Genomic DNA, 54,941 nt, shown 5'->3' with positions numbered 1-54,941 from the left:
CGGCAGCGCACCGTTGTCGATCACGTCGGCGAGCTTCGCGATGGTCGGTGCGCGCAGCATGGTCGCAAGCGGAATCGGCCGTCCGATGACCGGCTGAAGTTCCGCGAGCAGCCGCGCCGCCAGCAGCGAATGTCCGCCTAGCTCGAAGAAGTTGTCGTCGCGTCCGATCGGCGCGAAGGCGAACAACCGCTCCCATTTCGTTTGCAGCAGCCGTTCCAGTTCCTCGCGCGTCGCAAAGGTCTGCGGCGCTTCGGCAGAATGCGGCTGCAAGGCCGGATGCAAGCGGATCGCGTCGAGCGAGGCGGGATTGCGCAGCGCGGCGGCGTTGGTCACGTCGAGTCCGTTGACCGCGTTGCGCACCGCGGCTTCCGTGAGCTTGCCGCTATGCGTCACCGGCAGATCGTCGACGGCCGCGATCACGTCCGGCACATGCGCGGCGGACGTGCGGCGCACGAGATCGCGCCGGATCCGCGCGATCAGCGCCCCGTTGAGCCGCGCGCCCGGCTTGAGCGTGACGAGCAGCACGAGACGCTCGCCGATGGGATTGCCCGGACCATCGGCGCTGGCGGCATCGCGCATGCGCTGCTGAACGACGATGCCCTCGCGTATCTCGGGAATATCGTTCAGCACGCCGTAGATCTCGCCCGGCCCGACGTTGATGCCGCGCACGACGAGCACGCCGTCGCTGCGCCCATGCAGGCGCGCGGTGCCTTCCGGCGGAAACTCGATCTGGTCGCCGTGCGTCCATACGCCGGCATTCGCGCTGAAATACGCCTTGTGAAAGCGTTCGCCTTCCGGGTCGTTAAGGAACCCGAGCGGGCGCGACGGGAACGGATTCACGCACACCAGTTCCCCGACGCCCTGCGCGCGCGCGCCGTCGCGCCACGCCTGGACATCGAATGCGAGGCTCTTGCACTGCGCTTCGCCCGCGTACACGGGCAGATTCGGATTGCCGAGCACGAAGCAGCCGAGAATATCGGTTCCGCCGGAAATCGACTGGAGCCGCAGCGGCTTCACGTTGTCGCGGACCCATTCGAATTGCGCGTCGAAGAGGATCGCGCCGGTCGACATCATCGCGTGAAGCGCGCTCAGGTCGAACTCACGCGACGGCACGAGCCCCGCGTCCTCGCACATCTTCAGGTACGCGGGACTCGTGCCGAACACGTTGACGCGCTCTTCCGCGACAAGGCGCCACAAGGTATCGACCGATGCGATCGGGCCGTCGTAAGTCACGATCTCGACGCCCGACGCGAGCGCCGACAATTGCCAGTTCCACATCATCCACGCGCAACTGGTGTGGAAGTACAGGCGGTCGCCCGGCCGCAAGTCGCAGTGCAGCCGATGCTCCTTCAGATGCTCGATCAGACTGCCGCCCGTGCCGTGCACGATGCACTTCGGCTTGCCGGTCGTGCCCGACGAGAACATCACGAACAGCGGATGATTGAAGTTGAAGCGCTTCCATTCGACGCGGCGCGGATCGCCGGCCGCGAGCAGCGCGTCGAGCGTGTTGACGGGCGCCGCGCCGCGCACGGCCGACGGATCGCCGTCGATGCAGACGATGCCCGCAAGCGATGGCAGCGCGTCGGCGAGCAACGCCATTTTCCGCGCGAGCGGCGTGCCGGTGTCGAACGGCTTTGCCGCGATATGCGCGAACAGGAAGCGCGGTTCGAGCTGCGTGAAGCGGTCGAGCAGCGTTTCGATGCCCATCTCCGGCGCGGCGGTCGACAGCGTCGCGCCGATCGCGGTCACGGCAAGCGCGGTGACGATGGCGTCGGCGTCGTTGCGCATCACGCCCGCGACGCGGTCGCCTTCGCGCAGGCCTAGCTGCGTGAGCGCATCGGCGAGGCGAGCCACGCGCGCGCGCAACTCGCCGCGCGTCAGATGCACGCGGCGGCCATCGGCGTGGCAGGCGGTGAGCGCGGGCGCGTCTTCGGGGGCGATGGCGAAGTCGAGCAGATTCTCCGCGTAGTTCAGCGTCACGTTGGGAAAGAAGCGCGCGTGCTCGCAGATGTCGCCGACGCATACAGGCTCGGCTTCCCCCGACCATTTCGGTCCATGCTTCGATTGCATGAAGCATTTCCAGAAATCGCGATATTCCCTGACCGAGAAATCGTGTAACTCGTCGTAGTGTGTGAATGGCCGACCCGTCTGTGCTTGCAGCGCCGCGGTGAACGCAGTCATCTGCGACTGCGCGGTGCGAACGGGTTCGTGGTCGAAAATCGGCAGACGTGCTCTCGCCTCGTTGGGCGGTTCCGAACGATCCATGAAAAGCTCCCTCAGCGGTTATGGCAATACCGGGTCCCGTCGGCTTGCCTTCTTTTTTTTGAGTCTTTGAATTGTGTGCGGCGCCTTGGGCGCTCTCTATCTTTTCGAGGTCCGATTCCGGACGGACCGACGTCATCGACGATGAAGCGTATCCAGCCAGATTGCGTCGCAATGTGCGGAGAGGAACAAAAGTCGTCGGCTGGTTGAAGGCACGCGTCGGGAATCGGTATGAATGACACTTGACTTCATGCAACCGCGATCCAACCGATGGGAGAACGAACTATATCCTTGCAAATGCCTTTCGATAACTTGCGTACGGACATTTGCGGCGGCGCATTGTTTAATGACGGCTGGCAAGAAGAGACTCCATGGCGACATGCATTTTCCGGCACGAAGAAAATTCATTACCCTCGCACTGGCGGCATGCGTGGGCGGGGTGGTCGCGGCGCGCGCGCTCGATCACGACAGCGAACGCGTGGATGGCGTCGCGTATGGCAAGTTGCCTCGCGAGCGGCTCGACGTCTACGCGCCCAAATCACGCAATCGCGCGAATCTGCCGGTGGTCGTGTATTTCTACGGCGGCGGCTGGCAAAGCGGGCATCGGTCGGACTCGCGCGACATAGCCGAGGCGCTCGCCGCGCACGGCATCGTGACGGTCGCGCCGGATTACCGCATCTATCCGGAAGCCGTGTTTCCGGACTTTCTCGATGACCCCGCCGCAGCCGTGCGCTGGACGCGCGATCACGCACGCGAGTTCGGCGGCGATCCGCAGCGCATCTTCCTGATGGGCCATTCTTCCGGCGCGCACATGGCCGCGATGCTCGCGACCGATCCGCGCTATCTGGCGGCGAAAGGCATCGCGAACACGTCGCTGTCGGGGATGATCGGACTCGCGGGTCCGTACGCCGCCATCCCGACGAGCGATCCGCATATGGACGAGATCTTTCCGGCGGCGTCGCGCGCGGCCGCGTTGCCCATCGCGTTCGTTTCGGGCGACGAGCCGCCGATGCTGCTTGCCGCGGGCACCGCGGATACCGATGTCGATCCGCGCAACAGCGATCGTTTCGCCGAGGCGCTGCGCGCGCATCACGACACCGTCGTGCTGAAGAAGTATCCGGGCTACGGCCACGATACGATCGTCAAGTCGTTCTCGGCGGCGCGGCGCAAGGACTCGCCCGTTCTCGCCGATGTCACCGCGTTCATCGCCGCACATTGAGCCGGGCCGCGTCCGTCGGCCGCATGCGCGCTCCAGCGAAATGATTGATGCAGGTCAACCGTAAAAGCACGGCGATCCTTAAAGTGATCCTGGGCTTGCGCGAGTCAAGACGCGCGCATGCTCGCACGGTCTCATCAATCGACTTTCGGAGCACATGATGCAAGCACGCGATGTAATGACTTCCCCCGTCGTTTCCGTCTCGCCCGACACCAAGGTGCATGAACTCGCGCGATTGCTCGTGCAGCACCGCATCAGCGCCGCGCCCGTCGTCGATGAGGAAGGGCAGGTCGTCGGCATGATCAGCGAGGGCGATCTGCTTCACCGGGAAGAAATCGGCACCGAGAAGCGCAGCCGCCGCTCGTGGTGGCTCGACATGCTCGGCTCCGACGGCGCGGCCGATTACATCAAGTCGCATGCGTCGACGGTCGGCGAGATCATGAGCCGCGAGCCGATCTGCGTGAACGAGGAAACCTCGCTCGCCGATATCGCCGCGGTGCTCGAAAGCCGTCACATCAAGCGCGTGCCCGTGCTGCGCGACGGCCGTCTCGTCGGCATCGTCAGCCGTTCGAATCTCGTGCAGGCGCTGGCGTCGGCGCTCGCCGTGGAACCCTCGCCGAACGCGCTCGCAAGCGACGCCGACATCCGCGCGATGCTGATGGGCGATCTCACCGGACGAGGCTGGGCGTTCCCGGGGCGCAATATCGTCGTGCGCGACGGCGTCGTGCATCTGTGGGGCACGGTGTGGTCGCGAGATCAACTCGATGCCATGCGCATTGCATCGGAAAGCATTCCGGGCGTGAAACGGGTCGAAGACCACACGATTCCGTATCCGGTCATGCCGGGGCTCTGACACGCCGCTCCGTTGCGCCGGTTTTCAAACTCCCAATATCCGGGACGACCCGTATTGCCCCGGATGCGAAGCCCGTCCTACTATCAAAGCCCGCTGCTTTTCGCGGCCCGAGGTACCCCCGGGTCATGCGTCCTGACGCTGACCTCCATAGTCATTCGAACGATCGGGAGACAGGTATGCTCAGCGCACACGAATTTGCAACCCTCATGCTAGTCAAGGACGCCGCCGACCAGATCGGCGACCGGCACGAACTGGACACGCTGCTCGAACGCCAACTCATCGCGATGGAGCAACTCGTGAGCGGCGCCCGGCTGCCTCGCATTACCGAAAACGGCGATCTCCTGCTGCGTGCGGTGCGGCGTCTGCATTGAATCGACGCTGGCCGTTCGTTGTTCGCGGCGACGAGTTCCGCCTCGTCGCGTAACGCCGCGCGCGCCAAGTCATACCGGGCGCATATCGATATGCGTGATGAGAAACGTCCAGGCCAAACGATATCGATAGCACGATTTCTCGCTTAGCCGCAAAGCCTCGCGTTGATAGCATCCTCGAAACAGGCATCGGTAGAGATGCCGATTCACAAACGAGGATCCACGCATGTCCGACCGGAAGAACACGTCCTTCATTCCCGCGCGCCGCCGCACGCTTTTCACGCTCGCCGCGCTCGGTGCGGGGCTGTCGGGGGCACTCGCCGGACGCGTCGCGCAGGCGGCCGATGCGCCGAAGACGCTGCGCATCGGCTATCAGAAGTATGGCAATTTCGTGGTGCTCAAGGCGCGCGGCTCGCTCGAGAAACGTCTCGCGGCGCAAGGCATCGCCGTGCAATGGCTCGAATTTGCCGCCGGGCCGCAACTGCTCGAAGGACTCAACGCGGGCGCGGTGGATATCGGCACCGTCGGTGAAACGCCGCCGATCTTCGCCCAGGCGGCGGGTGTCGACTTCGTCTATATCGGACACGAGCCGCCCGCGCCGCGCGCCGAGGCCATCGTCGTGCCGAAGGATTCGGCACTCCATTCGGTCGCCGAATTGCGCGGCAAGAAAGTCGCGCTGAACCGGGGATCGAACGTTCATTTTCTGCTCGTCGAAGCGCTCAGAAAGGCGAACCTCGCCTGGTCCGACATCCAGCCCGTCTATCTCGCGCCCGCCGATGCGCGCGCCGCCTTCGTTCAAGGCAGCATCGATGCATGGGCGATCTGGGACCCGTATCTCGCCGCCGTCGAGAAGCAGGCCAGCGCGCGCCAGCTCACCGACGCGAGCGGCCTCGTGCGCAACGTGCAGTACTACCTCGCGACGCGCAAGATCGCCACGGCGCAGCCGCAACTCGTGCGCGCGGTGCTCGACGAACTCGATCAAATCGATCGCTGGGCGCGCGACAACGTGCCGGCCGTGGCCGCGCAACTGTCGCCGCTCGTCGGGCTCGATACCGGCATCCTCGAAACCGCGCTCAGGCGCACGTCGTACGGCGTGCAGGCGATCGAGCCGGCCACGCTCGCCTATCAGCAGCAGATCGCCGATACCTTCACCGGGCTCAAGCTGATTCCCAGGAAGCTCGACGTGACCGAGGCGCGCTGGAACGTCGCCTGAGCGCGTTTCCGCGTCAGCACGATCACGCACATCGTTTGCGCGAATCGAGGGTTCGGCTGCGCGCGACGCGTCGTCAGACTCGTCGGAGCGCTGTAGCCATCGAGCGCGGCAAGCACTCATTCGACCGACGACACACAGAAAAGGCAGATTCCGCGATGAATGTTTTCTGGTTCATTCCCACTCACGGCGACAGTCGTTATCTCGGCACATCGCAAGGCGCGCGCGCCGCGCATTACGACTACTTCCGTCAGATCGCGGTCGCCGCCGATACGCTCGGCTATGAAGGCGTGCTCCTGCCCACGGGCCGTTCCTGCGAGGACGCGTGGGTGGTCGCGTCGAGCCTGATCCCGGCGACGAAGCGTCTCAAGTTTCTCGTCGCGATCCGTCCGGGGCTGAGTTCGCCGGGATTGTCGGCGCGCATGGCAGCGACGTTCGACCGGCTCTCGAACGGGCGTCTCCTCATCAACGTCGTGACGGGCGGCGATCCGAACGAACTCGCCGGCGACGGCATCTTCCACGATCACGACACGCGCTACGCAATCACCGACGAATTCCTCACCATCTGGCGCGGCCTGCTCGAACAGTCGCACGACAACGGCAGCTTCGATTTCGACGGCAAGCATCTGCAATCGCAGGGCGGCAAGGTGCTGTATCCGCCGGTGCAGAAGCGGCATCCGCCGTTGTGGTTCGGCGGCTCGTCGGCGGCGGCGCACGAGATCGCGGCGAAGCACATCGACACGTATCTGACGTGGGGCGAACCGCCCGAAGACGTCGGGAAGAAACTGGCCGACATCCGCCGCCGCGCCGCCGACGAAGGCCGCACGATCAAGTTCGGCATTCGGCTGCATGTGATCGTGCGCGAGACCGAGCAGGAAGCATGGGCCGACGCCGACAAGCTCATCAGCAAGCTCGACGACGACACCATTCGCCGCGCGCAGGCGCAGTTCGCGAAGATGGATTCGGAGGGGCAGCGCCGCATGGCCGCGCTGCACGGCGGCAATCGCGACAAGCTGGAGGTGTATCCGCATCTGTGGGCGGGTGTCGGACTCGTGCGCGGCGGCGCGGGCACGGCGCTCGTCGGCAATCCGGAGCAGGTCGCGGGTCTCATGAAGCAATACGCGGAACTGGGCATCGACACGTTCATTCTCTCGGGCTATCCGCATCTGGAAGAATCGTATCGCTTCGCCGAACTGGTGTTTCCGCTGCTGCCGCGCGCGCAGCGCGAGCAGGCGAGCGGGCCGCTTTCGGGGCCGTTCGGCGAAGTCATCGGCACGTCGGAGTTGCCGAAGGTATCGGCATCATGACGCCGCAGGCTATCGGTCGGCGCGCGTTGCCTTGGCTCGTGCCGGTGCTGATTCTCGTCGCATGGGAGAGCGCGGCGCGCACCGGCGGGCTGTCGTCGCGCGTGCTGCCCGAACCGCTCGCGGTGGTGAAGGCGGCGTGGTCGCTGATCGAATCCGGCGATCTCTGGGCGAACGTCAAGGTCAGCGCGGGCCGCGCGTTCGCGGGCTTCGCGATGGGCGGCGGCATCGGCTTCGCGCTCGGGCTCGCGACGGGACTTTTCAAGCCCGCCGAAGTCGCGCTCGACTCGACCGTGCAGATGATCCGCAACATCCCCGCGCTCGCGATGATTCCGCTTCTGATCCTGTGGTTCGGCATCGGCGAGGAAGCGAAGCTCGTGCTGGTCGCGCTGGGCGTGTTCTTTCCGGTCTACGTCAACACGTATCACGGCATCCGCTCGGTGGATCGCGATCTGATCGAGATGGCGAAGAGCTACGGCTTGTCCGGCTTCGCGCTGTACCGGCATGTGATTCTGCCGGGCGCGATGCCCTCGATTCTCGTCGGCGTGCGCTTCGCGTTCGGGCTGATGTGGGTGATGCTGATCGTCGCCGAAACGATCTCCGCGCAATCGGGCATCGGCTACATGACGATGAACGCCCGCGAATTCCTGCAAACCGATGTCGTGGTGGTCGGCATCCTGCTCTATGCGCTGCTGGGCAAGCTCGCCGATATGGCCGCCCGCGCGATCGAACGCGCGACGCTGCGCTGGCATCCGGCTTATCAAACGAAGGCGCAATCATGAATCTGATCGATAGCGACACGCTGGCGCCCGTATTCAGGCGCGCCGAAACGCATGCACGCGCGCCGCTCGGGGCGCGCGATCTCGCCGTCTCGCTGCGCGGCGTACAGAAGTGCTTCGGCGAGCGCACCGTGCTGGATCAACTGGATTTCTCGATCGAGCGCGGGAGTTTCGTATCGATCGTCGGACGCAGCGGATGCGGCAAGTCGACCTTGCTGCGGCTCGTCGCCGGTCTCGATCAGCCGACGCGCGGCGTCGTGCAGCGCAACGCCCGGCCGACGGCAAGCGATCTGCACGTGCGCATCATGTTTCAGGACGCGCGCCTGTTGCCGTGGAAGAGCGTGCTCGACAACGTGATGATCGGCTTGCCGCGCAGCAAACGCGAGGACGCCCGCGCGACGCTCGCCGAAGTGGGCCTCGCCGAGCGCGAGAAGGACTGGCCGTCGCGCTTGTCGGGCGGGCAGCGTCAGCGTGTGGCGCTCGCGCGTGCGCTGGTGCATCGGCCGGATTTGCTGCTGCTCGACGAACCGCTCGGCGCGCTCGATGCGTTGACGCGCATCGAAATGCACGGACTGATCGAGCGGCTGTGGCGCGAGCACAGGTTCACGGCGCTGCTCGTCACGCACGACGTGCAGGAAGCGGTGTCGCTCGGCGATCGCATCGTCCTGATCGATGCAGGGCGCATCACGCTCGATACCGCGGTGCCGTTGCAAAGGCCGCGCACGCGCACGGCGCCGGGTTTTGCGGAACTCGAAGAGCACGTGCTTTCGCGCGTGCTTCAACGTGACTGATTGTGCGGCCGTTCGCACGCCCTGTGCGGATTGACGCGGATTATCGGTCAGCGCCGCGCTCGCTATCCTGTCGGCTGACCACAGGCGCGTGAAGGAGCGTGAACCATGTCTACCGGAAAAATTGCGATCGTCACCGGCGGCAGCCGCGGGCTTGGTCGAAATACGGTGCTGAGCCTTGCCGCGCGAGGCGTCGACAGCATCTTCACGTATCGCAGCAATAAAGCGGAAGCCGGGCAGGTCGCGGCGCTCGTCGCGAAGGCGGGCGGCAAGGCGCGCGCGCTTCGACTCGATACCGGCGACACGCGCGGCTTCGACGCCTTCGTGAACGACGTGCGCAACACGCTCGCCGACTGGGGCGCCGAGCGCTTCGACTATCTCGTCAACAACGCGGGCACGTCGCATCACAACAGCATCGAGAAGACGACGGAAGCCGAACTCGATACGCTCTACAACGTCCACTTCAAGGGCGTGTTCTTTCTCACGCAAAAGCTGCTGCCGCTGATCCGCGACGGCGGGCGCATCGTGAACATTTCTTCGGGCCTGACGCGCATCATCGTGCCGGAGAGCGCGCCTTATGGCTCGATGAAAGGCGCGGTCGAAGTGCTCACGAAGTACATGGCAAAGGAACTCGCGCCGCGCCGCATCGCCGTCAACGTAGTCGCGCCGGGCGCGATACAGACCGATTTCAGCGGCGGCATCGTGCGCGACAATCCGGAGCTGAACAAACGCATCGCCGACATGACGGCGCTCGGCCGCGCGGGCCTGCCCGACGACATCGGACCGATGATCGCGTCGCTGCTGTCCGAGGACAATCGCTGGGTGAACGCGCAGCGTATCGAAGTGTCGGGCGGAATGGCAATCTGATATTCGCGCAGGCGGCCGCTCATTTTCACCTCATTCTGCGCAAGCACACTGCATCCATCGCTCATGAAGGAGGCATGCGTTCCTATGTCGATGTCCTGCTCGATCAGCTCGATGCGCACGATGAAAACATGCATCTGCACGTGCTCGGACGCGCCGCCGATGTCGCCGAAATCGACGGCATCGTCATCGGTCCGGCGCGAATCGAAACGCCGTTGTGCGCATTGCCCGATGTTCGCTATGCGCGCGCGGTGGCATCGGCGGATGTCGCGCGCGGATATCTGTGGGATGTCGTGGTCGTGCCGTGGGCGGGCAAGCGTGTCGATATCGCGCGGTGTGTGCGTGCGCTCGCGTCGGCGTGCGGCGTGCGCGTCGAAAAGGCCGTGCGGATGGCGGTCGTGCAGCGCGTGCCGCTCACGGAGCAGGGGAAGGTGAATCGAGCGGCGATCGGGCGGCTTTGCGCGCAGGCGTCGAACGCGGATGTGGTCAGCCAGGAGGCCGCGTACAGCGCGTAGCCGGGCCCGGATCCGGCGTTCGCTCAGCGCGTATGCTTCGCGCGCCCGAGCACGAGATGAGCGAGCGTGCCGAACACGATGCCCCAGAACGCGGAACCCAGTCCGAGGAAACTCATGTTCGACGCCGTGGCGATGAACGTGATGAACGACGCTTCGCGATGCGCCTCGTCCTGCACCAGCCCGACGACGTTCGCCACGATCGCGCCGAGCAACGCGAGGCCGGCGAGCACGGCGACGAACGCATTGGGCAGCGCGGCGAACAGCATGACGACCGTCCCGGCGAAGCATCCGCCGATGAGATAGAAGAGTCCGTTGGCAATCCCGGCGATGTAGCGGCGCTTCGGGTCGTGATGCGCATCGGGTCCGGTGCACAGCGCCGCGGTGATCGCCGCGATGACGATCGTGATGCCGCCCGAAAACGCGACCAGCATCGACGCGAGGCTCGTCGTCAGGAGAACCGGGCGCGTCGGCGTGTGATAGCCGGAGGCGCGCAGGATCGCGAAGCCGGGCAGGAACTGGCCCGTCAGACTGACGATGACGAGCGGCACGGCGAGACTCACGGTCGATTGCCAGGACCATGTGGGCATCGTGAACACGGGGCGCGTGAGATGAACGCTGACCGACGAAAAATTCGTCAGCCCGAGCGCCACGGCGAGCGCGCCGCCGGACAGCAGAACCAGAATGAGACAGTAGCGCGGCGCCCATCGGCGGAAAACGAGGAAGCTCGCCACCATTCCGAACGCGAGCCACGGCGTGACGGCAATCGACTTGAACACGTTGGTGCCGAACTGAAACAGGATGCCGGCCATCATCGCGCAGGCGATGCCTTTCGGTATGCGCTTGACGATCTGGTCGAACCATCTCGACACGCCGAGCACGAAGATGCACGCCGCAGCGACGATATACGCGCCGATCGCCTCGCTCACCGGCATGCCGGGAAAGAGCGTGACCAGCAATGCCGTGCCCGGCGCGGACCACGCCGTGATGATCGGCTGCTTCAGCCACACACTTAACGCGATGCCCGAGACGGCCGCGCCCATCGAAATGGACCAGACCCACGACGCGACCACGTCGTTGCCGACATGCGCCGTGTGCGCGGCCTGAAAGAAGATCGCGAGCGGCCCGGCATACGAGATGATGACGGCGAGCAGCCCGGCGCTCACCGCCGCCACGGACCCGCTGCCTTTCGATGCGGCCGGCATCAGGCCGGGTTCCGTGTCGCGCTTCATGAGTTCCTTTCGCCGTGTCAGCGGATGGACGAAGGATGATGCGCGAGCGCGGTCACCTTCATCGTCATATAGGGAAACAAGGGCAGGCCCGAAAGGATGCTGTGCAGTTCGTCGTGCGAGTCGACGTCGAAGACACTGTAGTTCGCATACTCGCCGACGACGCGATGCAACTGCTGCCACTTGCCCTGCCTTTGCAGCTCCTGAGAGTATTCCTTCTCGCGCGCCTTGATTTCATCGGCTTTCGCGGCGGGCATGTCGTGCGGCAAGTGTACGTCCATTCTTACGAGATAAAGCATGTCGTCCTCGATGTGCGGGTTAGTGTTTGTCGCGGCGATAGAACGCGAGCTTGTCTTCATCGATCTGCAAGCCGAGGCCCGGGCCTTCCGGCATGTGCAGATCGAAGTCGCGATACTGCGGGCGCGCCGTGACAATGTCGTCCTTCAGGAGAAGCGGTCCGAAGAGTTCGGTGCCCCACGCGAGTTGCGGAAGCGCGCTGAATCCATGCGCCGATGCAATCGAGCCGATGCTGCCTTCGAGCATCGTGCCGCCGTAGAGCGACACGCCCGCCGCATCCGCGATGGCGGCGGTGCGCATCATTCCGTAGATGCCGCCGGACTTCGCGATCTTCAGCGCGAACACGTCTGCGCATGCCTGACGCACGAGGTCGAGCGCGTCTTCCGGGCCGGTCACCGCTTCGTCGGCCATGATCGGCACGATGAAGCGCGCCGCGAGCCGCGCGAGCGCGCCGCGCTGCTCGCGCGGAGTCGGCTGCTCGATCAGATCGATGCCCGCCGCCTGCAGCGCTTCGATGCCGAGCGCGGCATCGGTTTCGTTCCAGGCCTGGTTCACATCGACGGTGACTTTGGCGCGGTCGCCGAGCGCGGCCTTGATCTTCGACACGTGCGCGACGTCGTCGCGAACGCCGCGCCGGCCGATCTTCAGCTTGAACGTATGGTGACGGCGTTCGGCCAGCAGCATTTCGGCTTCTTCGATATCGCGCTGGGTGTCGCCGCTCGCGAGCGTCCAGAGCACGGGCAGCGTCTTGCGGACCGCGCCGCCGAGCAGTTCGGAGACGGGCACGCCGAGGCGCTTGCCCTGCGCGTCGAGCAGCGCGGTTTCGATCGCCGACTTGGCGAAGCGGTTGCCGCGCGCGACCTTGTTCAGCCGGAGCATCGCGGCGTTGATGTTGGCCGCGTCCTGTCCGACGAGCGCGGGCGCAAGATAAGTATCGATGGTCAGCTTGATGCCCTCGGGACTTTCATCGCCGTAAGACAAGCCGCCGATCGTCGTGGCTTCGCCAAGGCCCTCGATGCCGTCGCTCGTGCGCAGACGAACGATGACGAGGGTTTGCTGCTGCATCGTCGCCATCGCGAGCTGATGCGCGCGAATGGTCGGCAGGTCAACCAGGATCGCTTCGACGGAGGTGATTTGGGCGTTCATACCTGAAATGTCGGAATGGGAGGGTTGCTGAAGTATTGCGCGCCCGTTTGCCGCCTGTCCAACACCGTTGACGTCTAGTGCGATACCCCCGAGGTATGACGCGCGTCATCGCCCCCGATCCGTGCGCGGCGTATGGGCGATCCGCTCCTCTTCGTACAGCCGGTAGATGAGTTCGAGCATTTCCTTGATGTCGCGCGACTCGTCGAGGGCGCGCATGCTCATGATGACCGGCGAGACGAGCGTCGGATCGTCGAGTGACTTGTAGGCTACGTCGTCGCGCTTCAGACCGTTGACGCTGCTCGGCACGACGGACACGCCTTCGCCCGCCGCGACGAGCCCCAGCGCGATCTGCAGCTCGCGCACTTCGTAGATCTTGCGCGGCGCGAGCGCGCGATCCTCGAAGGCCGAAAGCACCTGATCCGCATAACTGGGGCGCGGCGCCTTCGGAAAGATGATGAGCGTCTCGTTGACGAGGTCGCGCAGCGAGAGCACGGGCTTCGCGAGCGAGAGCGGATGACCGACCGGCAGCGCGACGATCAACTGCTCCTCGCGCAGAATCACGCGGCGGATGTTGGCATCCTCATGACGAATGCGGCCGAAGCCGACATCGATACGCCCTTCCTTGAGCGCGCGGATCTGGTCCATCGTCGACATTTCGTGCAGACTCAGTTCGACGGTCGCGTTCTGGTCGCGAAAGCGCCGGATGATCTTCGGCAGCATGCCGTACAAGGTCGAGCCGACGAAACCCACCGAAAGACTGCGCTCGATGTTGCCCACGCGGCGCGTCATCGATTCGAGCTCGGCGGTCTGCGCGAGCAGTTGCACCGCGTGCGAATAGAAGAACTTGCCCGTCTCGGTGAGCTTGAGCGGGCGCGAATTGCGCTCGAATAACTGCACGCCGAGCGTTTCTTCGAGTTGCTGTATCTGGCGGCTCAACGGCGGTTGGGCAATATGCAGTCGCTGCGCGGCGCGCGTGAAATTGCGTTCTTCTGCCACCGCTACGAAATAGCGGAGATGTCGCAGCTCCATCTCAATACCTCCTGGATATAGCCCAATACTAAATCAGTGTTGGACTGGGCTTCTTTTCGTCCATTATCCTGCCTTCACGCTCTGTTTCAACACCCGACTATACCTTCCGAGCATATCTGTACCGGTGCTGAAACAAGGGTTAACCCCCACCATAAAATTGCGAGAACAGGAGCAGACATGAGCATCAAAGTGTTCGATTCGAAGGAAGTGCAGGACCTGCTGAAGGCCGCTGCGAACCTCGGAAGTCAGGACGGCAGTGCTCGCGCCAAAGAGATCACGCATCGGCTGTTGAGCGACCTGTTCAAGGCGATCGACGACCTCGACATGACGCCCGACGAAATCTGGGCCGGTGTCACGTACTTGAACAAGCTGGGTCAGGACGGCGAAGCCGCGCTGCTGGCCGCCGGTCTCGGTCTGGAAAAGTTTCTGGACATCCGCATGGATGCCGAAGACCGTGAAGCGGATATCCATGGTGGCACGCCGCGCACCATCGAAGGCCCGCTGTATGTCGCCGGTGCGCCGTTGCGCGACGGCGTGGCGAAGCTCGACGTCGATCCCGACGAAGACGCCGGCCCGCTCGTCATTCGCGGCACGGTGACCGGCACGGACGGCAAGCCCGTCGCGAACGCGGTGGTCGAATGCTGGCACGCCAACTCGAAGGGCTTCTATTCGCACTTCGATCCGACCGGCGCGCAGAGCGACTTCAACCTGCGCGGCGCGGTGAAGACGGGCGCCGACGGCACCTACGAATTCCGCACGCTCATGCCCGTGGGCTACGGCTGCCCGCCGCACGGCGCGACGCAGCAGTTGCTGAACACGCTCGCGCGTCATGGCAATCGTCCGGCGCACGTGCACTTCTTCGCGACGAGCGAGAACCATCGCAAGCTGACGACGCAGATCAATATCGAAGGCGATCCGCTCATCTGGGACGACTTCGCCTACGCGACCCGCGAAGAGCTGGTGCCGCATGTCGTCGAAAAGACCGGCGGCGCGGCGCTCGGCCTCAAGGACGACGCGTACAGGGAAATCGTGTTCGACATCCAGTTGACGCCGCTGGTGCAGGGCAAGGACAACCAGATCGTCCATCGCCCGCGCGTATCCGCCACGGCGTAATCACCCGATACGCGCCCAAAGCGGCGACAGGTCTGTCGCCGCTCGAACTCCGCAAGAACCATCCGACACCGATGCAAGCGCTCCATGACCGGAGCCGCATAGGGAGAGCACACATGTCCGCCATCATCGACAAAGCCAGTCAGCTCGACGAACTGCTGCAAACAGCCGTTCAGGACGACAAGGAAAGCGGCGTATTCCGCTGCCGCCGCGACATCTTCACCAACGCCGACCTGTTCGATCTCGAGATGAAGCACATCTTCGAGAGCAACTGGGTGTACCTCGCGCACGAAAGCCAGATCCCGAACAACAACGATTACTACACGACGTGGATCGGCCGTCAGCCCGTGGTCGTCACGCGCGACAAGACCGGCGAGCTGCACGCGGTGATCAATGCCTGTGCGCACAAGGGCGCGATGCTGTGCCGCCGCAAGCATGGCAACAAGGGCAGCTTCACGTGCCCGTTCCATGGCTGGACGTTCTCCAATACCGGCAAGCTGCTGAAGGTGAAGGACGAGAAGACCACCGAATATCCGATTCAATTCAACACGCACGGCTCGCACGATTTGCGCAAGGTTGCGCGTTTTCAGAGCTATCGCGGATTCCTGTTCGGCAGCCTGAATGCGGATTCGATGCCGCTCGAAGACTATCTGGGCGAGACGAAGGTCATCATCGATCAGATCGTCGATCAGGCGCCGAACGGACTCGAAGTCCTGCGCGGCAACTCCTCGTACATCTACGACGGCAACTGGAAGATGCAGATGGAGAACGGCTGCGACGGCTATCACGTCAGCACCGTTCACTGGAACTACGCCGCGACGATGGGCCGCCGCAAGGTCGAAGGCACGAAAGCCGTCGATGCCAATAGCTGGAGCAAGTCGGTCGCGGGCGTATATGGCTTCGATCATGGCCACATCCTGTTGTGGACCAAGACGATGAACCCGGAAGTGCGGCCGGTGTACCAGCATCGCGAGGAAATCAAGGCGCGCGTGGGCGAAGAGCAGGCGGAGTTCATCGTCAACCAGACGCGCAATCTGTGCCTCTATCCGAACGTGTTCCTGATGGATCAGTTCAGCACGCAGATTCGCGTGGTGCGTCCGCTGGGTGTCGACAAGACCGAAGTCAGCATCTTCTGCTTCGCGCCGAAGGGCGAGAGCGCCGAGGACCGCGCCATCCGCATCCGTCAGTACGAAGACTTCTTCAACGTGTCGGGCATGGGCACGAGCGACGACCTCGAAGAGTTCCGCGCATGCCAGTCGGGTTATGCGGGCATCACGGCGATGTGGAACGACCTGTCGCGCGGCGCGCCGCTGTGGGTTCACGGCCCGGACGACAACGCGAAGAACATGGGCATCAAGCCGCTCATCTCGGGCGAACGCAGCGAGGACGAAGGCCTCTTCGTCGTGCAGCATGAATACTGGGTGAACGTGATGCGCGACGCCCTGAAGAAGGAACAAGCGGAGGCACGGGCATGAACTTCGATTACCTGAAAATCTGCGCGACGCTGTATCGCGAAGCGCGCCTGCTCGATGACCGTCAGTGGGACGAATGGCTCGGCTGCTATGCGGAAGACGTCACGTACTGGATGCCCGCATGGGACGACGACGATCAGCTCACCGAAGATCACGAAAGCCAGATCTCGCTGATGTTCTATCCGGATCGCGGCGGCCTCGAAGATCGCGTGTTCCGCATCAAGACCGAGCGCAGCGGCGCATCGATGCCCGAGCCGCGCACGAGCCACAATGTCACCAATGTGGAAGTGCTGGCCGAGCGCGAGAACGAAGTCGATGTGCGCTACAACTTCGACACGCTGAACCATCGCTACAAGATCACGGACCATTTCTTCGGCACGATCTTCGTGACGCTGCGCAAGGTCGACGACATTCTGGTGATCGCGCACAAGAAGATCGTGCTGAAGAACGACTATATCCGTCAGGTGCTCGACGTCTACCACGTCTGATGCCCCCGGTGACGAGACACGAAGTAGGAGGCAACATGTCCAGCTACAACATTGCACTGAATTTCGAAGACGGCGTGACGCGTTTCGTCGAATGCAAGGCGGGCGAGAAGGTGCTCGACGCCGCATTCCGCGCCAAGATCAATCTGCCGATGGATTGCTCCGACGGCGTATGCGGCACCTGCAAATGCCGCGCCGAAAGCGGCAGCTACGATCTCGGCGACGATTACATCGAAGACGCGCTCTCCGAAGACGAAAAGGAAGGCGGGCTCGTGCTGACTTGCCAGATGGTGCCGTCGAGCGATTGCGTGATCGCGGTTCCGGCGTCGTCCACGGCTTGCAAGACGGCGCAAAGCAAGTTCGCCGCGACGGTCACGAAGATCGAGCCGCACAACGACGCCGCCGTCGTGCTCGAACTGGACGTGGATGCCGCCACGCCCGCGCCGGTCTTTCTGCCGGGCCAGTACGTGAATATCGACGTGCCCGGCAGCGGTCAGCATCGCTCGTATTCGTTCTCGTCCGCGCCGGGTCAGACGAAGATCAGCTTTCTCATCAAGAAGATTCCCGGCGGCGTGATGAGCACGTGGCTCGAATCCGCGCAGGCGGGCAACCCGGTGGAGTTGACGGGACCGCTCGGCAGTTTCTATCTGCGCGCCGTCGAGCGGCCGCTGCTGTTCCTCGCGGGCGGCACGGGCCTGGCGCCGTTCCTGTCGATGCTCGAAGTGCTCGCGCGCACCGGCTCGCAGCAGAAGATTCACCTGATCTATGGCGCGACGCGCGATCTCGATCTCGTGCAGGTCGAGGCGATCGAGGCTTACACGGCGAAGCTGCCGAACTTCACGTTCAGCACCGTCGTCGCGGATGCGGATTCGGATCATCCGCGCAAGGGCTGGGTGACGCAGCATATGCCCGCGGAATCGTTGAATGATGGCGATGTCGATGTGTACCTGTGCGGCCCGCCGCCGATGGTCGATGCCGTGCGCAAGCACTTCGACGACAACGGCGTGAAGCCCAACAGCTTCCACTACGAGAAGTTCACGCCCAACGCCGCGCCGGTGACCGCATGAGCACACAACGATTTGCCGGCAAGGTGATGGTCGTCACGGGCGCGGCGCAGGGCATCGGACGCGGCGTGGCGCTGCGTGCGGCCGCCGAGGGCGCGAAGGTGTTGTTCGTCGATCGCGCGGATTTCGTCGCTGAAGTCGCGGCCGAAGCGCAAGGTGCGGAGACGGCGGGCTTCGTCGCCGATCTCGAAACCTACGAAGGCGCGGCATCGGCGATGGCGTTTGCGGCGCGCAAGTTCGGCGGTATCGATATTCTCGTGAACGGCGTCGGCGGCGCGATCCGCATGCGTCCGTATGCGGAGTTCGAGCCCGCGCAGATCGATGCCGAAATCCGGCGCTCGCTCATGCCGACGCTTTACGCGTGCCATGCCGTGTTGCCGCATTTGCTGGAGCGTGGCGGCGGAACCATCGTGAATGTATCTTCGAATGCGACGCGCGGGATTCGACGCGTGCCGTATTCGGCTGCGAAAGGCGGCGTCAACGCGATGACGCAGGCATTGGCGATGGAATACGGCGAGCGCAACATCCGCGTGGTGGCCGCGGCGCCGGGCGGAACCGAAGCGCCTCCGCGACGCGTGCCGCGCAACGCGGGCGGCGACAGCGAACAGGAAAAGATCTGGATGGGCGAAGCGGTGAAGCAGGTCACCGAATCGACGTTCTTCAAGCGCTACGGCAGTCTCGACGAACAGGTCGCGCCGATTCTCTTCCTCGCATCGGACGAAGCGAGCTATATCACGGGCGCGGTGCTGCCGGTCGCCGGCGGCGATAACGGCTGATAACAATCGAACGTGCAGGAGACGCATGACATGAGTGAACGCAAGGCTATTATTCCCGCGGGAATGGAAGCGGTGTACGAGAAGATTCGATACGCGCCCGCAGTGAAAGTCGGCAACACGATTTACGTGTCCGGGCAGATCGGTCGTAATGCGGCCATGCAACTGGTCGAAGGCCGCGAAGCGCAAATCGTGCAGGCTTTCGAGAACCTGAAACTGGTGCTGGAAGCGGCGGGGGCGTCATTGAGCGATGTCGTCGACGTGACCACCTTCCACACCGACATGCGCGATCTGCCCTTGTTCATGCAGGTGCGCGACCGCTATCTCGACACGCATCCGTTGCCGGCGTGGACGGCGGTCGGTGCGCACATGCTGGGCGGTGCGGCGGGTTATATCGTCGAGATCAAGGCCGTCGCGGTAATGGATGAAGCAGGGAAATGAACGCGCGCGGCGACGCAATACATGCGATCGTGTCCGTGCTGCCGGACCGCGCGGACGACATGGCGCGTCTCGCGATCCTGCTTGCGGATGGCGAGCCTATCGTCACCGTCATCGGCAAATACAATCATGGCAAGAGCCGTTTGCTGAACGAGTTGATCGGACAGAATACGTTCGCCGTCGCCGACAAGCGCGAGACGGTGAAGCTGTCCGACAGCGTTCATCGGGGCGTGCGCTGGCTGGATGCGCCCGGTCTCGACGCGGACGTCGGCACCGAAGACGATCGTCACGCGTTGCATGCCGCGTGGCTGCACGCGGATATCCGATTGTTCGTCCATGCCGCGAAGGAAGGCGAACTCGACGCGAAAGAACTGGCCTTGCTCGCCGAACTCTGCGCGGACGGTGAACGCTCGAAGCGTCAGACGTTGTTCGTGCTGTCGCAAGTGGATCAACTCGCCGACGATGCCGAGCTGCAGAAAGTCAGTCACGCGATCGGCGCGCAAAGGCGTGACATCGCGCTGAATGCGGTTTCATCGACGCGTTATCGAAAGGGACTGGACGAAGGCAAGAAGCTGATGCTGGAGAAAAGCGGCATGCCTTCGTTGCGCGCGACAATCGACGCGGCGCTGGCTCGCGTGCCCGAAGCGCGCACGCATGAAACCGCGCTGTTGTTCGATGAAACCCGCGAAGAACTGGCGCAACGTCTGCTCGCGCACGAGCGCTTGCTGGATGAATCGCGCGAGACGCAGCGACGACAGCGCGTGAATTTCGATCGAGGTTTGCAGCGCGTCATCGACAAGGTGAGCGGCGATATCGACGCAATGTTGAACGCGCTCGGCACCGACCACGCTTCGGTGCCGGACACCGCGAAGGACGCTTATGCGATCACCGCGGGCAAGCTCGAACGCGCGCACATTCAGATGGCCTATTCGCGCGCATGTATCGAAATCGATAGCTTTCTCGCGGGGCACGGCGTCATCGGCTTGCCAGCGGAACAGGAAACGGTGGCGCGCGCGCTCAATTCGGTGATGGTGGCGGTCATGGGCGTGTCGGTGAAATTTCGAAAGGACTTGCGCAAAATGTTCTGCACCGATGCGGGCCGCGAACGGATGCAGCGCGACTTCGGCCATTATTTCGAGTTATCGGCCGACAGGAAAGCATTGGCGGCGCGCATATCGCAAAGCGAATCGATGCTCGACGCTTTGAACGCGGCGTCGCATGCATTGCGCGCACTGGAAAGCCGCGCATGAAAGCGGATGCGAGCAACGAACAACGCTTCATCGCCGATGTCGATGCGTTCGAGTTCATCGCACATGATCTCGGGCGCATTCTTCATTCGATGGAAAAATGGCTCGCACAACTGAGCGTTAATCTGCAATCCAGCCGGCTCGTCCATGCGGAGTTGACGAATCGAAGCGCGCTGGCGAAACATGCCGAAGCAATCAACGCCGCATTGCAGAAAAGCATGCTCGCATGGAAACAGCAATGGGCGCATCTCGAACCCGCGCAGGCACTCGCCGAAACCTTCGACGATAAAGCCTTGCTGCTCGTCTTCGGCAAGTTCAACGCGGGCAAGAGTTCGCTTTGCAATCTGCTTGCCGATCGATTCGCGGCGCACGGCAAGTCGGTGGAGTACTTCTATCTCGATGCGGGAAGCATCGTCGAAACGGCGGAGCGGTTCAAGGAAGGCGTGACGGAAACAACCGCGCGACTGCAAGGCGTGCGTCTTGCAGGAAAGCTGGTGCTCGTCGATACGCCGGGATTGCATTCGGTCACGCCGGACAACGCGGCACTCACGCAACGCTTCACCGATAGCGCCGATGGCGTGTTGTGGCTCACGAGTTCCACATCGCCGGGACAAGTGCAGGAACTGGACGAACTCGGCCGCGAACTTCATCGCAACAAGCCGCTTCTGCCCGTCGTGACGCGTAGCGACGTGTACGAGGAAGACGAAATCGACGGTGAAATCGTCAAGTTGCTGCGTAACAAGACACCGGAAAATCGCGCCGAGCAGGAAGCCGATGTCAGGACGCGCGCGGAAGAAAAGCTCATGTCGATGGGCGTGGCCATTGACCTGCTGAAAGCGCCCGTGTCGATCTCCTCGTATCTCGCGCGCGAGCAGGGCGAAACGCAAACGGCGATGAGCGACGCGGGATTCGACAAGCTCTATGCCGCGCTGATGTCGATTGCCGAAGAGACGTTGGCCTACAAGCGGCGCAAGCAGGCGGAAGTGTTCCTGCATCATCTGGAAGAAAACGTGATGAGCGCATTGTGCCGCGACGTGTACGCATTGCTGGGGCAATTGCGCTCGTCATCGGATGCGGCGATTGCGGCGCTCGAAGATCAGCAGAAGCAGATCGCGAATGCGGTGTGGCGCGAAGTCGTGCCGACATTGCCGGCCTTGCTCGATGCGCATTCATCGGCACGCGACGTCGAGGCTATCGCCGCACGTTTGTCGCAAGCGATTTTCGAATCGTTTTCGCGCGAGATCGACGCGCGGCTTCATGATTACGCCGTCGAACTCGACGCCTCGCTCGCGCCTCTCCATCTCGATGACGATGCCGTGTTCGAAGAGACCGTCGCGGGCATCGACTATCAGCGCCTGCATGCCGCGCTGAGCAAGGCGATTCGCGATCACATCCTGCGCCTTTGCCGCGACGCAGCCGAACAATGCCACGCTTCGATAGCACGACTGAACGATAGCGCTGCGCGATTGCAGGACGTTCTGCGAACCCATGAAGCCGATCTCATCGATCTGAAAGCACGCCTGCGTTCCGAGTTCAACTGATCCGGCGTCGCGTTCATCGCCGAAGCGCGCATTCGGAATCAATGCGACATCAGCACGGGCACCGTCATCGATTCGAGGAACGTGCGCGTCGCGCCGCCGAGCACCAGTTCGCGCCAGCGTGCGTGGCCGTAGCCGCCCATCACGACGAGATCCGCGCCGAGATCGGCGGCGCGCGACAACAGCATGTCGCCGGCCGATGCATCCGCGCCGCTCGCGCTCGACACGACATCGACCTCAACGCCATGCCGCGCGATGCACGCGGCGATGTCCGCGCCCGCGATCCGTTCGTCCGCTCGCTCGTCGATCGTGACGATGGTCGCGCGCCCGGCCGTCTTCAGCAACGGCAACGCGTCGTGGACAGCGCGCGCGGCTTCGCGGCCGCCGTCCCACGCGATCATCGGAAAGCGGCCCACGGTGGCGAAAAAACCGCTGCAAGGCATGAGCAACACGGGACGTCCCGAGGACAGGATGACGTTCTCGCGAAAGCCATCGCCGATATAGGACTCGGGATCGGCCGGATCGTCCTGACTCGCGATCACGAGATCGGCGCAGCGCGCGTGGTGCGGCACCGCGCGATCCGCCGGCTCGCCGGGCGCGAGCCATTCGCCCGATACGCCCGCCCGCTTCAGTTCCGCGTCAAAGAGCCGCTCCAGCGCGCCCGCCTGTTCGCGGCGCACGGCCACCCGCGCTTCGTAATAGGCGGCGGTGCCGGCCATCACGTTGAAGGCGCGCGCGTTCGGCTCGAAGATTGAGAAGAGGCCGATCACATACGCGTCGAATTGCCTGGCGAGCTGCAGCGCGGTTTCCAGACGGGGATGGGCGCGCACGCTCGTATCGAGGTGCGCGAGGATCGTCTTGTAGCTCATGGAATGACTCCTCGGATGCGCTGAGAGTGAATGGCATCCGAGTCTACGGAGACGGCGCCGCGAGCCGCTTGACTCAGATCAACGGAAACGGGATCGCGCGCCAATGCGCGAGCGGTTGACTCAAGTCAATCGGAGCCAGGAAGCATCGCGATAGATTGAGCGTCACAACCTGCAATGGAGCTCGCGGATGAACGCAATCGTCCCGGCGTCGAAAGTGCTCGTGGTGTGCTATTCGCGCACCGGCACGACACGCGCGCTGGCTCACGCGCTCGCCACGCGGCTGCGCGCGGATGTCGAAGAGATCAGATCCGGCCCGATCGGCGTTCTGCGCGCACTCGCCGACACGGTGTTCGGTTGCGACGTGAGCGTCGGCGGAACGCTGAAGGACGTCATGGCATACGACGTCGTCGTGATCGGCACGCCGGTGTGGATGGGCACGCTCTCCGCGCCGGTGCGTGCGTGGATCGTCGCGAACCGGCGCAGGCTGCGGCACATCGCTTGCTTCAGTACGCAGATCTTGCGGCACGAGACGAACACGTTCCGCGACATGGCGCGACTGACCGGCAAGCAACCTGTCGCGCGCTGCGCGATCACGGGGCAGACGAGCGCGCAGGACGAGCGCCGGCTCATCGATAACTTCGTGGAACGCATCGAACGCAAGCTCGTGCGCATCGACAATCTGAAGTGGGCGGCCTGAGCTCCGTCGAAGGCCGGGAGGCGATGTACCGCAATATCCTGGTTGCGCTCGACGGCAGCGAATGCTCGCAACGCGCGCTCGACGAAGCGATCCGCATCGGCGCGCGTGCGACGGTGCGCACCGTGTTTGTCATCGACGTGGCGGCGCTTTCGTCGTATCCGGCGCAGTATCGCGTGAACGTTCGTGAGGAAGGCGCGCGCACGCTGGAAATTGCCTATGCGCAAGTGATCGATGCGGGCATCAAGTGCGAAACGGAACTGGCCGAAACGCGCAACGTGACCGACACGATCGCGAAGTGTTTGCAGCGACGCGTCGTGCATATGCCCGCGGATCTCGTCGTGATGGGCACGCATGGCCGCAGCGGGTTGCGAAGGCTCGCGCTCGGCAGCGTCGCCGAAGCGTTCGTCAGGCGCTCGACGTGTCCCGTGCTGCTCACGCGCGCGTTGAAGAGTGCGTGAACAACGGCGGCCTGACAGGAGAAGCGATCATATGGGCCTCGGCATGCAGATCGCCTACCTCGGCTTCTCCGGCTCGAACGTGATCGAACGCGAGGCCGGTATCGAACTGTTGCGGCTCGCGGGCATCGCGACGGATATCGTCGATTGCCGGCTCACGATCAAGTCCCGCCCGGACCCGGCAGGGCAACCCCTCTACGATGCGCAACTGGTGCTCCTCACGCACGATTGGGAGCAACTCACGGTGCAACGCAACACCGACGCCGATCCGACCATCGCAATGCGTCATGCCTTCGACGACGCCTTGCGACTCCTGCGCAAGCGGTATTGATCCAGATCAATACGCGGGACGAAGCGATGGTCAAAACTCAGTGGATATGCGCCGCAGATCGAACCCTCACGAGGTATCGGCATGAACATCACGTTTCCGAGCCAGCCGCCCGTCTATCAAGGCGATGTCCCTTCGCTCACGTTCGCCGCTTTCGCCGATGGCGAGCGCATCGCGTGCACCATTTCCGCCGAAGCGCTGGAGGATCACTTCGGCGCGGCGTCGTGGCGCGAGGAAGATTTGCAGCAGGCGTTCGAGAGCCACCGCTCGTCGATCGAAGGCGCCGCCGAACACGTGCTGAACCGCGTCGGCGGCACGTCGGTCATGCTGCGCAGCGGATTTTTCCGCTTCCGCCAGGCGCGCGCTCAGACTTCTTCGAGCCGCGCCTGATCGAGAATCCGCACGACGCGGCCGCGCGCATCGATCACGCCGGCCTTTTGCAGCCGGGAAAACATGCGGCTGACCGTTTCGATCTTCAGGCCGAGATAGCTGCCGATTTCCCCGCGCGTCATGCGCAGAACGAACTGCGCGGGCGAATAGCCGCGCGCCTTCATGCGCGTCGAGAGATTGAGCAGGAAGGCCGCGACGCGCTGCTCCGCCGTCATCGTGCCGAGCAGCATCATGAGACTGGATTCGCGCACGATCTCGCTGCACATCACGCGATGCACGTGATGCTGCAACGCCCTGACTTCGCGGCACAGCAATTCGAACAACTCGAACGGAATGATGCAGACGACGCTGTCTTCGAGCGCGATCGCATCGCACGTGTGATGATCGGCGCTCACGCCGTCGAGGCCGAGCGCGTCGCCCGGCAGATGAAAACCCGTCACCTGCTCGTGACCTTCGCGATGCATCACGACGGTCTTGAAGCAGCCGCTGCGCACCGCGTAAAGACTCTGGAACGCGTTGCCGCAACGGAAGAGCGTATCGCCGCGCCGCACGGAGCGCGTCGAGCAGATGATCGCGTCGAGGCGTTCGTATTCGAGCGGCGATAAATCGGACGGCATGCAGATGCGCTGCATCGAGCACGTCGAGCAGCGCGTGCGTTTCGCGTCGGCGTGTACGCCGCGACTGTCTGCGCTCACGGAAATCATGCTGCGCCTCCTGTCGGACCGGTTGCGCGTCGATGTACGGTCCTGAATGCCACGCGTCCCATTATTGGCCGCTCTATCTCGAAAATAAATCGGCGTTGGCGGATCGTGCTGTAGGCATTCGGGAAGCCGTGTAGGGAAATGCCGACACGCGTGGTCGCGAGATCAGGCGCTGTCGTCGTCGAAAAGCTGATGGCGCACCGCGTAGCGCACAAGCGCGGCTTCGTGGGGCATCTGCATCTTGTCGAGGATGCGCGCCTTGTAGGTGCTGACGGTTTTCGCGCTCACGCACAACGCCTCGCCGATCTCGCTGATCGACTTGCCCGCGCACAAGCGCCGGAACACCTCGAACTCGCGATTCGACAGCCGCTGATGCGGCAGCGCGTCGGCGGGTTCGCTGAGGCTTTGCGCGAAACGTTCGGCCATCGCGAGGCTCACGTAGACGCCGCCCGATGCAACCTTGCCGACCGCCGCGACCAGTTCCGCGCTCGCGCTTTCCTTCGTGAGATATCCCGACGCGCCAGCCTTGAAGGCACGCGCGGCGTATTGCTGCTCGGCGTGCATGGTGAGCACGAGAATGCGCAGCGCGGGCTTTTCGTCCTTGATCTGCTTGAGCAGGTCGAGTCCGCCGCGGCCGGGCATCGAGAGATCGAGCACGAGCACGTCGGCGTCGGTTGCGCGTGCGAGCGCGAGCGTGCTCGGCCCGTCGTTCGCTTCGCCGGCGACCTCGAAGCCGTGCGCGTTCGCGAGGATGTGGCGCAGGCCGTCGCGCACGAGCGTGTGGTCGTCGGCAATCAGCACTTTTATCGTCATCGATGCGATTCCTTTTTTTGGACCGACTCGCGCGGAGTTCGAGTCTACCGATGACCACTGCGCGGCGCTTGACTCAAATCAACGGAACGGAAGGAATCGGGTGGCCGTCGTCGGCGCGATGGTCTAGCGGAATCTCCACGCGAATGCGAAAGCCTTCGCCGGGCGCGCTGCGAAACTCGATGACGCCGCCCAACTGGCGCACGCGCTCGCCCATGCCGAGCAGCCCGAACGTGCCGGCGGCGCGGCCGCGGGTGATGTCGGCGCCGCAGCCGTCATCTTCGATCGTCAGCGTGCAGCGCGACCGCGCGCAGACGATCGCGATGCGCGCCTCGCTGGCGCGCGCGTGGCGCACGATGTTCGTGAGCGCTTCCTGAACGAGGCGAAAGACCGACGTGGAGGCGGTCGTATCGAAGCCGTCTTCCTCGCCTCCGATATGCAGATGGATCGTCAGATCGTGGCGTCGCCGAAAGTCGCAGACGAGCCAGTCGATCGCGGCGAAGAGACCGAGGTCGTCGAGCACGGGCGGACGCAGGCCCGCCGCGATGCGCCGCAGCGATCCGATGATCGTGTCGATCTGCGCGAGCGATTGCCTTGCGACATGCGCATCGCGCGCGCGGGTGTCGAGCGTCGACAGTTGCATCTTCAGCGCGACGAGTTGCTGGCCGAGATCGTCGTGCAACTCGCGGGCAATCGAAGCGCGCTCGTTTTCGAGCGCGCTCTGAACGTGCGCGGACAACTCGCTGGCATGTTGAAGCTCGGTGAGCCGGAGCCGGTCGGTCATGTCGCGCGTGACCTTGGCGAAGCCGAGCAGATTGCCGCGCGCGTCGTGCAGCGCGGTGATGACCACATTCGCCCAGAAGCGGCTCGTATCCTTGCGAATGCGCCAGCCTTCGTCTTCGACGCGCCCGGCCTGTGCCGCCGTCGCAAGTCCGTTTTGCGGCTTGCCCGCCGCGATATCTTCAGGCGGATAGAAAACCGAGAAATGACGTCCGACGATCTCCCGCGCGTCGTAGCCCTTGATGCGTTTTGCGCCCGCGTTCCATGTCGCGACGTTGCCGTGCGCGTCGAGCAGAAAGATTGCATAGTCTTCGACGGCTTCGACCAGCACCCGGAAAGACGCATCCGTCTGTAGCGAGGTCGAGAGCGGCGCGCGTGGATCGTCGGGTTCGGTCGCGGAGGCGTTCGTCATCGTTGCGATGGGCAGGCGCGCGTGCAACGTCCGACGCGTGGCGATGCTATTGCGCGGTCATCCGGAAAGGCGGCAGGGGCAGTTCGTCGCCGTCGAGAAAGGCGGTCGCGCAGCGAACCGCGAACCCGAGCGCGCCGTCCTTGCTCGCGAACGCGCCGAGATTGCCGAGCGAGGTGGCGTGGCCGTCTTCTTCAAGGATCGACGCCGTGGCGACGAACGCATTGCCCACACGCGTGGCGGAGGGCTGAAAAGCCGCTCCCCGGTGATAAATGATCATAGGTTTTGACTGGTCGGAATGGGTAGGAGGCGCGAGTGGCATGCGTGCCGCGACGTGCGCCCGGGATCAGACGTGCTGGACAACGCTAGCGCCGCTTGCATGGCGCGGGTGCCGCGTGGTTTGTCGATGATCGATTTCGGCCATGCCGTAAGCGAACGCATAGCGAACGGCGCCTGTCGCGCTCGTGAATTCGCCGAGCATGCCGCTCGAGCGGCGCGTGCCATCCGGTTCGCGGACGATGAGCAGCGCCGCGTACCGGTCCTGCTCCGGCACGGCGGTCGCGCTTAGCACGTGTCCTTTGTAGATGACATCTTGGGATTGGGTCATCGCTCTCTCAGGTTCCATGTTTTTGGTGTGAAGGCGCTTTTGGCGCTTTCATTCCGTTTGCAATAAGCGTAACCGTTCAATTTTTGTCCTCTTATCCGATTTAAGCTTTTTTACTTTTCTCCGGTGGTCACTTAAATCAGATGAAGCAGGCGGTCGGGCCGGCGGTGAGGATAAGATCCCGGAACTTCGACCGATGGAGCGTTTCATGCAACTGACCCGCCTTCTCGTTCCGACTTTCGTGCAGACGCTGAAGAACCTGTCGACGTGGCTCGACAAGGCCGCCGCGCATCAGCAGGAAACGCAAGCGCACGCGAACGCCGATGCGCTCATGACCTTGCGACTCGCGCCCGACATGTTTCCGCTCGCGGCGCAAGTGCGCTTCGCGTGCTTTCAGGCGCAGGAGCCGGTGTATCGGTTGCGTGGAGAAGCCGTGCCGCAGAGCTTGCGCGACGCGCGTGAAGAGGGCGTGAAGTCGAACGCGCAGCCGGGCACGTTCGCCGACGCGCAGGCGCGCATCGCCGGGGCGATCGCGTTTCTTTCGGACGTTGCGCCCGATGCGCTCGACGCCGCCACCGAGGCGCCGATCGCGCTCGATCTGCCGAACGGCATCGTCTTCGATATGACCGGCGAGCACTACGCGCGCGACTGGTCCCTGCCGCAGTTCTATTTCCACGCCGTGACCGCGTACGCGATTCTGCGCAATCACGGCGCGCCGCTCGGCAAGCCGGATTACGTGTCGCATATGTTCGCGTATATCCGGCCCGGCACGTTGCCGCACGGCTGAAGCGCCGGCGCATCGCGGTTCGTTCGGGCCGGAAGCGCGATTGTTGGGCACAATGCTTGCGAAATCCCGAACCGCGACATCGTTCCCAGCCAATCCGCATGCGACCCGCCGATCCGCACGTTTCTCCCGCCCTCGAATGCCGCCGTCTCACGAAGAAATACGGCGGCGGCCGCATCGTGCTCGACGCGCTCGACTTCGCGCTCGGCGCGGGCGAGTTCGTCGCGGTCATGGGCGACTCGGGCGTCGGCAAATCCACGCTGCTCAATCTGATCGCGGGTCTCGATACGGCCGACAGCGGCGACGTGCTGATCGACGGCGCGTCGATCTCCACGCTCTCCGACGATGCCGCCACGCGCCTGCGTCGACAGAAGCTCGGCTTCGTGTTTCAGGCGTTTCATGTGCTGCCGCATCTGACGCTGTATCAGAACGTGGCTGTCCCGCTTTTGTTGAATGGCATGCCGCCCGCGCCCGCGCGCGACATGCTCGCGGCGGTCGGCCTCGACGGACGCGGCGACGACATGCCGCGCCAGCTTTCGGGCGGCGAACTGCAACGTGTCGCAATAGCGCGGGCGCTGGTGCATCGGCCGCGCCTGTTGCTCGCCGACGAACCCACGGGCAACCTCGATCCGCAAACCGCGCACGAAGTGCTCGAACTGCTGCGCGCCGAAACGAAGGCGACGCGAGCCGCGATCGTGATGGTCACGCATTCGGAAGCGGCCGCCGCGTTCGCCGATCGCGTCGTGATTCTGAGCGATGGCGCGCTGCACGCCGCGACGCTCGCGCGATGAGCGATATCGCCGTCACGCGCCGAGGTTTCGACACGCTCACGCGCTGGCTGCTCGGCGCGCAATGGCGCAGTCACCGGGGCCGCGCGCTGGTCGCCATGCTGACCATCGCGCTGGGCGTCGGGCTGGGATATGCCGTGCAGCTCATCAATGGCGCGGCGTTCAACGAGTTTTCCGCCGCCGCGCGCAGTCTGTCGGGTCAAGCGGACTTGCAGGTGCGCGGCGCGCAGCCTTTTATCGACGAGAACATCTATCCGCGGCTCGCGACGCATGCGGGCGTCGCGGTCGCGAGCCCGGTGCTCGAAGTCGATGCCGCCGTGCCCGGCAAGAACATGCCGCTCAAGGTGCTCGGCATCGACGTGTTCCGCGCGAAACGCGTCGCGCCGGACCTGACCGGCGTGCCGCGTCCGGACGCATCGCTCGATATGCTCGCCGGCGACGCGATCTTCCTTTCTTCCGCCGCGCAGACGTGGCTCGGCGCGCGCGATGGCGGTCACGTCGAGTTGCAGAACGGCACGTCGCCGGTGACGCTGCGTGTCGCGGGCGGCATCGTGCGCACACGGCCGGGGCAGCGCATCGCGGTGATGGACATCGCCGCCGTGCAGACGCATTTCGCGATGACGGGCAAGCTGTCGCGCGTCGATCTGCAACTCGCGCGCGGCGTCGATCGCGACGCGTTCCGGCAGACGCTGCAACGTGAGCTCGGCGGACGGCTCGTCGTGACGCAGACGCAGGATATCGAGAGCCGCACCGACCGGCTGTCGCGCGCGTATCGCATCAACATGAACGTGCTGGCGCTCGTCGCGCTTTTCACCGGCGCGTTTCTCGTATTTTCGACGCAGGCCGCGGGCGTCGTGCGCCGCCGCGCGCAGTTCGCGATGCTGCGCGTGCTCGGCATGACGCGCGCGTCGCTCGTGCGGCAGATCATGCTCGAAGGCGCGCTGCTCGGCGTCGTGGGCGGCGTGCTCGGCATCGCGCTCGGCTTCACGGTCGCGGCGCTCGCGCTGCGCTTTTTCGGCAGCGATCTCGGCGGCGGATATTTTCCGGGCGTCGATCCGCGCGTCGTGTTCGAGCCGGTCGCGAGCGCGATCTTTCTGACGCTCGGCATCGCCGTCGCGCTCGCGGGCACGCTCGTTCCCGCGCTCGAAGCGGCGCGCGCGCGTCCCGCGCCGGCGCTGAAGGCGGGCAGCGAAGAAGCCGCGCTCGCGCCGCTCGGCACGCCGTGGCCCGCGCTCGCGTGCCTGGCCGCCGGCGCGGCGCTGACGCAGGCGCCGCCCGTTTTCGACGCGCCTATCGCCGGATATGTCGCGGTCGCGCTGCTGCTCGTCGGCGGCATCGCGCTGATGCCGCGCCTCACGGCGATCGTGTTTCGTCGCGCAATGCAACCGCGCAACGCCGTCGCGACACTCGCGCTCGCGCGTCTCGCGAACGCGCCGGGGCAGGCGTCGATCGCGATGGGCGGCGTGCTGTCGAGCTTCACGCTGATCGTCGCGATGGCGATCATGGTGACGAGCTTTCGCGTGTCGGTGGAAGACTGGCTCGCGCATCTGCTGTCGGCGGATTTGTATGTGCGCATGGCGTCGAGCGGCGATACGGGCGGCTTGCGGCCCGACCAGCAAAAGCAGTTGGCGGCGGCGAACGGCGTCGCGCATGCGGCGTTCACGCGGGCGTCGAAACTGACGCTCGATGCCGCGAAACCGCCCGTCGCGCTGATCGCCCGCGAACTCGACGCCGCCGATCCCGGCGCGACGCTGCAAATGACCGGCGACGCGCTGCCGCCGTCTTCGTGGCGCGCGGACGAAACGCCGGTCTGGGCTTCGGAAGCGATGGCCGATCTGTACGGTTTTCGCGTGGGCGAGCGCGTGACGTTGCCGGTCGGCGGGGCGAACGAGCGCTTCGTCGTCGCGGGAATCTGGCGCGACTACGTGCGGCAGACGGGCGCGCTGCAAATGCGCATCGCCGATTACCGGCGGCTCACCGGCGACACGACCGCCACGGATGTCGCGATCACGTTGCGCGCGGGTTCGAGCGCGGCGCAGGTCATCGGCGCGATCAAGACACTGCCCTTCGGCGATGCGCTCGAGTTTGCGCAGCCCGGCGAAATTCGCGCGCGCACGCTCACCATCTTCGATCGCAGCTTCGCCGTGACGTATTTGCTGGAGGCGGTGGCGATCGTGATCGGACTGTTCGGCGTCGGCGCGACGTTTTCGATGCAGACGCTCGCCCGCGCACGCGAATTCGGCATGCTGCGGCACGTCGGCGTCACGCGCGCGCAGATTCTCGCGCTCTTGGCGTCCGAAGCGGGCTGGCTCACGCTGCTCGGCATCGCGATGGGCTGCGTGCTCGGCTTCGCGATCAGCCTGATTCTCGTGTTCGTCGTGAATCCGCAGTCGTTTCACTGGAGCATGTCGCTGCACATTCCGTGGACGATGATCGCGACAATCGCGTGCGTGATGCTGGCGTCGTCGTGCGCGACGGCGGTGCTGTCGGGCCGCCGCGCGGTGTCCGTCGATGCGGTGCGCGCCGTGCGGGAGGACTGGTGATGCGCGCACTGCTGCTTGCGCTGCTGTTTGCCGCGATGCCGACGGCGCACGCGGACGAGGCCGCGTTCGCGCCCGTCGTGCCGGGACACGCGATCGAATGGCCGAAGGACAGCGGCGCGCATCCGCCGTATCGCACGGAATGGTGGTACGCGACCGGCTGGCTGGAGACGCCGGATCATCAGCCGCTGGGTTTTCAGATCACGTTCTTTCGCTCGAACACGGGAAAGACGCCGGGCGGAAGCGCGTTCGATCCGTCGCAGTTGATCATCGCGCACGCGGCGTTGTCCGATCCCGCGTATGGACGGCTCGTGCACGATCAGAACGTCGCGCGGCAGGGCTTCGGCCTTGCGTACGCGAAAGACGGCAACACCGACGTCAAGCTCGACGCGTGGCGCATGACGCGCGAAGCGGACGGCCGCTATGCGGTCGTCGCCGATGCCGCCGGCTTCGCGCTCCATCTCACGCTCGCGCCGACGCAGCCGCCGATGTTCCAGGGCGAGCAAGGCTATTCGCGCAAGGGGCCGTCGCCGGAGCAGGCGAGTTATTACTACAGCGAGCCGCAACTCGCGGTGACGGGCAGCGTGACGCGGCCATCGGCGTCGGGGAAGACGAATGCGAGCGTCGCCGTGACGGGCCGCGCGTGGCTCGATCACGAATGGTCGAGCACGTTGTTGTCGTCGGATGCGGCGGGCTGGGACTGGCTCGGCGCGAATCTCGACGATGGCGCCGCGTTGATGGCCTTCAAGGTCCGCGCGCGCGACGGACACGCGGTCTGGGCGCACGCCGCGCTGCGCGATCGCGACGGTCGGACGCGGCAATTCGGACCGGGCGATGTCGAATTCGCGCCCGCGCGGCAATGGCGCTCGCCGCGCACGAACACGGTCTATCCGGTGGCGATGAACGTGCGCGTCGGGGAAATGCGCTGGCGGTTGAATCCGCTCATCGACGATCAGGAACTCGACTCGCGCGATTCGACCGGCGCGCTGTACTGGGAAGGCGCGGTGACGTTGAGCGGCGACGGCGGGAACGGACGCGGTTATCTCGAACTGACGGGATACGCGAAAACGCTAGAAGTGAACAAGCACTGACTATCTGCACGCAAATGCAGGCAAACGTCGGATGAAATCGCTAAAAGGGGCAGCTTAAGACTCACTTAAGAATGTTCTCTTAGTCTCAGTTTGGTCCCTTTTTCGCATGTCAACGAGATCGCCGACGATGAACCCGATTTCGCAACAAATCGGTGGATTTTCCGCTCGACGCGCCTTCTGACGTTCCGCCTTTCTCCGATGCCGTTTTCTCCTTCGACCGCCTTGCCCGGCAAGGCAGGCAGACTGCTTTTCACTTGCGCGATCGGTTCTGTTTGCACGGTCGTCCTCTGCAACGCGCTGCATCGTTCGCATGCGCCGGCCATCGACAAGGACGCGCCTGCCGTGTCGCTCAGACGAAGCCCCGCGCCTCCAGCGCCCGCGGCCCCGCCGCCCGCGCCGGCGCGCACCACGGCGAGCGCGACCGTCGATCAGACTTTCTCCGACGCCGCGCAAAGTCTCGGCATCGATCAAGGCACGATCGCGACGCTGACCGAGGCGTTCGCGAGCACGGTCGATCTGCGCCGCGATCTCAGGAAAGGCGACACGCTGCGCGTCGTCTACGATCGTCCGCAAGACGACGAGCCGCTCGCCGTTCGCCTGACGACCGGTTCTTCGTCGCATGACGTCTTTCTTTATCGCGATCCGAGCGGCGAAGCGCGGTACTACGCAATAGACGGAAAGAGCACAAAGCCCCCGATCTCGCGTTATCCGGTCGCGTTCACGCGCGTATCGTCGGACTTTTCGCTGCGGCGGCTCGATCCGGTCACGCATCGCTGGCAAAGTCACGACGGCGTCGATCTGGCCGCGCCCATCGGCACGCCGGTCCGCGCGACGGCGCAAGGCACGGTCACTTTCGTCGGCAGACAGACCGGCTACGGCAAGGTGATCATGCTGGAGAATCCGCCGCCGTATTCGACCGTCTACGCGCATCTGTCGCGCTTCGCGAAAGGCATTCGGAATGGCGGCGCGGTGAAACGCGGCCAGGTGATCGGCTATGTCGGCGAAACCGGCTGGGCGACGGGGCCGCATCTGCACTACGAAGTTCACGTCGACGACGTGGCGATGGACCCGCTCACCGTCGATCTTCCCGGCGACGAACGTCTGCACGGCGAGGAACGCCAGCGATTCGCGAAGGAAGCGGAAAGCCTGAGCGCCGCGTTCAACGGCTGACGATTCAGGCGACGAGCCCGACCGGTTCGCGCACGCCCGGCGAAACCCAGCGGTTTTTTCCCGCGCGCTTGGCCTCGTAGAGCGCGTTGTCGGCGTCGCGCAGCACGCCGTCGAGTTCGTCGTGATCGTGGTCGAACATCGCGATGCCGATGCTCACGCCGATTTCGAGCGTCACGCCGCCGTCGGTGAGAAACGGCTTCGACAACTCGCGCACGATGACATCCGCCAGCGCCAGCGGATCGGCGTGCGGCGGCGTGACGATCACGAACTCGTCGCCGCCGAGCCGCGCGACCCGCGATCCTTCTCCCGACAGATGCCGCAAGCGCCGCGCGGCGAGCGCGAGCAGCGTGTCGCCGACTTCGTGGCCGTGGGCGTCGTTGACGGCCTTGAAGCCGTCGAGATCGAGATAGAGCAGGGCGGTGCCCGCGCGGTCGCGCGCATGGCCGGAATCGCGCGAACGCACGGCCTGGAACAGGCCCGCGCGATTCAGCAGGCCGGTCAGTTCGTCGTGGCGCGCGCGGCGGTCGTTTTCCTGCTCGGCTTTCATCGTCGAAACGAGCATGCCGTTCAGACGCCATGCGGCGGCGCTCATCGCGAAGAGATAGAAGGGAATTTGCAGCAGCGTGAGCCAGAGCGTCGGCTCGCCCGCCAGCACCGCGCCGATGCAGCACGGTCCGAGCGACAGAAAGATCATCACCGCGACGAGACGCGGCGCGCCGAAATTGCGGAAGCAGATGCCGCCGACCATCGCCGCCGCCGATAGAAACGAGAGCGTCGCGGCGATCCAGTCGCCCGACAGCACGGAGACGAGCGCGCCGTAGCCGACCGTCGCGCCCCACAGCGGCGCGAGCAGCACGTAGGTATCGGTCAGCGTGGATTTGCGCGCGCGCGCACGACGCCGTGCGACGACGAGCACGAAGAGCCGCAAGAGACACACGGCGATTTCGAGCGCGAGCCAGATGTGGAAGGCCGTCGTCGGATGCCGGCGATCCAGCACCCACGCGACAGCGGCCGTGTTCAGCACGCCGCCCGCGAAAATCGGCAGCGTGCCGAACAGGCTCCCGACGAGGGCGACACGAATCGCGCGGGGAATGTCGGCTCCCGCGTGCAGCAACCATGTCGCCGCACGTCCGCGCGGCAGGGTGAACACCTCAGTTTGTTGGTCCATGTTGGATTCCGGCGGCGGTCCGGCGGCTGAATCCTCGCGGGAAAGCCAGACCACACATCGGATAACGGTCGTTCGCGTCGGAACTTTAGGCATTCGGCGAAAGAGGGCCGGAGCGCAACCGCAATAACGACGGGCGATTTGCGGCATTGCAACATAAGACTAGGGGAAAACCCTTAAATTTGTTACAATGTCGCAAAGTTTTCAGGACCCGATCATGCGCCGCCGTTACGAAGTCATCGAAAAAGTCGCTTTTGCCCTGCTCACGCTGTCCGCCGTCATGGACGCGAGCTACATCACTTGGGAAAGCCACCCGAATTTCCGTGAAAACGTCACGGAAATGGTGAAGATGAGCTCGGAAATGTCGCTGGCGAATCCGGGCGTCGGCGATCAGTCGCCGCTCGTTCCGATGGCCTTCAACTAAGCGTCATTGCCCTTCGGCGCGACATTCGCCGCGCCTTCTGCTTCAACCCGCATACAGGTTATTCGGCCCGCCGCCGCCCGGCGCGCGCCGACTGCTTTATGCTGGCGGCTTCCCGTGCCGTCGCCGCCCAGCATGTCCTCCGCTCTCCATTCGAACGCCGTCTTCGGCGACCAGATTCGCAGCTTCGCCCGCGCGATGGGGCAAATCGTGCTCCAGCGCAATGCCGCGACCGGCGCGCTGCTGTTCCTCGCGGTCCTGTCCGCCAGCCCGCGCCTCGCGTGCGGCCTGCTGATCGGCACGCTGACGGGCAATGTCATCAGCGTGATCATCGACGATGACGACGCGCCCGCCTTTCGCGACGATCTCTACGGCTTCAACGGCGCGCTCGCCGCGCTCGCCGCATTCGCGTTCATCGGCGATGCGTCGCAGGCGACGGCCGTCGCGATCGTCGCGGCGATGTTCGCGACATTCCTCGCCAGCAAGCTCTCGCGCCTTCTCTCGCGCCATCGGTTGCCGATCTTTTCCAGTCCCGCGATCATCGTGACGTGGTGCTGGCTGCCGTTCTTTGCCGATCGCGGCGACACGGGCGCGATTCCGCAAGTCGCCGCCGGCTTCGTCCCGATGCTTCAGGCCGCATTCGCGGGTCTCGCGCCGATCACGTTCGCGACCGGCGCGCTCGCGGGCGCGTTGATCGCGGCGGGATTGTTCGCGTCGCGGCCATCGCAGGCGGGCTGGGCGCTCGCGGGCAGCGCGCTCGGCGCGACACTGCACGGACTCGGCGGCGCGAGCGATGCCGTCGTGCTCTCGGGCGCATGCGGCTTCAACGCGGCGCTTGCCGCGCTCGCAGCCGCGCCGCTCGGCAAACGCTATGCGATCATCGCGATCGTCGCGGCGGTGTTGATGGAGCGCGTGATCGATTGCATCGGCATCGCCGCATTGACCGCGCCGTTCGTGCTGGCGTCGTGGGCGGCGATCGCTTTGCAGCGGCGCTTGTCCCGAACATCGAAACAAGGAGATTCGCATGTCGTTCACCCACACGCCTGAGCGCAGGATCGCGGAAAGCGCGCCGCGCTCGGCCGCCGAACAGGCCACGCGCGTCGAACTTGCCGCCGCGTACCGGCTCGTCGCGCTCAACGGCTGGGACGATATCGTCTACACGCACATTTCCGCGAGCGTGCCGGGCGAGCCGGGGCGATTTCTGATCAATCCGTTCGGGCTTTCGTTCGATGAAGTCACGGCGTCGAATCTCGTGAAAATCGATATCGACGGCAACGTGATCGGCGAAAGCGCGCATCCGGTGAACGCGACGGGTTTCGCGCTGCACGGCGCGGTGCACGCCGCGCGGGAAGACGCGTTGTGCGTGATGCATCTGCACGTGCGCGAGGCGATTGCCGTCTCGGCGCAACCGCATGGCTTGCTGCCCGCATCGCAACACGCGATGCGCTTTCACGGCCATCTCGCGTATCACGACTACGAAGGCATCGCGTTTTCGCCGGCGGAAGGCGAACGCCTCGTCGCGAGTCTCGGCGCGCATCGCGCGATGCTGTTGCGCAATCACGGGCCGCTCACGCTCGGGCGCACTATCGCCGAGGCTTATGTGCTGATGGATATGCTCGTCAAGGCATGCGGTATTCAACTTCGCGCGCTCGCCGGCGTGAGCAAGATGATCGTGCCGACGCCGGACGTCGTCACGAACACGGCGGCGCAACTGCACGACGACGACGCCATCGAAGGCGCACTCGAATGGCCTGCGCTAGTGCGCAAGCTCGACCGCATCGATGCGTCGTATCGCGACTGAATTCAACTCACTGGAGATCGACGCAATGCCGACATTCAACATTCAACTGTTCGAAGGCCGCACGCAGGAAGAGAAGCGCAAGTTCGTCGAGGCGATCACGCGCACGACGTGCGAAACGCTCGGCTGCGAGCCGGGTTCGGTCGATATCATCTTGACCGACGTGAAGCGCGAGAACTGGGCGACGGCGGGCAAGCTCTGGTCGGAGCAGTGATCCGCCGCCGCTTGCCGCTTTACATCGATTGCTTCGCCGCTAAACGGAACTTGTGCAGCAGCGGTTCCGTATAACCGCTCGGTTGCGTGCGTCCTTCGAACACGAGCGCGCACGCGGCCTTGAAGGCGAACGAGCTGTCGAACGAGGGCGCCATCGGGCGATAGGTCGGATCGGCTTCGTTCTGCTTGTCGACGACGGCGGCCATGCGTTCGAGCGTCTGACGAACCTGCTCTTCCGTGACGATGCCGTGGCGCAGCCAGTTCGCAATGTGCTGGCTCGAAATGCGCAAGGTCGCGCGGTCTTCCATCAGGCCGACATCGTGAATGTCCGGCACCTTCGAGCAGCCGACGCCCGAATCGACCCAGCGCACGACATAACCGAGAATGCCCTGCGCGTTGTTCTCGATTTCGTTTTTTAAGTCTTCTTCCGACCACGTTGGCTTGTCGACGACGGGAATCGTCAGGAGGCCGTCGAGCAGTTCGTTCTTCTGGCTGTCGTAGTCGATGCTTTCGAGTTCCTGCTGGACCTGCTGCACATCGACCATGTGATAGTGCAGCGCGTGCAGCGTGGCCGCGGTGGGCGAGGGCACCCATGCGGTGTTCGCGCCGGCCTTCGGATGCGCGATCTTCTGTTCGAGCATCGCGTGCATGAGATCGGGCATCGCCCACATGCCCTTGCCGATCTGCGCGCGTCCGCGCAAGCCGGTGTTCAGCCCGACGAGCACGTTGTTGCGCTCATACGAGCCGATCCACTTCGACGACTTCATGTCGCCTTTGCGCATCATCGGGCCGGCTTCCATCGACGAATGCATTTCGTCGCCGGTGCGGTCGAGAAAGCCCGTGTTGATGAACGCGACCCGCGCGCCCGCCGCCGCGATGCACGCCTTGAGGTTGACGCTCGTGCGGCGCTCCTCGTCCATGATGCCCATCTTGATGGTGTGACGCGGCAGGCCGAGCAGGTCTTCGACGCGCGAGAAAAGCTCGTCCGCGAACGCCACTTCGGCGGGGCCGTGCATCTTCGGCTTCACGATATAGATGGAACCCGTGCGCGAGTTCATCTTGTTCTTCAGATCGTGCATGGCGCCGAGCGTGGTCATCACGGCGTCGAGGATGCCTTCGGGAATCTCGTTGCCGTCGTGGTCGAGCACGGCGGGGTTCGTCATCAGATGGCCGACGTTGCGCACGAACAGGAGCGAACGTCCGTGCAGCTTGAGGGTCGAGCCGTTCGGCGCGGTGTATTCGCGATCCGGGTTCATGCTGCGCGTGAAGGACTTGCCGTTCTTCGTCACCTGCTCGGCGAGATGGCCCTGCATCAGCCCGAGCCAGTTGCGATAGAGCTGCGTCTTGTCGGCGGCATCGACGGCGGCGACCGAATCCTCGCAGTCGATGATCGTGCTGACCGCCGCTTCCATCAGCACGTCCTTCACGTGCGCGGCATCCGTCTTGCCGATGGAGTTGCTCGCGTCGATCTGGATCTCGAAGTGCAGGTCGTTGTGCTTGAGCAGGATGGCGGCCGGTTCCTTCGGGTCGCCCTGATAGCCCGCGAACTGCTCGGCGTTGGCGAGGCCGCTCTTGCCGCCTTCCTTCAGCGTGACGACGAGCGCGCCCTGTTCGACGGCGTACTTCGTCGCGTCGGTGTGCGAGCCGTGCGCGAGGGGCGCGTTGTCGTCGAGGAACGCGCGCGCATACGCGATCACCTTCGCGCCGCGCTTCGGATTGAACTGCGCGGTGCGCTCGGCGCCGTCGCTTTCGTCGATGGCATCGGTGCCGTAGAGCGCATCGTAGAGGCTGCCCCAGCGCGCGTTGGCGGCGTTGAGCGCATAGCGCAGGTTCGAGAGCGGCACGACGAGTTGCGGGCCGGCCTGCTCGGCGATTTCGCGATCGACGTTGGCGGTGCTCGCCTGCACATGCGCGGGCGCGGACACGATATAGCCGATCTCTTCGAGAAACTTGCGATAGCCGCGCAGGTCGCGCACCGGACCGGGATTGCTGCGATGCCAGTTGTCGAGCTCGGTCTGGAGGCGGTCGCGCTCGGCGAGCAACGCGCGGTTCTTCGGCGCGAGATCGTGGACGATGGCATCGAATCCTTTCCAGAAGGACGCGCTGTCGACGCCGGTGCCGGGGATGGCTTCTTCATCGACGAACTTCGCGAGACTCGCGTCGACCTGCAGGCCGTGTTGTTTGATCATGTCGGTCATGGGCACTCCGGCTGAGTTTGCTGCTACGGGGGTTTGGGGAATGGGCTGATGCCTATGGTAGCGCGTCTTGGGGGAGGATCGAAGCGCGGGGGAGGTGCAAGCGGTGTGCCTGGAGTCGTCGTTGGAACAACTTGCTCCAATACCGCTAATTCGCGTCGCTCAACTCGGCGGCGAGTGACTCGAACTGTTTGCCAAGAGCGGGCAGGTCTTCACGAACCGTCACCCAGACGACACCGAAATCGATCTTATGGTAGCCATGCGAAAGCGCGTTGCGCATCTCGCACGCGGGACTGGAACGGCACTTCGGGATGCCGGGCGACGAAAGCAGGAAAATATCGACGGATATTTCGGCACGCTTCGCCGATGACTTCGATGTTGCGGATCACCGCGTCCTGCACCAGCTCGTCATCGCCGAAGGCTGCTTCGTCCAGTCCGTCGGTATAGCGCGCGATACGTCCGATCGCCGTAATGACGTGATCGACGTATTCGCGTAGCGTAAGCGCGTCCCGGCTCATACCGGAATGGCGCCTGCGATGATTGCATTGCGAGTTCGGTCGGGCAACGCACCCGGAGTCAGGACATCGGCAGTTACTCCGAGCAATTCTCGCAACTCGTGGCGAATAGCGCCAATGTCGAGAAGCGAGGTTCTCGGAGTCGGGTCGATGAGCAAGTCGAGGTCGCTCTCGTCGGTATCTTCTCCGCGAGCGACGGAACCAAAAACACGCGCGTTCGACGCATGATGCGCTTCGACGACGCGACGAATTTCCTCACGATGAGCTTGCAGGGCGGCGGACGGTTTCATGGCTTTTGCGCTTGGGCGTTGCAATGTAATGCACAGCCAAAATCAGGTTGCGAACCGAGTCTGGCATAGGGTTTTCGCCACCCGACATTCAATGCGGCACCGAACCATTCGCCCCGCAACAATGCTTGTACTTGCGCCCGCTGCCGCACGGGCACGGCTCGTTTCTCCCGACTTTTTCGCTTGTCCGCCGCATCGGCGCGGGCGCGTCCTGCAGCGCCCTTTCCTTGCGCCGCGCATCGAAATAGCGGTAGATAAGCGTCAGGCCCGCGATCATTTCCTGGATTATCGTGTCGCGATCTTCGAATGCTTCCGGATCGGTCCGAAGCTCGGGGTCGGGGTCGTCCTCGTGATAAAGCATCAATACCGGCAGCAACGATCCCATGTGCTCATCGTCGTCGAATAGCTCGCTCCAGCTTTCGCGGCGCATCTCGACGCCCGCCACGAAGCCCTCCGCCCATTCGTTGGCGTGAGCAACGCCGTCTTCTTCGTCGAGCGACAGCACGGGCAGATAGACAGCGTCTTCGTCCAGCGTGACTTCGAGTTCGTCAGCAATCGTGTTCCAGTGGCGAATCAGCAGTTGCAGCGTCTTCTCGGCGTCCTTGTCGCTCTCGATAGGAACGGCTCCGCCCAGCACCGCCATGAGCCATTCGTGCGGCGGGACCCGTTCGGGGCCGCAAATCAGCGCCGCGAAGAAGCCATCGACCATCTCGAGGGTCATCGCCTCATCGCCGAAAGAATCGAGCAGGGCTTCCAGGCGATCGAGTTCGCGTTCGCTCAGCGGTTTGTCAATGCGGTCTTTCATTCGTTTGCCCGATGGATGCGCGATTCGAAACCCGATTCGCCGCGGACCTCATTATACGAACCGGGGTCATCGAATGAACCCGGCTTGCGCAGCGTCGCACGCTACGCAAGCCGGAACGCGCCGCCAAAGGCCTTTAAAGCAGATCTTCGATCATCACCGGCAGCTTTCGCACGCGCACGCCCGTCGCGTGATACACCGCACCGGTGATCGCCGACGCGATGCCCGCCAGCCCGATCTCCGCGATACCGCGCGCGCCGAGTTCGTTGAACACGGTGTCGGGGTAATCGAGGAAGGTGACGTCCATTTTCGGCGTATCGGCGTTGGTCGCGATGACGTAATCCGCCAGGCTGCTGTTGACCGGCGCGCCGCTTCGCTCGTCGTAGACGGTGTGTTCGAAGAGCGCCATGCCGACACCCATCACGACCGCGCCTTCGATCTGATTGCGCCCCGCGCGCGGATTGAGGATCTTGCCCGCGTCGATCACCGTCACGACGCGGCTCACCCGCAAGCGCGCCGTCGACGGTTCCCAGGTCACTTCGGCGAAGTGCGCGCCGTACGAGTGGATCGACCACTTCTTTTTCAGCGGATCGTCGAAGCCGCCTTTCGCGCTTCCGCTGCCCGACGCCGCGTGCAGTTTCGCGGCCTCGAGAATGCGCGCATACGGCACGCCGCTTTCGGGCCGCTCGTTCTTGCGATGCACGTGGCCGCCGCTCATCGCGAGTTCTTCCGCCTTGGCGCCCGCGAACGGCATTCCCTCCGCTTTCGCGGCGCGCGCGAGCAGCGTCTTGATGGCCGCGCGCACGGCATCCGATACCGCCGGAATCACCGACGCCGTCGCCGCCGATCCGCCCGATACCGGACCGACCGGCAGCGACGTATCGCCGAGGCCGACTTCGATCTTGTCGAGCGGAATGCCCGTATGCTCCGCGACGAGTTGCGCGAGGATCGTGTACGTGCCCGTGCCGATATCCTGCGTGCCGCACGCGACGCGCGCGGTGCCGTCGGCACGCAGATCGACGGTCGCGTCCGCCGAAAAACGCAGCCCCGGCCAGCTGCACGCGCCGACGCCCCAGCCGAGCGTAAGACCGTCGCGCGTCATCGAGCCGACTTCCGGCGTGCGCTTCGACCAGCCGAACTTCTCCGCGCCCGTCTGCAGGCACTCGACGAAATGCCGCGACGAAAACGGCAGGCCGCTGCTTTCATCGACCTTCGGCTCGTTACGCAAGCGCAGTTCGACGGGATCGATATTCAACGCGACGGCCAGTTCGTCCATCGCCGATTCGAGCGCGAAGAGGCCGGGCACCGCGCCGGGTCCGCGCATCGCCGTGGGCGAGCCGACATGGCGTTTCACCGTGCCGCCCGTCACGCGCAGATTGGGCGTGCTGTACATCGACGGCGTCGCTTCGCCGCAGTCTTCCGTGTACTCGTCGGCGATGGCCGCGTGGTTCACGAAGTCGTGTTGCAGCGACACGAGCTTGCCGTCCGGCGTCGCCGCGAGCCGCACGCGCTGCTGCGTCGTCGGCCGATGCCCGACGTTCTGGAACATCATCTTGCGCGAGAGCACGAGCTTGACGGGCCGCTCCAGTTGACGCGTCGCGGCTGCGGCGAGCAGCGAATGCGGCCACATCCACAGCTTGCCGCCGAAGCCCGAGCCGAGATAACGCGAGATCACGCGCACTTTCTCTTTCGGCAGGCCGAGCATCTGCATCAGCGTGCCCTGATGATTGGTTACGGCCTGACTCGTCTCATAGAACGTGTAGCTCTCGCCGTTCCAGTGCGCGACGGTCGCATGCAACTCGATCGGGTTATGCGTTTCGACCGGCGTCACATAGCGTTCGTCGATCTGCACGGGCGCATCGCGAAAGGCCTTGTCGGGATCGCCGCGCTCGCTGTGCACGTCGAGTTCCTTGTCCGCATCGAGCGTCGCGCTCACGTCGTGCGGCGTCTTGTCGTAGCCGACCTTGATCGCGGCAGCCGCGGCGCTCGCCTCTTCGAACGTGTCCGCGACGACGAGCGCCACATATTGCCCGTAATAGCGAACGATGTCGTCTTCGAACGGCGGGCGATTCTCGTCGACGAAACCGGTATCGATCGAATTGCCGGCGATGCGATAGAAGCGGCCGATATTGCCGCGATGAAGAATCAGCTTCACGCCGGGCATGGCTTGCGCGGCGGCGAATTCGAGCGACGTGATCTTGCCGCTCGCGATGGTGGAGCCGACCGGCACGGCGTACAGCATGCCGGGCAGATCGACGTCGGAGGTGTAAGTCGCGCGGCCGCAAACCTTCAGCGGTCCGTCGATGCGCGACTGGGGCCGTCCGATGAACGCGGACGGTTTGATATCGGGCGCCGTGGACATTGAGCGATCCTCACGAAGTTTGCGTAGTGGCCAGCTTGAGCGTATGCACGATGCAGCGCTTCGACAGCTCGACCTTGAAGCCGTTCTCGCTTTGCGGCTTCGCATCGGCGAGCGCGGCATCGGCGGCGCGCCTGAAGGCGGCTTCGTCGGGCGCGGCGTCCTGCAACGCCTGTTCCGCCTCGCGCGACCGCCACGGCTTCGTGCCGACGCCGCCGAGCGCCACGCGCGCATGCGCGATGCGCCCGTCCTTCACGCCGATCACGACGCCCGCCGACGCCAGCGCGAACTCGTACGATGCGCGATCGCGCAGCTTGAGATAAGCCGAGCGCGCGCCTTCGACCGGCGGCGGCAACGTGACGTGCGTGATCAGATCGCCGGCATCGAGCACGTTTTCGCGATCGGGCGTGTCGCCGGGCACGAGGAAAAATTCATCGATGGGAATGGCGCGCGTGCCGCCCGTGCCTTCGACGTGAATCGTCGCTTCGAGCGCCTGCAGCGCCACGCACATGTCCGACGGATTGCTCGCGATGCACGATTCGCTCGTGCCGAGAATCGCCATCATGCGATTGAAGCCCTGGATCGCCGAGCAGCCGCTGCCGGGCTCGCGCTTGTTGCACGGCGACGTCGTGTCGCGGAAATACACGCAACGCGTGCGCTGGAGGATATTGCCGCCCGTGGTCGCCATGTTGCGCAACTGCGCGGACGCACCGGCGAGCACCGCCTGCGAGAGCACCGCGTAACGCTCGCGAATCAGCGGATGATGCGCGAGATCCGCGTTGCGCGAGGTCGCGCCGATACGCACGCCGCCGTCCTTCGTTTCCTCGATCTTGTCGAGCGGCAGGCGGCTGATATCGACAACGCGCATCGGCCGCTCGACGTTGAGCTTCATCAGGTCGAGCAGCGTCGTGCCGCCTGCGAGAAAGCGCACTTCCGCGCCTTGCTGCGCGGTGTGCGCGAGCGCGCCGGCATTGATCGCGTCGCGCATGTCGCGCGCGCGGGAGAGTTGGAACCTGTCCATGTCGCTCTCCTTATTTCGACGACGGCTTGTTCGCCCGCACCGACTGGATCGCGCTGACGATGTTCTGATACGCCCCGCAGCGGCACAGGTTGCCGCTCATCGCTTCGCGCACGTCGTCGTCGCTCGCGCCGATGGGCTCGTCGAGCAGCGCCACCGCCGACATCAACTGGCCGGCCGTGCAGTAGCCGCACTGATAACCGTCGCATTCGACGAACGCGGCCTGCAGCGGATGCAGCGCTTCCACTTCGCCGATGCCTTCGATCGTCGTGATGGTGTCGCCGTCGCAGGCAGCCGCGAAGCACAGACACGAGTTCACGCGGCGGCCGTTCACATGAACGGTGCACGCGCCGCATTGGCCGTGATCGCAGCCTTTTTTCGTGCCGGTCAGATGAAGATGCTCGCGCAATGCATCTAACAAGGTCGTGCGCGGATCGAGCGAAAGCGTCTGGCTGCTGCCGTTGACGGTGAACGTGAAAGTGGCGGTCGAGTCGTCTGTTTTGGCTTGCAGCGTCTTGTTGGGCGTATCGGCGTGCGTGGTTTTCGATTGGGGGATGTGACGTTGTGGCATCGGGCAATCTCCTGGAATTGTGCAGCACGGCGCTGCACGATGCGGCGATGAAGCGGCAGAACATGAGAGAGGCGAAGATGCGGCGAAGCGTGTCGGGCGCCGATGGCGCGAAGGAAGGGCGGCGAAAAAGGGTCTGTGCGGCGCGCGCAGGACCTTCGGGCGCCGGCGATGCGGCGAAAGACGACACTCAGCCAGTATAGGCACCTGACGCGAAACTTTCCCGATCGGAAGCCGGCGCGGGCCACGAGATGCTGCGGGCGCACGAAGCATGCCCGCAGCGGCGCACGCGCTTCAGTGCCCGAGCACGGCGCGGGCGAACAGCGACAGGAGGAACACGCCGACCGTCGTGAATACGACGAGCGCCACGAGGATCAGGATCAGGCGAAGAGTCATCTGCATCGTGTCGTTCCAAAAAAAATGGCCGCATGCGCGGCCGGAAGGAGGGGTGGGTCTGGTCAGTCTGCAGCGTAGGCGCGCTTTCTTAAATCAGACTTAAGCGAGCCGGACTTCCGTGCGGGCCGCCCATTCTCCTTCCTTTGCGAGCGCGGCGCAGCGGTCTTACCGCAGCGCTTCGCTGTAGCGGTCGCGCAGCGGGAAGATCGTCAAGAGCGCGACCGCGCTGCCGAAGATCACGTAGTAGCAGATCGAAAGCGGATCGCCGGTTGTCATCGTCAGCCATTGCACGATGGCCGGCGCGAAGCCGCCGAAGATCATCACCGCGACGTTGTAGCTCACCGAGATGCCCGTCGAACGTACGCTGGACGGCAGCAGTTCGGAGATGAACGCCGGATAGCAGCCCTGGAAGATGCCGAGGTACGTCATCAGAAGCGCCTGACAGACGATCAGCATCGGCAGGCTCGGATGCGCGGTGAGCACCGCGAAGATGGGATACGCCGTGACGAGCGACAGCGCGAGCGCGGTGGCCATCAGCTTCTTGCGGCCGACGCGGTCCGACAGCCGGCCGAAGATCGGGCAGCAGACGAGATACACCAGCGCGCCGATCGTCGAGCTGATGAGGCCGTCGGTCAGCGCCATGTGCAGCACGCGCGTGGCGTGCGTCGGCAGATACAGCAGGAAGATGTACGTGCCGATGGTGCCGAACACCGTCAGGCCGAAGCCCGCGAGCACGGGCATCCAGTGTTTCGTGGCGGTGTCGCGGATCGGGCGCGTGGTCAGTTCGTTCTTCTGCGCCTTCTCGACGAACACGGGCGATTCATCGAGCTTGGACCGCAGATACAGACCGACCGGCACGATCAACAGGCCGATCACGAACGGAACGCGCCAGCCCCAGCTATTCAGATGCTCGGGACTCAGCGTGCGCGTGAGCACCGCGCCGAAGAACGAGCCCGCGAGACTCGCCGCCGCTTGCGCGACCATCTGAAAGCTGCCGAAATAGCCGCGCTTGTTGGCGGGCGCGTATTCGACGAGGAACGCCGTCGCGCAGCCCACTTCGCCGCCCGCCGAGAAGCCCTGGATCAGGCGGCCGAGCAGCATCAGCAAGGGCGCGGCGACGCCGATCGCGGCATACGTCGGCGCGAACGCGATGATCGCGATGCCGACCGCCATCAGCGAAATGGTGAGCGTGAGCGCCGATTTACGCCCGACGCGGTCCGCGACCGCGCCCAGCACGATGCCGCCGAGCGGCCGCGTCAGAAAGCCGACGCCGAAGGTCGCCCAGGTCGCGAGCAAGGAAATGGTGGGATTGGTCGCGGGAAAGTACAGCTTGGCGATGATGACGGCGAAGAAGCCGTAGACCATGAAGTCGAACCATTCGAGCGCGTTGCCGATGGTCGATACCACGATGGCTCGTCGGCCGGACAGGTTGAGCGCGGCGCTCTGTTCGGCCGCGTGGGATGCGGGTAGTACGGTGCTCATCGAATGCACTCCGAGGCGTGGGGCGATTGATCAGGGGCGACGACATCCGCTTTTTTGTCGGCTCGGCGGGCTTAAGCGCGCGAGCCGCTGCAACACGCAAACATTACGCCGAGTTGAAATAAGAAAATATAGAATTTCTGAACTGACACTCAAGGAAACCTGATCGAACGATCCGGGGTTTCCCGTAGGCACGATGAGCAACATCCGCTTTTTGCGCACTTTCATTGCCGTCGCGCGCTACGGCTCCTTTGCCGCCGCCGCCGAGAAAGTCGCGCTCACGCAAGCCGCGGTGAGCATGCAGATGCAATCGCTCGAAGACGATCTGAAACGGCCGCTCTTCGATCGCGTCGGGCGCACCAACCGGTTGACGAGTATCGGCAAGCAGGTTTTGCCGCAGGCGGAGCGGATCGTCGCGCTGTACGACAGCATGCGTCTCACCGGCCTCGACGATGAAATCGCCGGATCGGTCGCCATCGGCGCGGTCGATTCGGCGATGGGCGCGCTCGCATCCGTCGTCACCGAACTGAAAGGCCAGTATCCGCGGCTCGATGTGCGGCTCTTCACCGGCAAGGCGCTCGCGCTCGCGCCGCAAGTGGAAGCGGGCGAGATCGACGCGGCGGTGATCGTCGAGATGGCGGGCAAGACGCCGGCGAGCCTCAACTGGACGCCGCTCTATTCGGAGCCGCTCGTGGCAATTGGCACGCCCGCGAGCGCGCCCGCCAGCGCCGCCGAGATGCTCGCGAGCCGGCCATTCTTGCGTTTCGATCGCGCGCAGCGCACCGGCGCGCTGATCGATCGCGCGCTGAAGCACAACCGGCTCGCGGTGAACGAGTTCCTCGAACTGAATTCGCTCGAAGTGATCGTCGAACTCGTGCGGCAGGATGCGGGTGTGTCGGTCGTGCCGCTGCTCGAATACGGCTCGTGGGCGAGCGATCCGGCATTGCGCGTGCTGCCGCTCGCGAAGAACACGCCGCGCCGCGTCGTCGGCATGCTGGAGCGCAAGATTCACGACCGCCACGCGGTGATGAGCGTCGTGCAGGAACGCATCCGCATGCGTTCGCAGGGCGCGTTTCCGTCGCGGGAAAGCTAAAGCTTTTCTTAAGTCACGGACAAAAAATATCAGCTTTCGCGATTATTTGCGGCCATCGACAATGCTGCGGGTCACTCAATCACACACGAGGCAAGCATGTCGATCATTCCCGAGATCGCCGCGTCGCGCGACGAGATTCAGGCCATTCGCCGCGATATTCACGCGCATCCCGAACTCTGCTACGAGGAAGCGCGCACGGCCGAACTGGTCGCGCAAACGCTCGCAAGCTGGGATATCGAAGTGACGCGCGGGCTCGGCAAGACGGGCGTCGTCGGCGTGTTGCGCAAAGGCGCGGGCAAGCGCGCGATCGGCCTGCGCGCCGACATGGACGCGCTGCCGATTCCCGAGCTGAACACGTTCGCGCATGCGTCGCGTCACGAGAACAAGATGCATGCGTGCGGCCACGACGGCCACACGGCGATGCTGCTCGGCGCCGCGCGATATCTCGCGCAGCATCGCGACTTCGACGGCACGGTCGTCTTCATCTTTCAGCCCGCAGAGGAAGGCGGCGGCGGCGCCAAGGCGATGATCGAAGACGGACTTTTCGAGCGCTTTCCCGTCGATGCCGTGTTCGCGCTGCACAACTGGCCGGGCATGGCGGCGGGCGAATTCGGCGCGCGCGTCGGTGCGACGCAGGCGTCGAGCAACGAGTTCGAGATTCGCATCGAAGGCGTGGGCGCGCATGCGGCGATTCCGCACGACGGCGTCGATCCCGTGTTCACCGCGTTGCAGATCGGCACGGGCTTGCAGAGCATCGTCACGCGCAACAAGCGGCCCATCGACGCCGCCGTGCTGTCGATCACGCGCATGCAGGCGGGTCACGCGATCAACGCGATCCCGGCCACCGCGACGCTGGCCGGCACCGTGCGCACGTTTTCCGTCGACGTGCTCGATCTGATCGAGACGCGCATGAGGGAGATCGTCGCGGCGACGGCGTCGGCTTATCGGTGCACGGCCGAAGTTAGTTTCGTACGCAACTATCCGCCGACGGTGAACACCGAAGCGGAAACGCAGTTCGCGCTCGGCGTGATGCGCGAAGTCGCCGGCGTGGACAAGGTCGAGACGAACATCGATCCGACGATGGGCGCCGAAGACTTCTCGTTCATGCTGCTGGAGCGGCCAGGCTGCTACGCGTATATCGGCAACGGGCGCGGCGAGCATCGCGATCACGGTCATGGAATCGGGCCGTGCATGCTGCACAACAGCAGCTACGATTTCAACGACGACGTGCTCACGCTCGGCTCGACATACTGGGTGCGCCTGGTCGAAGCGTTTCTCGCGCGTGCGTGAGGAGAAGGACATGTTTTCATCGACATATCGCGAGGCGCGTCGGCGATTTCTCGATACCGCCGCCGCCCGGCAACTTGCCGTCGATACGCGCGTGCTCGAAGGCGTCGATGGTCTCGAAGGCGAGACGCTCGCGACGGACGTCGTGCGTATCGGTCCGGGTCGGGCCGATGCGAAGCGCCTGCTCGTGCTCACGTCCGCGACGCATGGTGTCGAAGGCTTTTGCGGCTCGGGCGCGCAGATCGCGTTGATGCGTGACGAAGCATTGCCCGCGCTGATGGAGCAACTCGGCGTCGCGATGCTGCTCGTTCACGCCATCAATCCGTATGGCTTCTCGTATCTGAGCCGCACGACGGAAGGCAATGTCGATCTGAATCGCAACAGCGTGGATTTCGGCGGGCCGTTGCCGCAAAACCCCGGCTACGCCGAACTGCATGACCTGCTGGTTCCGGCGAACTGGCCGCCCGACGAAGCGAACGCGGCGGCGATTCGCGACTATATCGACACGCGCGGGCAATGGGCGTATCAGCAAGCGGTGACGACGGGCCAGTACACGCACGCGCGGGGCATGTTCTACGGCGGCGGCGAGACGGCGTGGAGCACGCGCACGATGCGCAATCTGCTCGCGGAATACGGCGAGACGTGCATGGCGATCGGCTGGATCGATTTTCATACGGGACTCGGGCCGAGCGGCTTCGGCGCGAAGATCTGCGTCGGCGATGTGGAGCGCGCGCGGCGCTGGTGGGGCGCGGACGTGACGAGCCCGTCGGACGGCACGTCGATCGCGGCGGATGTCGCCGGGCCTTTGCTCGATACCTTGCGGCAGACGTGCGCGCATGCCGCGATTGCATCGATTGCGATCGAGTACGGCACCGTGCCGCTCACGGACATGCTCGACATGCTGCGCGCGGATGTCTGGGTGCGCCATCACCCGGACGCGCCCGATGCGCTGAAGGCAGACATTCGCCGCCAGATCCGCGCGGCGTTCTACATCGATGACGATATCTGGCGCGGGATGATCGTCGGTCAGGCGCGGGCGGCGGTGTTGCAGGCGCTATACGGCCTGTCGCGCGAAGCGGGCGATTAACGCAGTTCGAGCCACATCGGCTGATGATCCGATGACCGGCTCGACTGATCCGCTTCGCATCCCGCGATGCGCGGCTTCAAATCTTCGGTGACGAAGATGAAGTCGCACGCGAACGGGCCGTCGGGCCATTGATCGTGATCGTACAGGCCGACGGTCGCGGCGCGCGGCTCGTTCGGATGCGCGCAGGTCCAGGCATCGACGAACGCGGGCGCATCGTCGACCGGTTCGAGCATCGCGCGATACGCCGAGTCGTCGAACGCGCTGTTGAAATCGCCGCAGATGATCGCGGAAACCGGCCGTGCTGTGTCGGCGAACGGGCTTGCCAGGCTTTCGGCCTTCGCGGGCCGGCGCGCGTGCGCGCATGCTTCGGCGTGCAGTTCGCGCAGGCGCGCGACTTGCGCGAGCCGCTGCTTCTCCGAATAAAACTCCAGATGCGTGCTGATGATGCGCAACGGACCGGCATCGGTGTCGATGACGGCTTCGAGCGCGACCCGCAGCATCGACGGCTTCGCGGGATCGGCGGGCCAGGGCAGCGAATGGCGCAGAACCTGACGCACCGGCAGACGGCTGACGATCGCGTTGCCGAATTGACGGCGCGCGACGCCGCCGCCAACGGGCGGCAGATCGGAGCCGATTCCGTCGATGACGGTCGCGCCGGGGATCAGCGCTTCGAGCTCCGCGAACTGATCGGCGGCGGGGTGGCCTTTGAGCCCGCCCGCCTGTTCGCTTTCGTGGAAGCCGCGCGTCACTTCCTGCAGACACAGGATGTCGAAATCGTGCAGCGCTTTCGCTTCCGCGACGATGCGCGCGAGATCGACGCGGCCATCGACGCCGCGTCCCCATTGAATGTTCCAGTCGACGAGTCGCATGGTTAGCCTCGGCGGTGCGTTGAACCAGCGTCACATATTCGTGTACGACGCGCACCAGCCCTTGCCGGCCACGAGCTTGCCGTTGAAAAGCGAGCAGCCGCCCCAGGCATCGCTCGATTTACCCTCGTACAGCGAGCAGTTCGCGCATGTCTGTCCTGCCGCGAAGTTGGGGTATTTCGCTTTGTCGACCTTCGTCGCGTCCTCCTTGTAGCCGACGGCGGCAGCCGCCGGATCGGATTCGCTCAAGTGCGGCGCATCGGCGCGGGCTCGCGTGAGCCATAGCGCCGTGCCCATGCCGATGCTGACAACCATGAAGCTGCGGCGGGACGTGTTCATTGTCGTGGACCGTTTTCTTGTCTGCGGGGAATGTCGTCGTGCGCTCTCGGGGCGCTAATCGAACGATACGCCGACGCACGCCGCCTTGCCCGAATCGCCGCGCTTGCCGTGCCACACGTTTGCGAAATCGAACGCGCGATCGGTTTTTTCGAGGCCGCTTTTCGCATTCTCCCGCAACGTGATGCCAACGTCGTTCATCGCGCCGCGCTAAACCTTTGCGCAAACGTGCCGTAAATCAGGCCAGAACGTGTTTGAAATTGCGTGAATCAACCCCGCGGCGCCCCGGCCGCGGCTCAATTCGAAGGAGAACCACCGTGAGTGATCTGGACTGGATGATGGCTGGCGTGTATATGGCGGCGCTCGTGTGCGGCACGCTTTTCATGAGCGTGCTCGCGCGCCGCAGCTTGAACAGGGTGGAGGATCGCGGCCACTGAGAACAGACATGCTGCCTGGGAGAACGCTCATCCAGGCCGCATCAGGACCGCGCGCCGTGAGCCGATAGTCATATCGGCGATCCGGCGCGCGGGAAACAGCGGTTATCGAATTACTGGAACAGCTTGATCGCCTGCGTGAGCGTGTTCGTGACGCCCCACGCAAGCGGAATCAGCACATACGCCCAGAACAGCAGAAGCAGCCCTTTGTTCGCGGGGTGCGCTTCCTGAGTATCGATGCGGGTATTCATCGCCAATCTCCTCTTTGACTTTTAGTTTGCCGTTTGCGCCGACGTGTCCATGTGATGCCTCTCATGCACGCGCGTCACGAGCAGATTGCAGATGAAGCCGATCACGAGCAGCACCGCCATGATGTGCAGCGTCATCGTGTACGCCTCCGCGCCGACGACGCCATGCGCCACCTGATACGCGCGCACGTAGTTGACGAGCACCGGACCCGCGACACCCGCCGCCGCCCACGCGGTCAGCAGCCGGCCGTGAATGCCGCCCACGAATGCGGTGCCGAACATGTCCGCGAGATACGCGGGAATGGTCGCGAAGCCGCCGCCGTACATCGACAGGATGATGCCGTACGCCAGCACGAACAGCGCGATATTGCCCGCGCCCGCGAACTGCGGGACGAGGAAGTACAGCACCGCGCCCAGCGCGAAGAACGCGAAGTAGGTGTTCTTGCGCCCGATCCAGTCCGACGCCGACGCCCACACGAAGCGCCCGCCCATGTTGAAGAGCGACAGCAGCCCGACGAAGCCCGCCGCCGCGCCCGCCGTGATCGACGCCTTGAAACTCTCCTGAATCATCACCGATGCCTGGCCGAGCACGCCGATGCCCGCCGTCACGTTCAGGAACAGCACGAGCCACAGCAGATAGAACTGCGGCGTCTTCAGCGCCTGATCGATATGCACGTGGTTCTTCGTGATCATCTTGCTGGCGGTCGCGGGCGGTGTCCAGCCAGCCGGCTTCCAGTCCGCCGGCGGGATGCGGATCACGAGTGCGCCGATCGTCATCGAGATGAAGTAGAGCACGCCGAGCACGACGAAGGTCTCGGCGACGCCCGCGCTCGTCGCGCTCTTGAAGTGGTTCATCAGCGCGACGGAGCCGGGCGCCGCGATCATCGCGCCGCCGCCGAAGCCCATGATCGCCATGCCCGTCGCCATGCCGCGGCGGTCCGGGAACCAGCGGATGAGCGTCGATACCGGCGACACATAGCCAAGGCCGAGCCCGATGCCGCCGATCACGCCATAACCGAGATACAGCAGCCAGATCTGATGCAGATGAACGCCGAGCGCCGAAACGAGAAAACCGCCGCCGAAGCAGCAGGCCGCGGTGAACATCGTGCGGCGCGGGCCGACCTTCTCCAGCCACTTCCCGGCGAACGCGGCGGACAAGCCGAGAAACACGATCGCGAGCGAGAAGATCCAGCCGAGCGTCGTCAGCGACCAGTCATCGGGCGCGGACTTCGTGATGCCGATGATCTTCGTCAGCGGCGCATTGAACACCGAGAACGCATACGCTTGCCCGATGCACAAGTGAACAGCCAGCGCGGCCGGCGGCACCATCCAGCGCGTGAAACCGGGCCGGGCGATGGTCGCCTCTTTGGAAAAGAAGTTTGTGGGGCCGTGCGCGGCCCCTTGATTGATGGTGCTGTTCATTGTGGTCTCCGTGGCGCGTCATGCATGCACGTGCGCGCGCATCGTTTGCTTGAGGTGCCGCGCCGGGGTCGCCGGTGCAAGCAGCCCGCCGTGGTCATGCGAGCGTCGATGCGGTTTGCATCTCAAGTTCGCAAGGCCATTTCACGCCACCCAAACATGCGATCAACCGACATATAAGTGCGACGCTTTGCCACGGCTGGCATGACCATAGACAACTGCGTAGGGCTTTGCAATATGAACACTCGTGCCATAAGCGTTTGCCCGAAGCGATTCATGCCCGCGCGGACGGCGGCGCGCTGTGCCGCATCGCTACAGCGCGGGGCACGTGTGCTGAATGTGAACAGATCACATCGACCTCGTAGAAACCCTCGCGATGCGTCCCGAACCCGCATCGCGACGAGGCTCGCACGCCGCTAGGAACGCCGCGCACTCGATGGCATGGAACTCGCAATCAAGAGCGTCCGGCGCCGGATATCGACAGTGCCGGCCCGTTCACGTCGACATGCGAGGAGCACATAGAAATGAATCACGCGGAGATGCAGTTCCTGAGCA

The 54,941-nt window shown here is 64.4% G+C and carries 60 protein-coding genes (2 of these 60 cut by a window edge); 34 read left to right on the top strand and 26 right to left on the bottom strand.

The features are described 5' to 3' along the window. Positions 1-2,265: the 5' portion of an acetoacetate--CoA ligase gene (locus NOV72_RS14100; protein WP_106855213.1), read on the bottom strand. 867 nt of this gene lie to the left of the window's left edge; the window shows 2,265 of its 3,132 coding nt (coding positions 1-2,265); its start codon is at positions 2,263-2,265; its stop codon lies off the left edge, out of view. A gap of 427 nt (positions 2,266-2,692) precedes the next feature. Between NOV72_RS14100 and NOV72_RS14095 the strand changes: the two genes are divergently transcribed. From NOV72_RS14095 to NOV72_RS14055, 9 genes are all read left to right on the top strand, one after another. After that, a complete protein-coding gene (locus tag NOV72_RS14095) occupies positions 2,693-3,481 on the top strand; it encodes an alpha/beta hydrolase (protein ID WP_245933037.1) in 789 nt (262 codons plus the stop codon). A 157-nt stretch (positions 3,482-3,638) separates the two neighbouring features. Continuing rightward, positions 3,639-4,331 (top strand): CBS domain-containing protein, encoded by a 693-nt coding sequence (locus NOV72_RS14090; RefSeq protein WP_106855339.1) that lies wholly within the window; start codon positions 3,639-3,641, stop codon positions 4,329-4,331. A 176-nt stretch (positions 4,332-4,507) separates the two neighbouring features. Next, positions 4,508-4,702: a hypothetical protein gene (locus tag NOV72_RS14085; RefSeq protein WP_062255716.1), complete on the top strand. Its 195-nt coding sequence runs from the start codon at positions 4,508-4,510 to the stop codon at positions 4,700-4,702. Between the two features lie 223 nt (positions 4,703-4,925). Beyond that, positions 4,926-5,912 (top strand): sulfonate ABC transporter substrate-binding protein, encoded by a 987-nt coding sequence (locus NOV72_RS14080; RefSeq protein ID WP_106855212.1) that lies wholly within the window; start codon positions 4,926-4,928, stop codon positions 5,910-5,912. A gap of 155 nt (positions 5,913-6,067) precedes the next feature. After that, the gene (ssuD, locus tag NOV72_RS14075; protein WP_106855211.1) at positions 6,068-7,216 is read left to right on the top strand and encodes an FMNH2-dependent alkanesulfonate monooxygenase; all 1,149 of its coding nucleotides are present in this window, start codon (positions 6,068-6,070) and stop codon (positions 7,214-7,216) included. Then, complete coding sequence (ssuC, locus tag NOV72_RS14070) at positions 7,213-7,995, top strand: aliphatic sulfonate ABC transporter permease SsuC (RefSeq protein WP_106855210.1); 783 nt, start codon at positions 7,213-7,215, stop codon at positions 7,993-7,995. The genes ssuD and ssuC overlap by 4 nt, the downstream gene beginning before the upstream one ends. Continuing rightward, on the top strand, positions 7,992-8,783 hold the full coding sequence (locus NOV72_RS14065; protein WP_106855209.1) for an ATP-binding cassette domain-containing protein: 792 nt from the start codon (positions 7,992-7,994) through the stop codon (positions 8,781-8,783). Before ssuC ends, NOV72_RS14065 begins: the two co-directional genes overlap by 4 nt. A gap of 105 nt (positions 8,784-8,888) precedes the next feature. Then, complete coding sequence (locus tag NOV72_RS14060) at positions 8,889-9,647, top strand: SDR family NAD(P)-dependent oxidoreductase (protein ID WP_106855208.1); 759 nt, start codon at positions 8,889-8,891, stop codon at positions 9,645-9,647. Between the two features lie 74 nt (positions 9,648-9,721). Beyond that, a complete protein-coding gene (locus tag NOV72_RS14055) occupies positions 9,722-10,159 on the top strand; it encodes an acyl-CoA synthetase family protein (RefSeq protein ID WP_181291040.1) in 438 nt (145 codons plus the stop codon). Positions 10,160-10,182: 23 nt separating this feature from the next. Here the strand turns inward: NOV72_RS14055 and NOV72_RS14050 are convergent, their stop codons facing one another. The 4 genes from NOV72_RS14050 to NOV72_RS14035 form a co-directional block, all read right to left on the bottom strand. Next, complete coding sequence (locus NOV72_RS14050) at positions 10,183-11,388, bottom strand: benzoate/H(+) symporter BenE family transporter (RefSeq protein WP_245933036.1); 1,206 nt, start codon at positions 11,386-11,388, stop codon at positions 10,183-10,185. 17 nt (positions 11,389-11,405) lie between these two features. Next, the gene (gene catC, locus NOV72_RS14045) at positions 11,406-11,684 is read right to left on the bottom strand and encodes a muconolactone Delta-isomerase (RefSeq protein ID WP_106855207.1); all 279 of its coding nucleotides are present in this window, start codon (positions 11,682-11,684) and stop codon (positions 11,406-11,408) included. Positions 11,685-11,703: 19 nt separating this feature from the next. Next, positions 11,704-12,828, bottom strand: coding sequence for a muconate/chloromuconate family cycloisomerase (locus NOV72_RS14040; RefSeq protein WP_106855206.1), 1,125 nt, complete (start codon positions 12,826-12,828; stop codon positions 11,704-11,706). A gap of 105 nt (positions 12,829-12,933) precedes the next feature. Next, complete coding sequence (locus tag NOV72_RS14035) at positions 12,934-13,857, bottom strand: LysR family transcriptional regulator (RefSeq protein WP_106855205.1); 924 nt, start codon at positions 13,855-13,857, stop codon at positions 12,934-12,936. 177 nt (positions 13,858-14,034) lie between these two features. Here NOV72_RS14035 and catA point away from each other — a divergent pair, with 177 nt between their 5' ends. From catA to NOV72_RS13995, 8 genes are all read left to right on the top strand, one after another. Continuing rightward, complete coding sequence (catA, locus tag NOV72_RS14030) at positions 14,035-14,970, top strand: catechol 1,2-dioxygenase (protein WP_106855204.1); 936 nt, start codon at positions 14,035-14,037, stop codon at positions 14,968-14,970. A 113-nt stretch (positions 14,971-15,083) separates the two neighbouring features. Then, positions 15,084-16,442: a Rieske 2Fe-2S domain-containing protein gene (locus NOV72_RS14025; protein ID WP_106855203.1), complete on the top strand. Its 1,359-nt coding sequence runs from the start codon at positions 15,084-15,086 to the stop codon at positions 16,440-16,442. Beyond that, positions 16,439-16,927 carry a benzoate 1,2-dioxygenase small subunit gene (benB, locus tag NOV72_RS14020; protein WP_106855202.1) on the top strand — a complete coding sequence of 163 codons (489 nt, stop codon included), beginning with the start codon at positions 16,439-16,441 and terminating at the stop codon, positions 16,925-16,927. The genes NOV72_RS14025 and benB overlap by 4 nt, the downstream gene beginning before the upstream one ends. Positions 16,928-16,962: 35 nt before the next feature. Then, positions 16,963-17,991: a benzoate 1,2-dioxygenase electron transfer component BenC gene (benC, locus tag NOV72_RS14015; protein WP_106855201.1), complete on the top strand. Its 1,029-nt coding sequence runs from the start codon at positions 16,963-16,965 to the stop codon at positions 17,989-17,991. Continuing rightward, positions 17,988-18,764 carry a benzoate diol dehydrogenase BenD gene (benD, locus tag NOV72_RS14010; RefSeq protein ID WP_106855200.1) on the top strand — a complete coding sequence of 259 codons (777 nt, stop codon included), beginning with the start codon at positions 17,988-17,990 and terminating at the stop codon, positions 18,762-18,764. The genes benC and benD overlap by 4 nt, the downstream gene beginning before the upstream one ends. 30 nt (positions 18,765-18,794) lie before the next feature. Beyond that, positions 18,795-19,202: a RidA family protein gene (locus NOV72_RS14005; protein ID WP_106855199.1), complete on the top strand. Its 408-nt coding sequence runs from the start codon at positions 18,795-18,797 to the stop codon at positions 19,200-19,202. Beyond that, positions 19,199-20,449, top strand: a complete 1,251-nt coding sequence (locus NOV72_RS14000) for a GTPase (protein ID WP_106855198.1) — start codon at positions 19,199-19,201, stop codon at positions 20,447-20,449. The genes NOV72_RS14005 and NOV72_RS14000 overlap by 4 nt, the downstream gene beginning before the upstream one ends. After that, positions 20,446-21,987 carry a dynamin family protein gene (locus NOV72_RS13995; protein WP_106855197.1) on the top strand — a complete coding sequence of 514 codons (1,542 nt, stop codon included), beginning with the start codon at positions 20,446-20,448 and terminating at the stop codon, positions 21,985-21,987. The genes NOV72_RS14000 and NOV72_RS13995 overlap by 4 nt, the downstream gene beginning before the upstream one ends. Positions 21,988-22,025: 38 nt before the next feature. Here NOV72_RS13995 and NOV72_RS13990 read toward each other — a convergent pair whose 3' ends face one another. Continuing rightward, a complete protein-coding gene (locus NOV72_RS13990) occupies positions 22,026-22,853 on the bottom strand; it encodes a universal stress protein (protein ID WP_106855196.1) in 828 nt (275 codons plus the stop codon). Positions 22,854-23,040: 187 nt separating this feature from the next. Here NOV72_RS13990 and NOV72_RS13985 point away from each other — a divergent pair, with 187 nt between their 5' ends. The 4 genes from NOV72_RS13985 to NOV72_RS13970 all read left to right on the top strand — a co-directional run bounded on the left by NOV72_RS13985 (position 23,041) and on the right by NOV72_RS13970 (position 24,723). Beyond that, the gene (locus NOV72_RS13985) at positions 23,041-23,550 is read left to right on the top strand and encodes a flavodoxin family protein (protein WP_106855195.1); all 510 of its coding nucleotides are present in this window, start codon (positions 23,041-23,043) and stop codon (positions 23,548-23,550) included. 23 nt (positions 23,551-23,573) lie between these two features. Further along, positions 23,574-24,008, top strand: coding sequence for a universal stress protein (locus tag NOV72_RS13980; protein ID WP_106855337.1), 435 nt, complete (start codon positions 23,574-23,576; stop codon positions 24,006-24,008). Positions 24,009-24,039: 31 nt separating this feature from the next. Then, positions 24,040-24,336: a hypothetical protein gene (locus NOV72_RS13975; protein ID WP_106855194.1), complete on the top strand. Its 297-nt coding sequence runs from the start codon at positions 24,040-24,042 to the stop codon at positions 24,334-24,336. Between the two features lie 81 nt (positions 24,337-24,417). Continuing rightward, positions 24,418-24,723 carry a DUF1488 family protein gene (locus NOV72_RS13970; RefSeq protein WP_106855193.1) on the top strand — a complete coding sequence of 102 codons (306 nt, stop codon included), beginning with the start codon at positions 24,418-24,420 and terminating at the stop codon, positions 24,721-24,723. Here NOV72_RS13970 and fnr read toward each other — a convergent pair. The 5 genes from fnr to NOV72_RS13945 all read right to left on the bottom strand — a co-directional run bounded on the left by fnr (position 24,699) and on the right by NOV72_RS13945 (position 28,030). Beyond that, positions 24,699-25,427, bottom strand: coding sequence for a fumarate/nitrate reduction transcriptional regulator Fnr (gene fnr / locus NOV72_RS13965; protein WP_106855192.1), 729 nt, complete (start codon positions 25,425-25,427; stop codon positions 24,699-24,701). The genes NOV72_RS13970 and fnr overlap by 25 nt on opposite strands. 162 nt (positions 25,428-25,589) lie before the next feature. After that, a complete protein-coding gene (locus NOV72_RS13960; protein WP_106855191.1) occupies positions 25,590-26,237 on the bottom strand; it encodes a response regulator in 648 nt (215 codons plus the stop codon). 73 nt (positions 26,238-26,310) lie between these two features. Next, the gene (locus NOV72_RS13955; RefSeq protein WP_245933035.1) at positions 26,311-27,426 is read right to left on the bottom strand and encodes a PAS domain-containing sensor histidine kinase; all 1,116 of its coding nucleotides are present in this window, start codon (positions 27,424-27,426) and stop codon (positions 26,311-26,313) included. A 46-nt stretch (positions 27,427-27,472) separates the two neighbouring features. Further along, a complete protein-coding gene (locus tag NOV72_RS13950; RefSeq protein WP_106855189.1) occupies positions 27,473-27,703 on the bottom strand; it encodes a hypothetical protein in 231 nt (76 codons plus the stop codon). A 66-nt stretch (positions 27,704-27,769) separates the two neighbouring features. Then, a complete protein-coding gene (locus NOV72_RS13945; protein ID WP_106855188.1) occupies positions 27,770-28,030 on the bottom strand; it encodes a hypothetical protein in 261 nt (86 codons plus the stop codon). A 205-nt stretch (positions 28,031-28,235) separates the two neighbouring features. Between NOV72_RS13945 and NOV72_RS13940 the strand changes: the two genes are divergently transcribed. The 5 genes from NOV72_RS13940 (at position 28,236) to NOV72_RS13920 (ending at position 34,400) form a co-directional block, all read left to right on the top strand. Then, the gene (locus NOV72_RS13940) at positions 28,236-28,814 is read left to right on the top strand and encodes a DUF1993 domain-containing protein (RefSeq protein WP_106855336.1); all 579 of its coding nucleotides are present in this window, start codon (positions 28,236-28,238) and stop codon (positions 28,812-28,814) included. Positions 28,815-28,912: 98 nt separating this feature from the next. Further along, positions 28,913-29,602, top strand: a complete 690-nt coding sequence (locus tag NOV72_RS13935) for an ABC transporter ATP-binding protein (protein WP_106855187.1) — start codon at positions 28,913-28,915, stop codon at positions 29,600-29,602. Further along, on the top strand, positions 29,599-32,142 hold the full coding sequence (locus NOV72_RS13930) for an ABC transporter permease (protein ID WP_106855186.1): 2,544 nt from the start codon (positions 29,599-29,601) through the stop codon (positions 32,140-32,142). The genes NOV72_RS13935 and NOV72_RS13930 overlap by 4 nt, the downstream gene beginning before the upstream one ends. Beyond that, a complete protein-coding gene (locus NOV72_RS13925; RefSeq protein WP_106855185.1) occupies positions 32,142-33,230 on the top strand; it encodes a lipocalin-like domain-containing protein in 1,089 nt (362 codons plus the stop codon). Before NOV72_RS13930 ends, NOV72_RS13925 begins: the two co-directional genes overlap by 1 nt. A gap of 342 nt (positions 33,231-33,572) precedes the next feature. Then, a complete protein-coding gene (locus tag NOV72_RS13920; RefSeq protein ID WP_245933034.1) occupies positions 33,573-34,400 on the top strand; it encodes a M23 family metallopeptidase in 828 nt (275 codons plus the stop codon). 4 nt (positions 34,401-34,404) lie between these two features. Here NOV72_RS13920 and NOV72_RS13915 read toward each other — a convergent pair whose 3' ends face one another. Beyond that, a complete protein-coding gene (locus tag NOV72_RS13915) occupies positions 34,405-35,568 on the bottom strand; it encodes a GGDEF domain-containing protein (protein ID WP_106855184.1) in 1,164 nt (387 codons plus the stop codon). A gap of 214 nt (positions 35,569-35,782) precedes the next feature. Here NOV72_RS13915 and NOV72_RS13910 point away from each other — a divergent pair, with 214 nt between their 5' ends. The 4 genes from NOV72_RS13910 (at position 35,783) to NOV72_RS13895 (ending at position 37,998) form a co-directional block, all read left to right on the top strand. Then, positions 35,783-35,989 (top strand): hypothetical protein, encoded by a 207-nt coding sequence (locus NOV72_RS13910; protein WP_106855334.1) that lies wholly within the window; start codon positions 35,783-35,785, stop codon positions 35,987-35,989. A gap of 132 nt (positions 35,990-36,121) precedes the next feature. Further along, complete coding sequence (locus tag NOV72_RS13905) at positions 36,122-37,033, top strand: urea transporter (RefSeq protein WP_106855183.1); 912 nt, start codon at positions 36,122-36,124, stop codon at positions 37,031-37,033. Further along, entirely contained in the window at positions 37,011-37,787 is a 777-nt protein-coding gene (locus NOV72_RS13900) for a class II aldolase/adducin family protein (protein ID WP_106855182.1), read from the top strand. The genes NOV72_RS13905 and NOV72_RS13900 overlap by 23 nt, the downstream gene beginning before the upstream one ends. Positions 37,788-37,812: 25 nt before the next feature. Continuing rightward, on the top strand, positions 37,813-37,998 hold the full coding sequence (locus NOV72_RS13895; RefSeq protein ID WP_041733945.1) for a 4-oxalocrotonate tautomerase: 186 nt from the start codon (positions 37,813-37,815) through the stop codon (positions 37,996-37,998). A gap of 19 nt (positions 37,999-38,017) precedes the next feature. On the opposite strand, the gene NOV72_RS13890 is transcribed toward NOV72_RS13895, so the two are convergent. The 9 genes from NOV72_RS13890 to NOV72_RS13855 form a co-directional block, all read right to left on the bottom strand. Beyond that, the gene (locus NOV72_RS13890; RefSeq protein WP_106855181.1) at positions 38,018-40,195 is read right to left on the bottom strand and encodes a malate synthase G; all 2,178 of its coding nucleotides are present in this window, start codon (positions 40,193-40,195) and stop codon (positions 38,018-38,020) included. 145 nt (positions 40,196-40,340) lie between these two features. Beyond that, a complete protein-coding gene (locus NOV72_RS33000) occupies positions 40,341-40,472 on the bottom strand; it encodes a HepT-like ribonuclease domain-containing protein (protein ID WP_281261812.1) in 132 nt (43 codons plus the stop codon). Further along, entirely contained in the window at positions 40,441-40,710 is a 270-nt protein-coding gene (locus tag NOV72_RS13885) for a HepT-like ribonuclease domain-containing protein (RefSeq protein WP_281261811.1), read from the bottom strand. Before NOV72_RS13885 ends, NOV72_RS33000 begins: the two co-directional genes overlap by 32 nt. Continuing rightward, positions 40,707-40,997 (bottom strand): nucleotidyltransferase family protein, encoded by a 291-nt coding sequence (locus NOV72_RS13880; RefSeq protein ID WP_106855180.1) that lies wholly within the window; start codon positions 40,995-40,997, stop codon positions 40,707-40,709. The genes NOV72_RS13885 and NOV72_RS13880 overlap by 4 nt, the downstream gene beginning before the upstream one ends. Before the next feature lie 88 nt (positions 40,998-41,085). Then, a complete protein-coding gene (locus NOV72_RS13875; protein WP_106855179.1) occupies positions 41,086-41,799 on the bottom strand; it encodes a UPF0149 family protein in 714 nt (237 codons plus the stop codon). 133 nt (positions 41,800-41,932) lie between these two features. Then, a complete protein-coding gene (locus NOV72_RS13870; RefSeq protein ID WP_106855178.1) occupies positions 41,933-44,158 on the bottom strand; it encodes a xanthine dehydrogenase family protein molybdopterin-binding subunit in 2,226 nt (741 codons plus the stop codon). 10 nt (positions 44,159-44,168) lie between these two features. Further along, positions 44,169-45,176, bottom strand: a complete 1,008-nt coding sequence (locus NOV72_RS13865) for an FAD binding domain-containing protein (RefSeq protein ID WP_106855177.1) — start codon at positions 45,174-45,176, stop codon at positions 44,169-44,171. A gap of 10 nt (positions 45,177-45,186) precedes the next feature. Then, complete coding sequence (locus tag NOV72_RS13860; protein ID WP_106855176.1) at positions 45,187-45,744, bottom strand: (2Fe-2S)-binding protein; 558 nt, start codon at positions 45,742-45,744, stop codon at positions 45,187-45,189. Positions 45,745-46,302: 558 nt separating this feature from the next. Further along, positions 46,303-47,619 (bottom strand): MFS transporter, encoded by a 1,317-nt coding sequence (locus tag NOV72_RS13855; protein ID WP_106855175.1) that lies wholly within the window; start codon positions 47,617-47,619, stop codon positions 46,303-46,305. 193 nt (positions 47,620-47,812) lie between these two features. On the opposite strand from NOV72_RS13855, the gene NOV72_RS13850 reads away from it, so the two are divergent. The 3 genes from NOV72_RS13850 (at position 47,813) to NOV72_RS13840 (ending at position 51,083) form a co-directional block, all read left to right on the top strand. After that, entirely contained in the window at positions 47,813-48,709 is an 897-nt protein-coding gene (locus NOV72_RS13850; protein WP_106855174.1) for a LysR substrate-binding domain-containing protein, read from the top strand. A 96-nt stretch (positions 48,710-48,805) separates the two neighbouring features. Then, a complete protein-coding gene (locus tag NOV72_RS13845) occupies positions 48,806-49,999 on the top strand; it encodes a M20 aminoacylase family protein (protein WP_106855173.1) in 1,194 nt (397 codons plus the stop codon). A 10-nt stretch (positions 50,000-50,009) separates the two neighbouring features. After that, the gene (locus tag NOV72_RS13840; RefSeq protein ID WP_106855172.1) at positions 50,010-51,083 is read left to right on the top strand and encodes a M14 family metallopeptidase; all 1,074 of its coding nucleotides are present in this window, start codon (positions 50,010-50,012) and stop codon (positions 51,081-51,083) included. Here the strand turns inward: NOV72_RS13840 and NOV72_RS13835 are convergent. The 5 genes from NOV72_RS13835 to NOV72_RS13820 all read right to left on the bottom strand — a co-directional run bounded on the left by NOV72_RS13835 (position 51,080) and on the right by NOV72_RS13820 (position 54,389). Beyond that, on the bottom strand, positions 51,080-51,952 hold the full coding sequence (locus NOV72_RS13835) for an endonuclease/exonuclease/phosphatase family protein (protein ID WP_106855171.1): 873 nt from the start codon (positions 51,950-51,952) through the stop codon (positions 51,080-51,082). The two genes, NOV72_RS13840 and NOV72_RS13835, sit on opposite strands and share 4 nt — an antisense overlap. 30 nt (positions 51,953-51,982) lie before the next feature. Beyond that, entirely contained in the window at positions 51,983-52,288 is a 306-nt protein-coding gene (locus NOV72_RS13830; RefSeq protein ID WP_106855170.1) for a high-potential iron-sulfur protein, read from the bottom strand. A 54-nt stretch (positions 52,289-52,342) separates the two neighbouring features. Then, positions 52,343-52,486 carry a hypothetical protein gene (locus NOV72_RS32290; RefSeq protein WP_181291038.1) on the bottom strand — a complete coding sequence of 48 codons (144 nt, stop codon included), beginning with the start codon at positions 52,484-52,486 and terminating at the stop codon, positions 52,343-52,345. 346 nt (positions 52,487-52,832) lie between these two features. After that, positions 52,833-52,970 carry an MFS transporter small subunit gene (locus NOV72_RS13825; protein WP_106855169.1) on the bottom strand — a complete coding sequence of 46 codons (138 nt, stop codon included), beginning with the start codon at positions 52,968-52,970 and terminating at the stop codon, positions 52,833-52,835. 21 nt (positions 52,971-52,991) lie between these two features. Next, entirely contained in the window at positions 52,992-54,389 is a 1,398-nt protein-coding gene (locus NOV72_RS13820; RefSeq protein WP_106855168.1) for an L-lactate MFS transporter, read from the bottom strand. Between the two features lie 521 nt (positions 54,390-54,910). Here NOV72_RS13820 and adh point away from each other — a divergent pair. Further along, on the top strand, positions 54,911-54,941 hold the 5' portion of the coding sequence (gene adh, locus NOV72_RS13815) for an aldehyde dehydrogenase (protein ID WP_106855167.1). 1,490 nt of this gene lie beyond the right edge of the window; only the first 31 of its 1,521 coding nucleotides appear in the window; the start codon lies at positions 54,911-54,913; its stop codon lies off the right edge, out of view.

The sequence above is a fragment of the Caballeronia novacaledonica genome, assembly GCF_900258035.1.
GTDB lineage: Bacteria > Pseudomonadota > Gammaproteobacteria > Burkholderiales > Burkholderiaceae > Caballeronia > Caballeronia novacaledonica.
The sequence above is the reverse complement of the archived record's forward strand: the minus strand, read 5'-3'. Positions and strand labels throughout refer to the sequence as shown.

Excerpts from the sequence above, each read along its gene's own strand:
- NOV72_RS14005 (WP_106855199.1), top strand. The coding sequence starts at position 18,795 with ATGAGTGAACGCAAGGCTATTATTCCCGCGGGAATGGAAGCGGTGTAC.
- benB (WP_106855202.1), top strand. The coding sequence starts at position 16,439 with ATGAACTTCGATTACCTGAAAATCTGCGCGACGCTGTATCGCGAAGCG.
- NOV72_RS14060 (WP_106855208.1), top strand. The coding sequence starts at position 8,889 with ATGTCTACCGGAAAAATTGCGATCGTCACCGGCGGCAGCCGCGGGCTT.
- NOV72_RS13985 (WP_106855195.1), top strand. The coding sequence starts at position 23,041 with ATGAACGCAATCGTCCCGGCGTCGAAAGTGCTCGTGGTGTGCTATTCG.
- NOV72_RS13875 (WP_106855179.1), bottom strand. The coding sequence starts at position 41,799 with ATGAAAGACCGCATTGACAAACCGCTGAGCGAACGCGAACTCGATCGC.
- fnr (WP_106855192.1), bottom strand. The coding sequence starts at position 25,427 with ATGATTTCCGTGAGCGCAGACAGTCGCGGCGTACACGCCGACGCGAAA.
- NOV72_RS13905 (WP_106855183.1), top strand. The coding sequence starts at position 36,122 with ATGTCCTCCGCTCTCCATTCGAACGCCGTCTTCGGCGACCAGATTCGC.
- NOV72_RS13870 (WP_106855178.1), bottom strand. The coding sequence starts at position 44,158 with ATGTCCACGGCGCCCGATATCAAACCGTCCGCGTTCATCGGACGGCCC.
- ssuD (WP_106855211.1), top strand. The coding sequence starts at position 6,068 with ATGAATGTTTTCTGGTTCATTCCCACTCACGGCGACAGTCGTTATCTC.
- NOV72_RS14090 (WP_106855339.1), top strand. The coding sequence starts at position 3,639 with ATGCAAGCACGCGATGTAATGACTTCCCCCGTCGTTTCCGTCTCGCCC.
- NOV72_RS14085 (WP_062255716.1), top strand. The coding sequence starts at position 4,508 with ATGCTCAGCGCACACGAATTTGCAACCCTCATGCTAGTCAAGGACGCC.
- NOV72_RS13950 (WP_106855189.1), bottom strand. The coding sequence starts at position 27,703 with ATGATCATTTATCACCGGGGAGCGGCTTTTCAGCCCTCCGCCACGCGT.
- ssuC (WP_106855210.1), top strand. The coding sequence starts at position 7,213 with ATGACGCCGCAGGCTATCGGTCGGCGCGCGTTGCCTTGGCTCGTGCCG.
- NOV72_RS13980 (WP_106855337.1), top strand. The coding sequence starts at position 23,574 with ATGTACCGCAATATCCTGGTTGCGCTCGACGGCAGCGAATGCTCGCAA.
- NOV72_RS13820 (WP_106855168.1), bottom strand. The coding sequence starts at position 54,389 with ATGAACAGCACCATCAATCAAGGGGCCGCGCACGGCCCCACAAACTTC.
- NOV72_RS13890 (WP_106855181.1), bottom strand. The coding sequence starts at position 40,195 with ATGACCGACATGATCAAACAACACGGCCTGCAGGTCGACGCGAGTCTC.
- NOV72_RS13975 (WP_106855194.1), top strand. The coding sequence starts at position 24,040 with ATGGGCCTCGGCATGCAGATCGCCTACCTCGGCTTCTCCGGCTCGAAC.
- NOV72_RS13885 (WP_281261811.1), bottom strand. The coding sequence starts at position 40,710 with ATGAGCCGGGACGCGCTTACGCTACGCGAATACGTCGATCACGTCATT.
- NOV72_RS13865 (WP_106855177.1), bottom strand. The coding sequence starts at position 45,176 with ATGGACAGGTTCCAACTCTCCCGCGCGCGCGACATGCGCGACGCGATC.
- NOV72_RS14065 (WP_106855209.1), top strand. The coding sequence starts at position 7,992 with ATGAATCTGATCGATAGCGACACGCTGGCGCCCGTATTCAGGCGCGCC.
- NOV72_RS13990 (WP_106855196.1), bottom strand. The coding sequence starts at position 22,853 with ATGAGCTACAAGACGATCCTCGCGCACCTCGATACGAGCGTGCGCGCC.
- NOV72_RS13995 (WP_106855197.1), top strand. The coding sequence starts at position 20,446 with ATGAAAGCGGATGCGAGCAACGAACAACGCTTCATCGCCGATGTCGAT.
- NOV72_RS13970 (WP_106855193.1), top strand. The coding sequence starts at position 24,418 with ATGAACATCACGTTTCCGAGCCAGCCGCCCGTCTATCAAGGCGATGTC.
- NOV72_RS13850 (WP_106855174.1), top strand. The coding sequence starts at position 47,813 with ATGAGCAACATCCGCTTTTTGCGCACTTTCATTGCCGTCGCGCGCTAC.
- catA (WP_106855204.1), top strand. The coding sequence starts at position 14,035 with ATGAGCATCAAAGTGTTCGATTCGAAGGAAGTGCAGGACCTGCTGAAG.
- NOV72_RS13835 (WP_106855171.1), bottom strand. The coding sequence starts at position 51,952 with ATGCGACTCGTCGACTGGAACATTCAATGGGGACGCGGCGTCGATGGC.
- NOV72_RS14000 (WP_106855198.1), top strand. The coding sequence starts at position 19,199 with ATGAACGCGCGCGGCGACGCAATACATGCGATCGTGTCCGTGCTGCCG.
- NOV72_RS13935 (WP_106855187.1), top strand. The coding sequence starts at position 28,913 with ATGCGACCCGCCGATCCGCACGTTTCTCCCGCCCTCGAATGCCGCCGT.
- benC (WP_106855201.1), top strand. The coding sequence starts at position 16,963 with ATGTCCAGCTACAACATTGCACTGAATTTCGAAGACGGCGTGACGCGT.
- NOV72_RS13960 (WP_106855191.1), bottom strand. The coding sequence starts at position 26,237 with ATGACGATAAAAGTGCTGATTGCCGACGACCACACGCTCGTGCGCGAC.
- benD (WP_106855200.1), top strand. The coding sequence starts at position 17,988 with ATGAGCACACAACGATTTGCCGGCAAGGTGATGGTCGTCACGGGCGCG.
- NOV72_RS14035 (WP_106855205.1), bottom strand. The coding sequence starts at position 13,857 with ATGGAGCTGCGACATCTCCGCTATTTCGTAGCGGTGGCAGAAGAACGC.
- NOV72_RS14025 (WP_106855203.1), top strand. The coding sequence starts at position 15,084 with ATGTCCGCCATCATCGACAAAGCCAGTCAGCTCGACGAACTGCTGCAA.
- NOV72_RS14050 (WP_245933036.1), bottom strand. The coding sequence starts at position 11,388 with ATGAAGCGCGACACGGAACCCGGCCTGATGCCGGCCGCATCGAAAGGC.
- NOV72_RS13925 (WP_106855185.1), top strand. The coding sequence starts at position 32,142 with ATGCGCGCACTGCTGCTTGCGCTGCTGTTTGCCGCGATGCCGACGGCG.
- NOV72_RS14040 (WP_106855206.1), bottom strand. The coding sequence starts at position 12,828 with ATGAACGCCCAAATCACCTCCGTCGAAGCGATCCTGGTTGACCTGCCG.
- NOV72_RS13955 (WP_245933035.1), bottom strand. The coding sequence starts at position 27,426 with ATGACGAACGCCTCCGCGACCGAACCCGACGATCCACGCGCGCCGCTC.
- catC (WP_106855207.1), bottom strand. The coding sequence starts at position 11,684 with ATGCTTTATCTCGTAAGAATGGACGTACACTTGCCGCACGACATGCCC.
- NOV72_RS13940 (WP_106855336.1), top strand. The coding sequence starts at position 28,236 with ATGCAACTGACCCGCCTTCTCGTTCCGACTTTCGTGCAGACGCTGAAG.
- NOV72_RS13945 (WP_106855188.1), bottom strand. The coding sequence starts at position 28,030 with ATGACCCAATCCCAAGATGTCATCTACAAAGGACACGTGCTAAGCGCG.
- NOV72_RS13930 (WP_106855186.1), top strand. The coding sequence starts at position 29,599 with ATGAGCGATATCGCCGTCACGCGCCGAGGTTTCGACACGCTCACGCGC.
- NOV72_RS13910 (WP_106855334.1), top strand. The coding sequence starts at position 35,783 with ATGCGCCGCCGTTACGAAGTCATCGAAAAAGTCGCTTTTGCCCTGCTC.
- NOV72_RS13830 (WP_106855170.1), bottom strand. The coding sequence starts at position 52,288 with ATGAACACGTCCCGCCGCAGCTTCATGGTTGTCAGCATCGGCATGGGC.
- NOV72_RS33000 (WP_281261812.1), bottom strand. The coding sequence starts at position 40,472 with ATGCGCAACGCGCTTTCGCATGGCTACCATAAGATCGATTTCGGTGTC.
- NOV72_RS13840 (WP_106855172.1), top strand. The coding sequence starts at position 50,010 with ATGTTTTCATCGACATATCGCGAGGCGCGTCGGCGATTTCTCGATACC.
- NOV72_RS13895 (WP_041733945.1), top strand. The coding sequence starts at position 37,813 with ATGCCGACATTCAACATTCAACTGTTCGAAGGCCGCACGCAGGAAGAG.
- NOV72_RS13825 (WP_106855169.1), bottom strand. The coding sequence starts at position 52,970 with ATGAATACCCGCATCGATACTCAGGAAGCGCACCCCGCGAACAAAGGG.
- NOV72_RS14055 (WP_181291040.1), top strand. The coding sequence starts at position 9,722 with ATGCGTTCCTATGTCGATGTCCTGCTCGATCAGCTCGATGCGCACGAT.
- NOV72_RS13855 (WP_106855175.1), bottom strand. The coding sequence starts at position 47,619 with ATGAGCACCGTACTACCCGCATCCCACGCGGCCGAACAGAGCGCCGCG.
- NOV72_RS13845 (WP_106855173.1), top strand. The coding sequence starts at position 48,806 with ATGTCGATCATTCCCGAGATCGCCGCGTCGCGCGACGAGATTCAGGCC.
- NOV72_RS13860 (WP_106855176.1), bottom strand. The coding sequence starts at position 45,744 with ATGCCACAACGTCACATCCCCCAATCGAAAACCACGCACGCCGATACG.
- NOV72_RS32290 (WP_181291038.1), bottom strand. The coding sequence starts at position 52,486 with ATGAACGACGTTGGCATCACGTTGCGGGAGAATGCGAAAAGCGGCCTC.
- NOV72_RS13880 (WP_106855180.1), bottom strand. The coding sequence starts at position 40,997 with ATGAAACCGTCCGCCGCCCTGCAAGCTCATCGTGAGGAAATTCGTCGC.
- NOV72_RS14080 (WP_106855212.1), top strand. The coding sequence starts at position 4,926 with ATGTCCGACCGGAAGAACACGTCCTTCATTCCCGCGCGCCGCCGCACG.
- NOV72_RS13915 (WP_106855184.1), bottom strand. The coding sequence starts at position 35,568 with ATGGACCAACAAACTGAGGTGTTCACCCTGCCGCGCGGACGTGCGGCG.
- NOV72_RS13900 (WP_106855182.1), top strand. The coding sequence starts at position 37,011 with ATGTCGTTCACCCACACGCCTGAGCGCAGGATCGCGGAAAGCGCGCCG.